The sequence below is a fragment of the Cupriavidus basilensis OR16 genome, from assembly GCF_000243095.1.
GTDB lineage: Bacteria > Pseudomonadota > Gammaproteobacteria > Burkholderiales > Burkholderiaceae > Cupriavidus > Cupriavidus basilensis_D.
Genome location: NZ_AHJE01000099.1, coordinates 56,959 through 107,294, shown reverse-complemented (window position 1 = coordinate 107,294; position 50,336 = coordinate 56,959). Strand labels below are relative to the sequence as shown.

The following is a 50,336-nucleotide window of genomic DNA, read 5'->3' as shown; positions in this document are numbered from 1 at the left end:
ATCACCGGCACCAATGGCCAAGACGTCGTGCTGCCAGTGGCTGGCGCGCGTGCTGCAGGCCGCGGGCAAGCGCTGCGCCACCATCGGCACGCTTGGCACCGGCTTTCCCGATGCACTCACGGCGACCGGCTTCACCACGCCCGACGCCGTCCAGTTGCAGGACGGCCTGGCCGCGCTGCATGGCGCCGGCGCGCGCGCGGTGGCGATGGAAGTGTCCTCGCACGGCCTGGAGCAAGGCCGCGTGGCCGGCACGCACTTCGCGGTGGCGGTGCTGACCAACCTGACCCAGGACCATCTCGACTATCACGGCACCATGGCCGAGTACGAGGCGGCCAAGGCCCTGCTGTTCCAGTGGCCCGGCCTGCGCACCGCCGTGATCAACCGCGACGATGCCATGGGTGGCCGCCTGCTGGCCAACCCCGCGCTCGCCTCGCAGGTGACCGAGTACGGCACCGACCGCAAGGGGGGCAGTGGCTGCGCGCGACCAACGTGCGCGCCACCGCCGCCGGCACGGCCTTCCATCTGGATGGCAGCTTCGGCAGCGCCGATGTCAGCACGCCGATGATCGGCGCGTTCAATGTCAGCAACCTGCTTGCCGTGCTGGGCGCCACGCTGGCCAACGGCATTGCCTGGAACGTCGCGCTCGACGCGCTGCGCTCGCTCAAGCCGGTGGATGGCCGCATGGAGTTGTTCGGCGGCAGCCATGGCGGCCAGGACGGGCCGCTGGCGGTGGTCGATTACGCCCACACCCCGGACGCGCTGGAAAAGACGCTGGAGGCGCTGCGCCCCGTGGCCCAGGCCCGCAAGGGCCGGCTGTGGTGCGTGTTCGGCTGCGGCGGCGATCGCGACCCGATCAAGCGCCCGCTGATGGGCGAGGTGGCCGAGCGGCTTGCCGACGAGGTGGTGCTGACCAGCGACAACCCGCGCAGCGAAGACCCGCAAGACATCCTGAACGCCATTGCCGACGGCATGGCCGACCGTAGCCGCGCGCAGCTGATCGAGGACCGCGCTGCCGCCATCCTGTATGCCATCAAGCACGCCACTGTAGCCGATGTAGTGCTGGTGGCCGGCAAGGGGCACGAAGCCACCCAGGAGGTGCAGGGCCGCAAGCGGCCCTTCTCCGACCGCGAACACGTCCGGCTGACGCTCGGCACGCGCGGGGTGTCAGCATGACGCAAACCACCATGACCGATTTGCAGCAAGCCGCCGGCTGGATCGCCGGCGGGCGTATTTCCGGGCCCGATGGCACAGCCAGCCGGGCGTTCGCACGCGTGCTGACTGACAGCCGCTCGGTCGGGCCGGGCGATCTCTTCGTCGCGCTCAAGGGCGAGCGCTTCGACGCGCACGATTTCCTGGCCGACGTGGCAGCGCGTGGCGCAGCCGCGGTGCTGGTGGAGCGCGAGCCTGATGCCGCGCTTGGCATGCCCGCCATCGTGGTGCCGGACACCCGCCTGGCACTGGGTCAGCTGGCCGCCGGCTGGCGCCGCCGTTTCAGCCTGCCCGCGGTTGCGGTGACGGGCAGCAACGGCAAGACCACTGTCAAGGAAATGATCGCTGCGATCTTCGCGGCGGCGGTAGGGGAGGGCGCCCGCCTGGCAACGGGCGGCAACCTGAACAACGATATCGGCCTGCCGCTGACCGTGCTGCGGCTGTCCGCCGTGCACCGGCTCGCCGTGCTCGAGCTCGGCATGAACCACCCGGGCGAGACCGTCTACCTGGCCGGCATCGCCCAGCCCACCGTGGCGGTGGTGACCAACGCGCAGCGCGAGCACCAGGAGTTCATGGTGAACGTCGAGGCCGTGGCGCATGAACACGCGGCGGCGATCGCGGCATTGCCCGCCGACGGCGTGGCGGTGTTCCCGCTCGACGCCGAAGGCGGCGGCGCGCATGCCGGCATCTGGCGCCGGGCAGCCGGTGCGCGCCGCGTGCTGTCGTTCGGCCTGGACGCCAGTGCCGATGTCCGCGCCGATGTGGCCCTGGACGACGGCGTGCAAGTGATGCGGGTTAGCGCGCCTGGCGCCGCGTTCGTGGTCCGGCTGTCGGTGCTCGGCACCCACAACGTGCGCAACGCGCTGGCGGCCATTGCCTGCGCGCTGGGCGCTGGCGTTGGCATTGAGGCGATCCAGGCAGGGCTGGCCGGGTTTGCCGCGGTCAAGGGCCGGCTGCAGGTCAAGCATGCCGCCGGCGGCACGCTGGTGATCGACGACAGCTACAACGCTAATCCCGATTCGGTGCGCGCGGCCATCGACGTGCTGGCAGGCTTCGCCGCCCCGCGCTTGCTGGTGCTGGGCGACATGGGGGAAGTGGGCAACCAGGGGCCGGCCTTCCATACGGAGATCGGCGCCTACGCGAACGCGCGCGGCATCGATGCGCTGTGGGCAACCGGCGAGGCCATGGTGCACGCAGTACAGGCATTCGGCGCCACCGCCCGGTATTTCGAGCGGGCCGAAGACCTCGCGCAGGCGTTGGCACAAGACAAGGACGGCACCGTGGCGGCAGCAAGCGCGGTGCTGGTGAAGGGATCGCGGTTCATGCGGATGGAACGGATGGTCGATGCGCTGGTCGCAGACACTCCGACGCATTAATCGTCATCAATAGCAATTAACGAATCAATCAGATGCCCGGCCCGACTGGGCGGTTGTCGAAAGGAATACGGAAACACGATGTTATTGGCTCTGGCCCAGTGGCTGCAAAACGACTACAGCTTCCTGCGGGTCTTCAACTACCTGACCTTCCGCGCGGTGATGGCCAACCTCACCGCGCTTTTGATCGGGCTCGGCCTTGGGCCGTGGGTGATCCGCAAGCTCACCGAACTCAAGATCGGCCAGGCCGTGCGCACCATCGGCCCGCAGTCGCATCTGGTCAAGGCCGGCACGCCCACCATGGGCGGCGTGCTGGTGCTGGTGTCGATCGCCATCTCCACGTTGCTGTGGTGCGACTGGGGCAACCGCTTTATCTGGGTCGTGATGCTGGTGACCTTGGGCTACGGTGCGATCGGCTGGGTGGACGACTATCGCAAGGTGGTCTATCGCGATCCGCGCGGCATGTCGAGCCGCGAAAAGTTCTTCTGGCAGACCCTGATCGGCCTGGTGGCCGCGGTCTACCTGGCGTTCTCGGTATCGGAAAGCAGCAATGTGCGGGTGTGGGACCTGTTCCTGGGCTGGGTCGAAGGCGGCTTGTCGCTCGACATGCCTTACAAGTCCAACCTGATCGTGCCGTTTTTCAAGGAAGTGAGCTATCCGCTAGGCGTGGCCGGTTTCATCGTGCTGACCTACCTGGTGATTGTGGGCTCGAGCAACGCGGTGAACCTGACCGATGGCCTGGACGGCCTGGTGATCATGCCGGTGGTGCTGGTCGGCAGCGGGCTGGGCGTGTTTGCCTACGTGATGGGCAGTTCGGTCTACAGCAAGTACCTGCTGTTCCCGCATATTCCCGGGGCCGGCGAGTTGTTGATCTTCTGCTCGGCGCTGGCGGGGGCGGGCCTGGCCTTCCTCTGGTTCAACGCCCACCCGGCCCAGGTCTTCATGGGCGACGTCGGCGCGCTGGCGCTGGGCGGCGCGCTGGGCACCGCAAACGCTGTCCGTGATGCTGCAGGTGGGCTGGTTCAAGATCACCAAGCGGCGCTACGGCGAGGGCAGGCGGTTGTTCAAGATGGCGCCGCTGCACCACCACTTTGAATTGTCGGGCTGGAAGGAAACGCAGGTGACGGTGCGCTTCTGGATCATCACCATGCTGTTGGTGCTGATCGGGCTGTCGTCGCTCAAGCTGCGCTGAAGCCAGCGCGCATCTATTAACGCAGGAACGAAAAAAGGGCGGGAATCGAAGTGTTTGGCGAGTTGCAAAAACCTCATGTGCTGGTGCTGGGCCTCGGCGAATCGGGGCTGGCGATGGCGCGCTGGTGCGGCCTGTACGGCGCTCCCGTGCGCGCTGCCGACACGCGCGAGGCCCCTGCCAACCTGGTCTTCCTGCAGGCCGAGCTGCCCTCGGCCGAGTTTCATGGCGGCGTGCTTACTGAAGCGCTGCTGGACGGCATCGAGCTGGTGACGATCAGCCCCGGGCTGTCGCCGCTGGAAAGCGATACCGCCGCGCTGCTGGCCCTGGCAGGCGAGCGCGGGATCCCGGTCTGGGGTGAGATCGAGCTGTTCGCGCGCGCGCTGGCGCATCTGCAGGCCGAGTCGGGCTACGCGCCGAAGCTGCTGGCCATCACCGGCACCAACGGCAAGACCACGACCACCGCGCTGACCGGCCGCCTGGTGGAGCGCGCTGGCAAGAGTGTGGCGGTGGCGGGCAATATCAGCCCGTCGGCGCTGGACAAGCTGGCCGCCTGCATCGCCTCGGCCACGCTGCCCGAGGTCTGGGTGCTGGAGCTGTCGAGCTTCCAGCTGGAGACCACGCACACGCTGGCGCCGCACGCGGCCACGGTGCTCAACATCACCCAGGATCATCTGGACTGGCACGGCAGCATGGAAGCGTATGCCGCCGCCAAGGCCCGGATCTTCGGCCCGGCGCCAGCGCCCGGCGAAGCCGGCTGCCTGCAGATCCTGAACCGCAATGACCGTCTCAGTCTTGACATGGCGCGCCCGGCCAGCGCACCGGTGACTTTCGGCACGGATCTGCCCGAGGTCCCCGGCAGCTTTGGCATCCTGCGCGAGGGCGGCATGCCCTGGCTGGTACTGGCCGAGCCCGATAGCGAAGCCGAAGGCGAGCACAAGCCGCGCCGCCGCAAGGCCGCGGCCGCCGAGAGTGAGCAAGCCGTGCCGGTACGCCACAAGCGCCTGATGCCGGCGGACGCGCTGCATATCCGCGGCATGCACAACGCCACCAACGCCATGGCCGCGCTGGCGCTGTGCCGTGCCATCGACCTGCCGCTCAACGCGTTGCTGCACGGCCTGCGCGAGTACCGCGGCGAGCCGCACCGGGTGGAGTGGGTCGCCACGGTCGACGAGGTCGAGTTCTTCGATGACAGCAAGGGCACCAACGTAGGCGCCACCGTAGCCGCACTGTCCGGCCTGGACAAGCGTGTGGTGCTGATCGCCGGTGGCGAAGGCAAGGGCCAGGATTTCTCGCCGCTGGCCGCGCCGGTTGCGCAGTACGCACGCGCCGTGGTGCTGATCGGCAAGGACGCCGGCGAGCTGCGCCGCGCGCTGCAGGACACCGGCGTCATGCTGGCCGACGCCACCACGCTGGAGCAGGCCGTGACGCTCGCCGCCAGCGCGGCGCAGGGCGGCGATGCCGTACTGCTGTCGCCGGCGTGCGCCAGCCTCGACATGTTCCGTAACTATGTGCACCGCGCTGAAGTCTTTCGCGCCGCGGTGGAAGAACTGGCGATGTCCAGGGGGATCGTGCCATGAGCGACGCACAGGTCAAGCGCAGCGGCTTTATCGGGGCCACCATCGGCAACGCCTGGGGCGGCTTGCGCGATGCCGTGTCCGGCGTCAAGCCTACGCGCTCGCGCATGATGGAGTACGACCAGCCGCTGTTGTGGGTGGCGATCGTGCTGCTCGCGCTTGGCCTGGTGATGGTCTACTCGGCATCGATCGCGCTGCCCGACTCGCCGCGCTATGCCAATTACCGCGAGAGTCACTTCCTCGCGCGGCACGCGTTCGCGCTGTTCATCGGCCTGTCGATGGGGCTGCTGGCCTTCCAGATCCCGGTCAAGTTCTGGGATAAGTACGCGCCCAAGCTGTTCGTGATCGCGCTGGTGATGCTGATCGTCGTGCTGGTGCCGTTCGTGGGCAAGGGCGTGAATGGCGCGCGGCGCTGGATTCCGCTTGGCATCATGAACTTCCAGCCGTCCGAGTTCATGAAGCTGGCGGTGGTGCTTTACACCGCCAACTACACCGTGCGCAAGCAGGAGTGGATGCAGAACGTGGGCAAGGGTTTCCTGCCGATGGGCGTGGCCGTGGTGGTGGTGGGCATGCTGCTGCTGCTGGAGCCCGACATGGGCGCCTTCCTGGTGGTGGCGACCGTCGCCATGGGCATTCTTTTCCTCGGTGGCATCAACGGCAAGCTGTTCGCCGGGCTGGTCGGCGTGGCGGTGGGCGCCTTCGCGCTGCTGATCACGGCGTCGCCATGGCGGCGCGAGCGGATCTTCGCGTATCTCAACCCGTGGGAAGAGGCCAACGCGCTCGGCAAGGCCTACCAGCTCACCCATTCGCTGATCGCCTTCGGCCGTGGCGAGTGGACCGGGGTGGGGCTGGGCGGCAGCATCGAGAAACTGCACTACCTGCCCGAGGCGCATACCGACTTCATCCTCGCCGTGATTGGCGAGGAATTCGGCTTTGTGGGTGTGCTGGTGGTGATCGTGCTGTTCTACTGGATGGTGCGCCGCGCCTTCGAGATCGGCCGCACCGCCCTGCAGCTCGACCGCACCTTTGCCGGCCTGGTGGCCAAGGGCATCGGTATCTGGGTTGGCTGGCAGACCTTTATCAATATGGGCGTGAACCTGGGCCTGCTGCCTACCAAGGGGCTGACCTTGCCGCTGGTGAGCTACGGTGGCTCGGGCATTCTGATGAATTGCGTGGCGCTGGCGATCCTGCTGCGTATCGACTATGAGAATCGGGTGATGATGCGCGGAGGGAAGGTATGACCGTAGCGCAGCATCATTTGGTTCCGGCGGAGGCTAACTTCCTGCGTAAGCAGGAAGTTAAGCGCGGCGGCCGTAGCCAGAACCATTCAATGATGCGCGGAGGGAAGGTATGACGGCACCGCGCACCTTGCTCGTGATGGCTGGCGGCACCGGGGGCCATGTCTTCCCCGGGCTGGCGGTCGCGCGTGCGCTGCGTGAGCAGGGCTGGCGGGTGGTATGGCTGGGCAACCGCACTGGCATGGAAGCCACGCTGGTGCCCAAGTACGACATCCCGATGGAGTTCATCCAGTTTGGCGGCCTGCGCGGCAAGGGCCCGCTGACCAAGCTGATGCTGCCGCTGAACCTGTTGCGCGCCTTCTGGCAGAGCCTGCAGGCGCTGCGCCGGGTGCGGCCCAACGTGGTGCTGGGCATGGGCGGCTATATCACGTTCCCCGCCGGCATGATGGCCTCGCTGCTGGGCCGCCCGCTGGTGTTGCACGAGCAGAATTCGATCGCCGGGTTGGCCAACAAGGTGCTGGCCAAGGTGGCGGACCGGGTGCTGTGCGCCTTCCCCAATGCCCTGCCGGACAGCGAGTGGACCGGCAACCCGGTGCGAGACGAAGTGGCGCACATGGCGGCGCCCGAGGCACGCTACGACAGCCGCACCGGCCCGTTGCGGCTGCTGGTGGTGGGCGGCAGCCTGGGCGCGGCCGCGCTCAACGAGGTCGTGCCCAAGGCGCTGGCGCTGTTGCCGCAGGCAGAGCGCCCGCAGGTCAAGCACCAGGCCGGCGCCAAGCAGATCGATACGCTGCGCGCCAACTACCAGGCCGCCGGTGTGGCGGCGGAAGCTTTGCCCTTTATCGACGACATGGCGGCGGCATACGCAGAGGCGGATCTGGTGATCTGCCGCGCGGGCGCAATGACCGTGTCGGAGGTGGCGGCGGCAGGCGTGGCGGCACTGTTCGTGCCGTTCCCGCATGCGGTCGATGACCACCAGACCACCAATGCGGAATTCCTCTCGACCCAGGATGCCGCCTTGCTGGTCCAACAGAACGAACTGACCGCGAGCGGGCTGGCGCAGACGCTGGCTTCGCTGTCGCGGCCCCGACTCAGAGAGATGGCGCATCAGGCGCGCGGTCTTGCCAAGCCGGAAGCGACCCGGCGCGTGGCGGAGATCTGCAGCCAGATGGCCAGGGATTGAACCAACGGATTCATGAAGCACATCGTCAAGAACATTCATTTCGTAGGCATCGGCGGCGCCGGCATGAGCGGCATCGCGGAGGTCCTATTGAACCTGGGCTACAAGGTCTCCGGGTCCGACGTGGGCAGCAATGCCGCCACGCGGCGCCTCGCGTCGCTCGGCGCGACCGTGATGCACGGGCATGACGCCGCCAATGTCAACGGCGCCAACGCCGTGGTGGTGTCCACCGCAGTGACCAACGATAATCCCGAGGTGCTGGCCGCGCGCGCCAAGCGCATCCCGGTGGTGCCGCGCGCGGTGATGCTGGCCGAACTGATGCGCCTGAAGCAGGGCGTGGCCATCGCCGGCACCCATGGCAAGACCACCACTACCAGCCTGGTTGCCTCGGTGCTGGCCGAAGGCGGCCACCTTCGTGATCGGCGGGCGGCTGAACTCGGCAGGCGCCAACGCGCGCCTGGGCACGGGCGACTTCATCGTGGCCGAGGCTGACGAATCGGATGCCTCGTTCCTGAACCTGTTCCCGGTGATCGAGGTCATTACCAACATCGATGCCGACCACATGGACACCTACGGGCACGACTTCGCCCGGCTCAAGCAGGCGTTCGTCGAGTTCACCCAGCGCCTGCCGTTCTACGGCATCGCGGTGCTGTGCGTGGACGATCCCAATGTGCGCGAGATCATGCCGTTCGTGTCCAAGCCGATCGTGCGCTACGGCTTTGCCGAGGATGCGCAGGTGCGCGCGGTCAATGCGCGTGCCGTGGACGGCCAGATGCATTTCACCGTGCTGCGCCAGTTGAACGGACACGCCGAGGCGCCGCTGGACGTGGTGCTGAACCTGCCCGGCATGCACAACATCCAGAACGCGCTGGCGGCCATCGCCATCGCGACCGAGCTGGAGGTGCCGGACGCCGCCATCGTCAAGGCGCTGCGCGAGTTCCACGGGGTGGGACGCCGCTTCCAGCGCTATGGTGAAGTGGCTTGCGTCGGCAATAACGAGCAAGGCGAGGCCAAGAGCGAAGGCACCTTCACGCTGGTCGACGACTATGGCCACCATCCGGTCGAGATGGCCGCGACGCTGGCCGCCGCGCGCGGTGCGTTCCCGGGGCGCCGGCTGGTGCTGGCATTCCAGCCGCACCGCTATACCCGCACGCGCGACTGCTTCGAGGACTTCGTCAAGGTGCTGGGCACCGTGGATGCGCTGCTGCTGGCCGAGGTCTACGCCGCCGGCGAGGCCCCGATTGTGGCCGCCGACGGCCGCGCGCTGACCCGTGCGCTGCGCGTGGCGGGCAAGGTTGAACCCGTTTTTGTGGAGCTGATCGACGAAATGCCGCAGGCTATCCTGAACGCCGTGCGTCCCGGCGATGTGGTGGTGACGATGGGCGCGGGCACGATCGGTACCGTGCCCGGACAACTTGTTTCGCAACAGGCTGGGGGGCAGGCATGAGCTTCGTCGCCCATCCCAATATCGATCCCAAGTCGCTGGGCAAGGTTGGCGTGCTGCTTGGCGGCCGCTCGGCCGAGCGCGAGATCTCGCTGCTCTCGGGCAATGGCGTGCTGGCCGCACTGCGCTCGCGCGGCGTCGATGCCCACGCCTTCGATCCCGGCCTGCAGTCGGTGGCCGAGCTGGCCACGGCCGGCTTCGATCGCGTCTTCATTGCGCTGCATGGGCGCTACGGCGAGGACGGCACCATCCAGGGCCTGCTCGAGCAACTCGGCGTGCCCTATACCGGCAGCGGTGTGCTGGCCTCGGCGCTGGCCATGGACAAGCAGGCCACCAAGCGCCTGTGGACCACGCACGGCCTGCCCACGCCGCGCTTCGCCATGCTGCGCGACGATACGGATTTCGACGCCGTGGTGGCCGGCCTGGGCCTGCCGCTGATCGTCAAGCCGGCGCGCGAGGGCTCGTCCATCGGCCTGACCAAGGTGACAGAGGCCGGCCAGATGCGCGCCGCTTTCGACAAGGCCGCGGCGCTGGACAACGACGTGATCGCCGAAACCTTCATCGATGGCGCGGAGTTGACCTGCCCGATAGTCGGGGAGGGTGCCAGCGCCGAAGCGCTGCCGGTGATCCGCATCGTCGCGCCCGGCGCGAACTACGACTATCAAAATAAGTACTTTACTGACGATACCCAATATCTGTGCCCGTCGGGCCTGCCGGACGACGTCGAAGCCGAAGTCCGGCGCCTGGCGGTGCAGTCCTTCCGCGTGCTGGGTTGCCGCGGCTGGGCGCGCGCCGATGTGATGCTCAGCGCCGACGGCAAGCCTTTCCTGCTCGAGATGAATACCTCGCCCGGCATGACCGGCCACTCGCTGGTGCCGATGGCGGCGCGCGCGGTGGGCATCAGCTACGAGGACTTCGTCATGCAGGTGACTGCCGCGGCCACGCTGGACCTGCACCCCAGCGCGGCATGGAAACCCGATTGAGCCTAGATAGCGCAAGCACTGAACCCAGACTGACCGGAACCGGAACTATCCAAAGCCATGTGGCACAACACTCGCCTGCTTAACCTGATCGCCTCCACGCTCTATGCGGTGGTGGCGGTGATGGCGTTCGCGGCCGGCCTGCTGTGGCTGGCGCAGCGGCCGGTGTTTGCCATCACCCACGTCGAGCTGTCGTCGATGGAAAGCGGCTCCCTGCGCCATGTCAATGCGCCGAGCGTGCGTGCCAACGCGCTGGGCAAGCTCTCGGGCAGCTTCTTCACGCTCGACCTTAACGAGGCGCGCCAGATCTTCGAGTCGGTGCCCTGGGTGCGTCGCGCCAGCGTGCGGCGCGAATGGCCCAACGGGCTGGCGGTCGAGGTCGAGGAGCACGAAGCCCTCGGTACGTGGGGCAATGCCGACAGTGGGCGCCTGATCAACACTTATGGCGAAGTTTTCGTCGCCAATCCGGCCGAAGCCGAGGAAGATGCCCAGTTGCTCGCGCTCGATGGCCCGCCGGACAGCGAGAGCGATGTGGTGGACAAGCTCGAAGTCATGCGCGAGTGGTTCAAGCCGCTGAAGGTGGAGCCGCTGGCGGTCACGCTGTCGTCCCGCTATGCCTGGCGCGCGAAGCTCTCCAACGGCATGGTGGTGGAGCTTGGCCGTGAACAGAACGAAGAGGAGCGCGATGCCATGGGCCAGCGCGTCAAGCGCTTCGTGGTGGCCTGGCCCCAGGTCACGGAGCAGTGGGGCAAGCAGATCGAGTATGCGGACCTGCGCTACCCGAACGGGTTCGCGATTCGTGCGGCTAACGTGCGCTTCCTGACCGACGCGCAGGCAGCGGCGGCGGCCAAGGCGAAGGCCGCCGGCACGGGCAGCAGCAGCGCGAATACGAACGCCAGCACCAATCCGAACAACAATCCGACGCGACTCAAGAGCAAGAACGCGGAGAAAAACCGATGAGCAAGGAATACAAGGACCTACTGGTCGGTCTCGATATCGGCACTTCCAAAGTGGCCGCGGTAGTGGCGGAGTTGCGCCCCGACGGCAGCTACGAAGTGATCGGGATGGGCCAGTCAGAGTCCAAGGGTCTGAAGAAGGGGGTCGTGGTCAATATCGAGGCCACCGTGCAGTCCATCCAGCGGGCGCTGGAGGAGGCTGAGCTGATGGCCGACTGCAAGATCTCCGAAGTGTTCACCGGCATTGCCGGCAGCCATATCCGCAGCTTCAACTCCAGCGGCATGGTGGCGATCAAGGACAAGGAGGTCACCCAGACCGACGTGGCTCGGGTGATCGAGACCGCCAAGGCGGTCAATATCCCGACCGACCAGCAGATCCTGCACATCCTCACGCAGGAATTCATCATCGACGGCCAGGAGGACGTGCGCGAGCCGATCGGCATGAGCGGCATCCGCCTGGAAGTGAAGGTGCATATCGTCACCGGCGCGGTCAGCGCGGCGCAGAACATCGTCAAGTGCGTGCGCCGCTGCGGCCTGGAAGTGCACGACCTGATCCTGCAGCCGCTGGCCTCCAGCCTGGCGGTGTCCATCTTCAGCGAAGGTGCGATCCGGCATACGGCCGTGATTCCCATCGCCGGCGACCAGATCACCAACGATATCGCCATGGCGCTGCGCACGCCCACGCCCGATGCCGAGGACGTCAAGATCCAGTACGGCATCGCCAAGCAGGCCATCGCCGATCCGGAAGACATGATCGAGGTGCCCGGCGTGGGCGACCGCGGCACGCGCTCGCTGTCGCGCCAGGCGCTGGCGGCGGTGATCGAGCCGCGTATCGAGGAACTGTACTCGCTGGTGCACCAGGTGGTGCGCGAGTCGGGCTACGAAGAACTGCTGTCGTCGGGGGTGGTGATCACCGGCGGCACGGCGATGATGCCAGGCATGGTGGAACTGGGCGAGGACATCTTCCTCAAACCGGTTCGGGTCGGCGTGCCGGAATATCGCGGAAATTTGCACGAAGTAGTAAAGAGTCCGCGCTATTCGACCGTAATGGGACTACTGCTTGAAGGCCGCGTGCAGCGCATGCGCGGCCGCAAGGTGGCGGTGCAGAGCGGTTCCGTCAAGCAGGTGTGGACTCGCATGAAGGAATGGTTCGTCGGCAATTTCTGAATGTTGCCGGCGCTTGGATTGCGCGTGAGTGAATAGCGGGCCTGCCCCCCCGAAATCGCGGGCAGGCCGTTGAACAGGCAGTTTTCTTTTGATGGTTTCTTGTTGTTCAGTCACCAAGGGTTGCGGCGGGGAGGCCGCAGCGTTTGGCGGCTGATTATTCTTGGAGGCAGTGATGGACTTTGACATGATCGAAACGGAATTGCAGGACGGCACCATCATCAAGGTGATCGGCGTGGGCGGCGCGGGCGGTAACGCTGTGCAGCACATGATCAGCCGTGGCGTGCAAGGCGTCGAATTTATCTGCATGAACACCGATGCGCAGGCGCTCAAGCGCTCCAGCGCTTCGCGCGTGCTGCAGCTCGGCAACACCGGCCTTGGGGCCGGCGCCAAGCCGGAGGTCGGCCGCAACTGCGCAGATCAGGCGCGCGAGCAGATCGCCGACTCGCTGCGTGGTGCGCACATGGTCTTCATCACTGCCGGCATGGGCGGCGGCACCGGTACCGGCGCTGCCCCGGTCGTGGCCCAGGTTGCCAAGGAAATGGGCATCCTGACCGTGGGCGTGGTCAGCAAGCCCTTCGAGTTCGAAGGCGCGCGCCGTGCCAAGGTGGCGGAAGCCGGTTCCGGCGAGCTGGAGTCCTGCGTCGATTCGCTGATCGTTGTGCTCAACGAAAAGCTGTTTGAAGTGATGGGCGACGACGCCGAGATGGACAAGTGCTTCCAGTGCGCCGACGACGTGCTGCATAACGCGGTTGCCGGCATTGCCGAGATCATCAATGTGGATGGCCTGGTGAACGTCGACTTCGAAGACGTGAAGACGGTCATGGGCGAGCAGGGCAAGGCCATGATGGGCACGGCCACCGTGTCGGGCGTGGACCGCGCCCGTCTGGCTGCCGAGCAGGCTGTCGCCAGCCCGCTGCTGGAAGGCGTGGACCTGTCCGGCGCACGCGGCGTGCTGGTCAACATCACGGCCAGCCGCTCGCTCAAGCTGTCGGAAACCAAGGAAGTCATGAACACCATCCGCAGCTACGCCGCGGAAGATGCCACCGTGATCTTCGGTACGGTGTACGACGATGCCATGGGCGACGCGCTGCGCGTGACGGTGGTGGCAACGGGCCTGGGCCGTTCGGCCAAGAAGCAACAGCCGATGACCCTGCTCAAGACCGGTACCGACAACATGCCGGTGCAGATGATGGGCAACATGACCAGCAACGTGGGTGTCAGCCACAGCAGCGCGCCGGACTACAGCAACCTGGACACGCCGGCGGTATGGCGCAGCTCGCGCGAGTCTGCATCCGCCCACGTGGCTGCGCTGCAGGAAAAGGGTGTGGATACGTACGACATCCCGGCCTTCCTGCGCAAGCAGGCGGACTGAGTTGGCTCGGCAAGGTGCCGGCAAGGCCGGTTGCCATCAGCCCGCGACCCCGGACCAGCGAAACACGCAAGCGCTCCCTACGCTCGTGTTACGCCCGGTGGTGTTGGACTGAACGGCAGCCAGCCCGGCCGCACTTTCGCTGACGCTCAGGCTGCATCCCGTCGCCGGGACAGGCGTGCCTCCGGCCGCCTCCCCGGACTGGTCTCCCGCCCCTCCCGGCCGGGATGTGCCGTCGTCCGCGCGTCGATCGCAAGATCGGACGCGCGGATTTATTTCAGGAACAGTGCGGCCCGCAGCATGAATGGCCGCCCGGAAGAGATGCAAGCGCCTGGCTGCCGCCTTGTCGGACGATGCCGGCGACGTTTTCGGGTGGTGAACCGCTTGGGCACCTGCAGCGGGCGCACTATGATGCTAAACAGGGTTTTTACCGAGACAGGAAGACACAGCATGATCGCTATTGGAGCGCGTGTGCCGGACGCCACGCTGAACGAGTTCTTTGAAGTCGAAACCGGCGGCTGCGCCCTCGGGCCCAATTCCTTCTCGGCGGCGGAGCTCGCGCGTGGCCGCAAGATCGTGGTGTTCGGCCTGCCCGGCGCCTTCACGCCGACCTGCTCGGCCAAACATGTGCCGGGCTTTGTCGCACAGGCGGACGCGCTGCGCGCGGCTGGTGTGGACGAAATCTGGTGCGTATCGGTCAACGACGCCTTTGTCATGGGCGCCTGGGGCCGCGAGCAGAATACCGGCGGCCGTGTGCGCATGATGGCCGACGGCAGCGCCGAATGGACCCGCCGGCTGGGCCTGGAGCAAGACCTGACCGCTCGCGGCATGGGCGTGCGTTCGAAGCGCTATGCCATGGTGCTCGACGATGGCGTGGTGTCTCACCTGTGGCTTGAAGCGCCCGGCGAGTTCAAGGTCAGTAGCGCCGAGGCCGTGCTGGCCGCGTTGCGCGCGTAATACGGGATTATGTCAGCACGTGGCACATAAGTGACGTATAGTGCGTTTATCGTGGTTTATTTCCTCTGTGCTAACACACCGAAACAAAGTGACGCAGCGCAGCAAACGAAGCAATGGTAAAATCGCTATATTAGAAAGTGTAATTGATAGATTTTAATAATAGCTGAGAACGTCATGCTCAAACAGCGCACCATCAAATCCCTGGTCAAGACCGTTGGCATTGGTTTGCACTCGGGCCGTAAAGTGACGCTGACGCTGCGCCCGGCCCCGGTGGATACCGGCATCGTATTCACCCGCGTCGACCTGCCTGAAGCGGTCGAGATCCCCGCGAGCGCGTCAGCCATTGGCGACACGCGTCTGGCGTCGGTCCTGCAGAAGGATGGCGCACGCGTGTCGACCGTGGAGCATTTGATGTCCGCCTGCGCGGGCCTTGGCATCGACAACCTGTATGTGGATGTCGACGCCGAAGAGATCCCCATCATGGATGGCAGCGCCGCGTCCTTTGTCTTCCTGCTGCAGTCGGCCGAGATCGAGCAGCAATCGGCGCCCAAGCGTTTCATCCGCGTGAAGAAAGCCGTGGAAGTGCGCGAAGGCGACAAGCTGGCGCGCCTGGAGCCCTTCTTTGGCTTCAAGCTGGCTTTCACCATCGATTTCCGGCATCCCGCGGTCGACAAGACCGGCCAGACCTTCGCCATCGACTTCGCCGACACCAGCTATGTGCGCGAAATTGCTCGCGCCCGCACCTTCGGCTTTGCCCATGAAGTGGAAGCGTTGCGCGAGATGGGCCTGGCGCGCGGCGGCAGCCTGGACAACGCGATCGTGCTCGATGAGCACCGCATGCTGAACAACGAAGAACTGCGCTACGGCGACGAGTTCGTGCGTCACAAGATCCTGGATGCAATCGGCGACCTGTACGTGGTCGGACATCCGCTGATCGGCGCGTATATCGCCAACAAGTCCGGGCACGGGCTCAACAACCAGCTGTTGCGGGCGTTGCTGGCCGATCAGGAAGCCTACGAGATGGTGACGTTCGACCGCGTCGAGGATGCGCCGCCGGCGTTCCTGCCGCAGTTGCAGCCGGCGTTCGCGTAACGCCTGGCAGGCGTCGGGGCCAGTCTTCCGGCCTTGCATGAAGAGCCGGCCCCGGGGCCGGCTTTTTTACGTCCGGGCGCTGCCGGCCGCCCTACCGATGGTGCGACAGCAGCGTATTCAACGCATCGCGCAGCGGCGAATCCGGCAAGTCCTTCGCCAGCGCATCCAGGCTGGACAACCCCGTGGCCGACATCCGCGCCGCCTTGGGCTTTACCACCGGCCCGGTGTCCCAATCGCTCTGCCGCCCGACCTCCGGTTGTACCCTCACCCGGATTGCGGTAATCTGCGATCCCCGCTGTTGCAGGCGCGAAAGTAGCGTAGGAACCACCTGCCGAACGCGTGCCGCTGCGGCCCCGTGGGCTGCAAGCAACAGTAAAGTTCGCTCCGACTGGCCTTGCCCGATGCCGCGGGCGTCCTGCTTGACGCCGGCCACAGCGATGCCATCCTGCAGCCCGCGTGGCAGGAGCGACAGCACTTCAGCCTCCAGTACCGCCAGTTCCCGTGCCGTCTGCATCAGGGCCGAGACCGGGCCGGCCTTGTCCAGCCAGTCGTTAAGCGGCTTGGCGGCGGGCGTCTGGAGGGCGTAATGGGTAAACATGCGCATGCGCGCATTCTAGCGTGCCGTTCGCGTCAGCGCGGCGGCTTATGCGCCGTGGCGCTTGGCCCGCGCCGGCCTTGCGTGAGAAGGAGTTGCGCCATGCAGATCATCGTGCTTCACCCACGCTTACCGTGTGTACGCCATTTCACCCTGGGCGCCGCACTCCACATGATGGTGTGGATTTTTCGGCGCCCACGTGTACCCCGATCGTCATCGATCACGGCAACGGCCTCATGACCCGCTATGCGCACGCCTCCAAGCTGCAGGTGAAGCCAGGCGACCTCGTCAAGCCAGGCCAGCAAATCGCCCTGGTAGGCTCCACCGGCGCGCACCTGCATTTCGAGGTGCATGTGGGCGGTGTGCCGCAAAACCCGGATCGATTCCTGGCCATGGCCAAGCCGGCACCGTCCCAGGTTGCCCAGGCGCCGGTACCCACCGATCGCAATCTCATCCGTTGAAGAACCGGGGCGTCGCCCCGATGTCGGAAGGATTGGATGCGCGGGTTGTGTCCGGGCCGTCAAGCGGTGGAGGACGCGCTGTGGTTTGCGCAGCGTTTCGCCTGCCGCTTGGTTCCAGTCGTGACCCGCGCGCGTGATAAACTCGGCGTTTTGCGCCAATCTTCCTATTTCCTCGCGCGGTCCGCCCTGGGCAGCCGGCCAAGCCGGCGGCTAGGCCGCCCTAGTGCGTACCACGGCGGCGTACCACTCGCGTAGGTGAAAGCAATCGATGATCACGGGCCTTCTCAAGAAAGTCTTCGGCAGCCGTAATGAACGGCTGATCAAACAATATGGCAGGACCGTCGCGCAGATCAATGCGCTGGAACCGAAGTTCGAGGCACTTTCGGATGACGACCTGCGCGGCATGACCGAGATTTTCCGGCAGCGCCACGCCGCCGGGGAGTCGCTCGAGGCGTTGCTGCCCGAGGCCTTCGCGGTGTGCCGCGAGGCCAGCAAGCGAATCATGAAGATGCGCCACTTCGACGTCCAGCTGATCGGCGGCATGGTGCTCAACGACAACAAGATCGCTGAAATGCGCACCGGCGAGGGCAAGACCCTCACCGCGACGCTGCCGGTGTATCTCAATGCCATCACCGGCCGCGGCGTGCACGTCGTCACGGTCAACGACTACCTGGCCCAGCGTGACGCCGAGTGGATGGGGCGCCTGTACAACTACCTCGGCCTGTCGGTCGGCGTGAACCTGTCGCAGATGCCGCACGACCAGAAGGCGGCGGCTTATGCGTCCGACATCACGTACGGCACCAACAACGAGTTCGGCTTCGACTACTTGCGCGACAACATGGTCTACGACCCTGGCCAGCGCGTGCAACGTCCGCTGAACTACGCCATCGTCGACGAGGTGGACTCGATCCTGATCGACGAAGCGCGCACCCCGCTGATCATCTCGGGCCAGGCGGAGAACCAGACCGACCTGTACCAGCGCATGAACGGCGTGCCCAAGCTGCTGGTGCGCCAGATCGGCGAGGAAAAATCCGACGGCACCGGCGTCGAGAAGCCGGGCGACTACTTCGTCGACGAAAAGGGCCACCAGGTCTACCTGACCGAGGCTGGTCACGAGAAGGCCGAAGAGATCCTGATGCAGCAAGGCCTGATCGGCGAGGGCGAATCGCTCTACGCGCCGCAGAACATCACGCTGATGCATCACCTCTACGCCGCCCTGCGCGCGCAGAGCCTGTTCCATCGCGATCAGCACTATGTGGTGCAGAACGATGAAGTCGTGATCGTCGACGAGTTCACCGGCCGCCTGATGACCGGACGGCGCTGGTCCGATGGCCTGCACCAGGCCGTGGAAGCCAAGGAAGGCGTGACGATCCAGCAGGAAAACCAGACGCTGGCGACGATCACCTTCCAGAACTACTTCCGCATGTACGAGAAGCTGTCCGGCATGACCGGCACGGCCGATACGGAAGCCTACGAATTCCAGGAAATCTACGGCCTGGAAGTGGTGGTCATCCCCACCAACCGTGGCGCCCAGCGCAAGGACTTCCAGGACCAGATCTACAAGACCTCGAACGAGCGCTACGACGCCGTGGTGCGCGATATCCGCGACTGCTACGAGCGCGGCCAGCCCGTGCTGGTGGGCACCACCTCGATCGAGACCTCGGAATACCTGTCCGGCCTGCTCGACAAGGCCAAGCTGCCGCACCAGGTGCTCAACGCCAAGCAGCACGAGCGCGAAGCCGAGATCGTGGCGCAGGCGGGCCGCCCCAAGATGATCACCATCGCCACCAACATGGCGGGCCGCGGCACCGACATCGTGCTGGGCGGCAACGTGGAGAAGCAGGCTGGCTTCATCGAAGCCGACGAAAGCCTCGCCGACGCCGACAAGGCCGCGCGCATTGCCCATCTGGAAGGCGAGTGGCAGTCGCTGCACGAGCAGGTCAAGGCCGCTGGCGGCCTGCATATCGTCGGCACCGAGCGCCATGAGTCGCGCCGCATCGACAACCAGCTGCGCGGGCGTGCCGGCCGCCAGGGCGATCCGGGCTCCTCGCGCTTCTATCTGTCGCTGGACGACCAGTTGCTGCGCATTTTCGCCGGCGACCGCGTGCGCGCCATCATGGAACGCCTGAAGATGCCGGAAGGCGAGCCGATCGAAGCGGGCATCGTCACGCGTTCGATCGAATCCGCCCAGCGCAAGGTGGAAGGCCGCAACTTCGACATCCGCAAGCAGCTGCTGCAGTACGACGACGTGGCCAACGACCAGCGCAAGGAAATCTACAAGCTGCGCAACGAAGTGCTCGAGTCGCAAGACGTTGGCGAGATGGTGAAGAACCTGCGCCAGAGCGTGTTGGTGGAGATGTTCCGCGATCACGTGCCGGCCGACACCATGGAAGAGCAGTGGGACATCAAGGGCCTGGAGACCAAGCTGCGCGAGGAATGGTCGCTGGACGTGCCGCTGGCCGCGACCATCGAGGCTGCCCAGAGCATCGAGGACGAAGTGCTGCTGGACAAGATCATGCATGCGGCCGACGAGCGCTACGACGCCAAGGTCAACCAGGTCGGGCGCGAGTCCTTCGCCGGCTTCGAGCGCTCGGTGATGCTGCAAAGCATCGACACGCACTGGCGTGAGCACCTGGCAGCGCTGGATCACCTGCGCCAGGGCATCCACCTGCGCGGCTATGCGCAGAAGGATCCCAAGCAGGAGTACAAGCGCGAGTCGTTCGAGTTGTTCGCCCGCCTGCTGGACGTGATCAAGATGGAAGTCACGCGCGTGATCTTCAACGTGCAGATCCAGTCGCCGGAAGAACTCGAGCAAGCCTCGGAGCAGATCGAAGAGGGCCTGTCGCACCTGGCCAACGTGCAGTACAAGCACGAGGACTTCGACGAGGCCAGCCAGCCTACCGACGTGGGCAGCAGCGCGCCGGAGCGGGCAGGGATTGCCTACGCCGCCGCGGCGGAAGCGGCGGGCATGGCCAAGGTGGGGCGCAACGATCCGTGCCCGTGCGGCTCCGGCAAGAAGTTCAAGCAGTGCCACGGCAAGCTCAGCTAAGCCGCGCACCGTGAAGTCAGCAAACATGCCCGCGCAAGCGGGCATGTTCGTCAGGGGCGGGGCATTCAGTAGAATGCCCCGCCGTCTGGCAGCAGTAGAAACAGCAAAACCAGCAAAACCAGCAAAACCAGCAACGTCGAACGCACAGAGGAACGCACATGGCCGTCAACCTGCCCCTGCCGCTGGCAGAAAACCTGAAACCTGTCGCCGGCGTCGAGCTCGGCTGGGCCGAAGCGGGTGTCCGCAAGGCCAACCGCAAGGACGTGCTGGTGGTGCGCGTTGCCCAAGGCAGTACCGTGGCGGGCGTGTTCACCCGCAACCGCTTCTGCGCCGCGCCGGTGCAGGTCTGCCGCGAGCACCTCGCCGCCGGCAAGGGCATCCGCGCGATCGTGGTGAACACCGGCAACGCCAATGCCGGCACCGGCGAGCCGGGCCTGGCCAATGCACGCGCCACCTGCGACGCGCTGGCCGCGCAGCTGGGCATTGCCGCCGAGCAGGTGCTGCCGTTCTCGACCGGCGTGATCCTCGAGCCGCTGCCGGTGGACCGCATCACCGCCGCGCTGCCCGCCGCCATTGCCAATGCCAAGGCCGACAACTGGCTGGCCGCGGCGGAGTCGATCATGACCACCGACACGCAGCCCAAGGCCGCCTCGCGTACCGTGCAGATCGGCGGCACGACCGTGACGCTGTCCGGCATCAGCAAGGGCGCAGGCATGATCCGCCCCAATATGGCCACCATGCTGGGCTTTGTCGCCACCGATGCCACCGTGTCGCAGGATGTGCTGCAGGCACTGGTCTCGTACGCGGCGGACCAGTCCTTCAACAGCATTACCATCGACGGCGACACCTCGACCAACGACTCCTTTGTGCTGATCGCCAGCGGCCAGGCCGGCGCGCCGGCCATCGCGCGCGCCGAGGGTGCGGATTTCGAGGCGCTGCGCGCCGCGCTGACCGACCTGTCGCAGGAACTGGCGCAGATGATCGTGCGCGATGGCGAGGGCGCCACCAAGCTGATGACCATCCGGGTCGAGGGCGGCAAGGACGTGGCGGAATGCCGCCTGATCGCCTATGCGGTGGCGCATTCGCCGCTGGTCAAGACCGCCTTCTATGCCTCGGACCCCAACCTGGGCCGCATCCTGGCCGCGGTCGGCTATGCCGGCGTCGACGATCTTGAAGTGGAGCGTGTCAACTTGTGGCTGGACGACGTCCTGGTCGCACGCGACGGCGGCCGCAACCCCGAGTACCGTGAGGAAGACGGCCAGCGCGTGATGAAGCAGGCCGAGATCACCGTGCGCATCGCGCTTGGCCGTGGCGACGCCACCGCCACGGTCTGGACCTGCGACCTGTCGCACGACTACGTTTCGATCAACGCGGACTATCGTTCGTAAGCACGCATCGCCTGCGTGCCGCTCCCGCCAGCGCGGGCACGGCACGCCAGCCGCTCGCCTCCTGCCAACGATCCGCTTCTCCCCCAAAGCCGCCATGTCAGACCTTGCTGCCCGTCTCGATCATTTCCTCGCCCGCCTTGAACAATGGCTGCCACCCCAGCTGACCGACGCTGACTGGGAGCAGGCCGTCGCTTTCCGCTGGCGCAAGCGGCAGAGCCTGTTCGGCAACATCGGCTACCTGCAGGCGATCCGCCAGCTGCCGCCGATCCATCTCGACGACCTGAAGAACATCGAGCGGCAGAAGGATGCCATCGTCGCCAATACGCGCCAGTTCGTTGCGCACCTGCCGGCCAACAACGTGTTGCTGACAGGCGCGCGCGGCACCGGCAAGTCCTCGCTGATCAAGGCCTGCCTCAATGCCTTCGTCAAGGATGGCCTGCGCCTGGTGGAAGTGGACAAGGATGACCTGGGCGACCTCGGCGATATCGTCGAGCAGCTGTCGGGGCGTCCCGAGCGTTTCGCCATCTTTTGCGACGACCTGTCGTTCGAAGAGGGCGAATCGGGCTACAAGTCGCTGAAGTCGGCGCTGGACGGCTCGGTCGCCGCGCAGTCGGACAATGTGCTGATCTACGCCACCTCCAACCGCCGCCATCTGCTGCCCGAGTACATGAAGGACAACGAGACCTACCGGCACACCGACGATGGCGAGATCCATCCCGGCGAAGTGGTGGAGGAAAAAATCTCGCTGTCCGAGCGCTTCGGGCTGTGGCTGTCGTTCTACCCGCCCAAGCAGGACGAGTACCTGGCCATCGTCGGCCACTGGCTCGGGCACTTTGGCTGCAGCGCCGAAGACGTCGCCGCCGCACGCGGCGACGCGCTGGTGTGGGCGCTGGAGCGCGGCTCGCGCTCGGGCCGGGTGGCCTGGCAATTCGCCCGCGACTGGGGCGGCAAGCACGGCAAGCCGTTCGTGGCCTCGGCGCAGGACGGCCAGGCATGAGCGAGGCATCGCAAGTGAGCAACGCGGCGGCAGCGCCGCCGGCGCGCAAGGTGACCGAGGTTGCCGTGGGCGTGCTGGTGCAGACCGACGGGCGCTTCCTGCTGGCCCAGCGGCCGGCGGGCAAGCCCTACGAAGGCTACTGGGAATTCCCGGGGGGCAAGCTGGAGCCGGGTGAATCGGTGGAAGAAGCGCTGTCGCGCGAGCTACATGAGGAGCTCGGCATCGTGGTGGGCGCCAGCGTGCGCTGGCACGTGCTGGAGCACGATTACCCGCATGCCTACGTACGCCTGCATTTCTGCAAGGTCACGGCATGGACGGGCGAGCTGGTCGGCCGCGAGGGACAGGCGTTCTCGTGGCAGTCCGCACCCGTGGAGGTGGGCCCCTTGCTGCCCGCTACCATTCCCGTGGTCGACTGGCTGGCAGCCGAGCGCAGCGCTTAGCGGCGCACGCCTGGCCAGGGCCGCTTTGCTTTATCTCGCGGCAGCCCCTTAGTCCTCGTCTTCGTCGTCCGGCGAGGGATTCTCGCCGGGTTTGCCACCGATCACATATTTTTCGGACGCCCACGCGCCCAGGTCGATCTGCTTGCAGCGATTCGAGCAGAAGGGACGGAATTTATTCTCGGGTACCCAGGCCACGTCCGTGCCGCAGGTGGGGCATTTGACTACGGTTGTCATTGCTTCAGAAATTGCAGAGCTTGAGCAGGAAGGGGATGTCGGCGTCGACCGAACGGGGACGCAAGTCACCATCCTGCTGCGTGAAACGGACCCACAGCATGTACTTGTTGGCGCTCATCTCGGGGATGAAGGCCAGCAGCGATTCATCCAGCAGCACCTGCATCAGCTGGTAGCTGCGCCCGGATAGCATCTGCTGGTAGCTGCCGCCGGTGGCGATGACCTTGCCGCTCTGGCCGGATTCTCGCAGCAGGCGCAATACGGTGTTGGTGCCTAAGCGCAGCGCCACCAGCGGGCGCGCCCACTTGAGGATGTCCGAACGGCGGTCTTCGGCAGGACGGTGCTGCCAGGCGTAATACGCCGGCAGGTCGAACTCGCAGGTGCCGCCCGGGATGATGGCGCGGCTGCGGATACTGGTGAGCCACTCGTTGTCGGTCAGCAACTGACCGGCCTTGCCAACCGTCTGGTTGAGCTGGGTCATCGCCTGCTCGATCTCGCCGATGACGCCATCCAGCGCGCCCTGGTCGATCCGCGGGTTGGCGCGCAGCGCGGCAAGCGCCTGGCGCTGGCGTTCCAATTCCTTGAGCAGGTCGGTCTTCAGGTCGGCGCGGCCGGCAACGTCGATGATCTCGAACAGCGTCGTCAACGCCACGTGATGCTGGAGGGCGTGATCCTGGCCGAGAAAATAATCCAGCCGATCGAACAGGTCTTCCAGGCGCAGGAGAGTCCTGATGCGTTCGTTAAAAGGATATTCGTACAGAATCAATGGGTGTATCCGTGCAACAGGGCGGGTTGGCGGGCGGGCAATCTGACCCGGGTGGCAGTTCGGAACGGCGCTGCTTCCGGTGCAGGTGAATCGGCCTGCGCCCTCGATATCGGCAGTATGCGGCCATTTCCCGCGTGATTCCAGCGCATTCTATGCGAGAGCGCCAATCAGGACAATGAGACAGCCGACTTGGGGTGTCGCATGCAGCACCGCACAAAGCTGGTGCCTAGTCGGCAGCCAGGCTGCGGTAGAGCTGGTCCAGTCGATCCACTTGCGCGGGCAGCGCCTGCGGCGGGCCTTCGTTGTCGACCACGTCGTCGGCGGCGGCCAGGCGCTCGCTGCGCTTGGCCTGCCTGGCCATGATGGCCTCGACCTGGCCCCGGGAAAAGCCGTTGCGCGCCATGACCCGCTCGACCTGCGTGGCCTCGCTGCAATCCACCACCAGCACCCGGTCCACCCGCGCGCGCCATGAGCCCGATTCGACCAGCAGCGGCACCACGTAGATCAGGTAAGGGTGCAGCGCCGACGCGCGGACGGCCGCGGCGCGCGCTTCGGTCAGCTGGCGGATCAGGGGATGGGTGATGCCTTCCAGGCGGGCCTTGGCAGCGGGGTCGGAGAATACCAGCTCGCGCATGGCGTCGCGATCCATGGCGCCGTCGGCGCGCAGGCAGGCGGGGCCAAAGGCTTCCAGCAGGGCGGGGATGGCCAGGCCGCCCGGCGCGGTGATCTCGTGCGCGAGCAGGTCCGTGTCGATCAGGGCGGCGCCGCGCGCTGCGAACAGGTCCGCCACGCGGGTCTTGCCGGAGCCGATGCCTCCGGTTAGTCCGATTTGCAGCATGTTGGTCTCGAAGGCTTGCAGTGGGTGTTGCCGGCTTGCGCCGACGCGCGCCGCGCCGGCCCGTCAGCCAGCAAGGATGCCCAGCGGCAGCACATTGGGCCCAAAGAACAGCACAAGCAGCCCGGCTCCGGCGATATAAGGGCCGAAGGCGAAGTGCGTATCGCGATCCTGACGGCGCAGCGCGATATTGGCAAGCGCGAATACCAGGCCCACCACGGAGGAGAGCAGTACCAGTGCCGGCAGTGCCTGCCAGCCGAACCAGGCGCCCAGCGCGCCCATCAGCTTGAAGTCGCCGTAGCCCATGCCTTCCTTGCCGCGCACCAGCTTGAAGATCCAGTACACCGTCCACAGCAACAGGTAGCCGGCGGCCGCGCCGATCACGGCATCGGCCAGCGTGGCGAACAGTCCGCCAAGATTGAGCAGCAGGCCCAGCCACACCAGCGGCAGCGTGATCTGGTCGGGTAGCAGCTGCGTGTCGGCGTCGATCAGGGTGAGGGCGATCAGGGCCCAGATCAGGGCGATGGCCGCCAGCGCCTGCCAGGTCGGGCCGAAGTGCGCCGCGGCCAGCGCGGTGAGCAGCGCGGTGCCGGCTTCCACCAGCGGATAGCGCGCGCCGATGGGCGCGGCGCACGACGAGCAGCGCCCGCGCAGGAACAGGTAGCTCAGTACCGGGATGTTCTCCAGCGCGCCGATGGCGTGTCCGCAGTGCGGGCAGGCCGAGCGCGGCACCATCAGGTTGTAGGGCTCGGGGTGGGGGAGGGGGTCGTCGCGCAGCGAGGCGATGTAGTTGGCTTCGTCATGCTCCATCATGCGGGGCAGGCGGTGCACCACCACGTTGAGGAAGCTGCCGACCAGCAAGCCGATCAGCGCGGCGGCGCCGACCAGAAACCAGGGCGGTAGCGCCGCTAGCTGGGCAATGGCCTGCGCGGGGGCAGCCAGTGAGGATATCGCGCCACTGGCGCCGTCCGCGGAAAACAGCCACATGCCTTACACCACCTGTCCCAGTTTGAAGATCGGAAGATACATCGCCACCACCATGCCGCCAATCAGCACGCCCAGCACCACGATGATCAGCGGCTCGATCAGGCTGGAGATGGCGGCGACGGCGTGGCGGCGACGGCGTCATCGACCTCGCGCTCGTAGAACTCCGCCACCTTCAGCAGCATATTGTCCAGCGCGCCGGATTCCTCGCCGATCTGCGTCATCTGCAGCACCATGCTGTCGAACACATGGGTGGCCTGCATGGCGTTGGTCAGGCTGGTACCGATGCGCACCGATTGCTCGATCTCCTTGGTGGCGTCGTAGTAGACCCAGTTGCCGGCGGCGCCCGCAACCGAATCCATCGACTCCACCAGCGGCGTGCCGGCGGCGAACATGGTGGCCAGCGTGCGGGTCCAGCGGGCGATCACCGCCTTGCGGAACAGCGAGCCGAAGATCGGCAGCCTGAGCAGCAGGCGGTCGCTGGCACGCTGTACTTTCTCCGAGCGTTTTAGCCCGCGTATATACATCGTGATGGCGATGATCGGCGCGCCGATGATCAGGTACCAGTGGTCGACGAAGAAGTCCGACATGGCGATCACGACCAGGGTCGGCGCCGGCAGGTTGGCGCCAAAGCTCGAGAACACGCCCTTGAAGGCCGGGATCACGAAGATCATCAGGATCACCGTCACGGCAAAGGCCACCGTCAGCACGGCGATCGGGTAGATCATGGCCGACTTGATCTGGCTCTTCAGCGCGATGGTCTTTTCCATGTAGAGCGACAAGCGCTCCAGCAGGGCGTCCAGGATACCGCCCTGTTCGCCGGCGTCGATCAGGTTGCAGTAGAGCGTGTCGAAGTAGCGCGGATGGCGGCGGAAGGCCTGCGCCATGCTGCTGCCGGATTCGATGTCGAAGCGGATCTCGGACAGCAGCTGGGTGAAATTGGGATTGGCGTGCCCGCGCGCGATGATGTCGATCGATTGCAGCAGCGGAATGCCTGCCTTGAGCATGGTCGAGAGCTGGCGCGTGAAGTACGCAATGTCCTTCTGGGTGATCTTTTTCCCGCGCGCCCCCCGCCGCTTCTTCAGCTTGACGACTGTCAGCCCCTGCTTTCGCAGCGTGGCATTGACCTCGGCCTGGCTCTCGGCGCGCAGCTCGCCCGAGAACATCTTGCCCTTGCGGTCCTTGCCTTCCCACTCGAAGAGGAACTGCGTGGGCGCTTTACGCCCTGGCTTCCCCTTGGGCGCGGCCGCCTTGCGAGCGGCGGCGGCTGGTGCGCGTGTCGCCATGATTGACCCCCAATGACATCTTTTGTTGTTTTACATATTCGTTGTGGCCAGCACTTCTTCGAGCGAGGTGAGACCCTGCTTCACCTTGGCCAGGCCAGCTTCGCGCAACGATAGCACGCCATCTTTACGCGCCTGTTCGGCGATTTCCAGCGCCGTGCCATGCGCGAGGATGATCTGTTGCATCGGCTCGGTGATCGGCATCACCTGGTAGATGCCGCAGCGGCCCTTGTAGCCGCTGCCGTTGCAGCGCTCGCACCCGACCGGGTGGTAAGGCTGCCAACTGCCGTCCAGATCCTCGTCCTGGAAGCCGGCGTCTGCCAGTACCTCGCGCGCCAGCTCGCCGGGGCGCTTGCAGGTGCATAGCCGCCGCGCGAGACGCTGCGCGGTGATCATCAGCACGCTGGAAGCGATATTGAAGGGCGCGACGCCCATGTTCATCAGCCGCGTGAGCGTGGTCGGCGCATCGTTGGTATGCAGCGTCGAGAACACCAGGTGGCCTGTCTGGGCCGCCTTGATCGAGATATCGGCGGTCTCCAGGTCGCGGATTTCGCCCACCATGATGATGTCGGGATCCTGGCGCAGGAAGGAGCGCAGCGCGGCGGAGAAAGTCAGCCCGGCTTTTTCGTTGACGTTGACCTGGTTGATGCCGGGCAACTGGATTTCCGCCGGATCCTCGGCGGTGGAGATATTGATGTCGCCCTGGTTCAGCCGGTTCAGGAAGGTGTAGAGCGACACCGTCTTGCCGCTGCCGGTCGGGCCGGTCACCAGCACCATGCCGTAGGGGCGCTTGATCACGTCCAACAGCAGCGCCTTTTGCGCGGGCTCGTAACCGAGCTGGTCGATGTCGAGCTTGTCGGACGACGACTCCAGGATCCGGATGACGATCTTTTCGCCGAACAGCGTCGGCAGCGTGGAGACGCGGAAGTCGATCGCCTTCTCGACGGTTTCCTTGGGCTCCTTGCTGTCCTTGCCATCCTTGTCGGCGCCCTTTTCCTTGGGCAGCGCGATCAGCAGCTTCATGCGGCCGTCTTGCGGCACCCGCTTTTCCGAGATGTCCAGGCGCGACAGCACCTTGATCCGGGTGGAGATCTTGTCGCGGATGTCCACGGGCGGGCGTGCGACTTCCTGCAGCACGCCGTCAACGCGGAAGCGGATGCGGTAGAAGGTCTCGAAGGGCTCGAAGTGCAGGTCGGAGGCGCCGCGATGGAAGGCTTCGGTCAGCAGCTTGTGCAGGAAGCGAACCACCGGCGCGTCGTCGATGTCGGCCGCGGTCTTGTTGCGCAGTGCTCCGGCTGACGCCACCGGGTCGTAGTCGATCATCTTGCGCTCGACCTGGCCCGGGCCGATCGACTTGATCGTTGCGCCGCTGTCGTCGGACGCCGAGCGCACATATTGCATGAGCTTGTCATGCTCGACCACGACGGGCTCAACCGGCAGGTTGTATTTCTGCTTGATGGCGTCGAGCCCGGCCTGGTTGCCCGGGTCGGACAACGCCAGCACCAGCCGGTTCTCGCGCCGGCCCAGCGGCAGCAGGCGGTGCGCGTGGAACTCGCGATTGCCCGCCAGCGCCGGTGGCACCTTGTTGAGGTTGTACTGATTCAGATCGATCAGCGGCAACTGATATTTATCAGCTGCGAAGATCGCCACATCATGTGCAGTCATGGTGCCGCTGGCGATGATCTCGTCGATCAGCTGCGACTTTTTTTCTCGTGCCGACTGTTCAAGCTGGGCGAGCAGGGCCGGCGCGATACGCCGGCTCTGTGCAAGAGCTAGACCAAGTGTCATGGCAAAAAACGATTGGCCGCAAGCGGCCGAGGACCCCGAATCGGGGCAGTTTGCCGCCGGGGTCACTTTTTGTAAAGGCGCGCCGGAAAGCGTGTTGGCGTTTGTGCGACACGGGCGCAACCCTACTTGCGCGGGGGGACGGGGAGGGGGTGGAAATCAGGCGTGGCGAACGGCGATTGCCAATGCGCATGGCGCGAAAAGGCACCAATGAAAAAAGGCCGCACATTGCTGTGCGGCCTTTCTTGTACGGTCTCGGGGACCGTGAAACTGGTCGGGGTGAGAGGATTCGAACCTCCGGCCTCTACGTCCCGAACGTAGCGCTCTACCAGGCTAAGCTACACCCCGTTTATTTTTCTTCGCTTTGCTTTATTTCTGCTGCAGCGCGAAAGCACACAAGTGTAGCAGCCTTTTTTCCGGAATGGAAGAGGGTGCCCGCGCGGGGCGCTTTCGCTTCAGGACTGCCGTTGCAGTGAAAACGCGCAGAGGTCGATCAGCGTCTGTTTCAGGGGGGAATCGGGGAACCGCTGGGCCGCTTGCTCGGCGGCTTCGGCTTCGCGCTGTGCCGCCTGGAAGGTGACCTCGAGCGCGCCGCAGGCGTGGATCGCCGTGAAGACCGCATCGAAATGCTCGGTGCCGCCTTGCACGATGGCTTCGCGGGCCAGCGTGCGCTGTTCCACGCTGCCGTGCTCAAGCAGGTGCAGCAGTGGCAGGGTGGGCTTGCCTTCGCGCAGGTCGTCGCCGGCGTTCTTGCCCATCTGCTCGGCGCTGGCGGTGTAATCCAGCATGTCGTCGATCAGCTGGAACGCGGTGCCGATGCGCCGTCCGTATTCCGCGGCGGCTTCTTCAGTGGCCGCGTCAGCGCCGGCCAGCACGGCGCCGAGCTGGGCCGAGGCTTCGAACAGCTTGGCGGTCTTGTAGCGGATCACCTGCAGATAGCGCTCCACCGTGACGTCGGGGTCGTGCATGTTCAGCAGCTGCAGCACTTCGCCTTCGGCGATCACATTGGTGGCGTTGGAGAGGATCTCCATGATGCGCATGCTGCCGCGTCCACCATCATCTGGAAGCGCGGAATAGAGGAAGTCGCCTACCAGCACGCTGGCGGCGTTGCCGAAGACTGCGTTGGCAGTCTGGCGGCCGCGGCGCAGCTCCGACTCGTCGACGACGTCATCGTGCAGCAGCGTGGCGGTGTGGATGAACTCGACCACCGCGGCCAGTTCGTGGTGCCGGTTGCCGTCGTAACCGAAGGCCCGCGCGGACAACAGCAGGATCACCGGGCGCAGGCGCTTGCCGCCCGCGCTGATGATGTACTCGCCGATCTGCTCGATCAGGGGCACCTCCGAGGCGAGGCGCTGGCGGATAACCGAATCGACGGCGCGCATGTCGGCAGCGACCGGGGCAAGCAAGGCAGTGGCGGAAGACTGGGACAAGATGTTCACCGTTACGCAAAACCTGTCGATTATAAGCCATGCAGGTCTATGTATGTCCCCTGAACGGGGGGTGCGGCAAGGCGTGCATGCGCTGCGTGCGCAATGCGGGCATGGTGGTCCGGCGACTTATAATGCCGCCATGACCCGGCCACATTCCTCCTCGCGCCGCCAGCGCCGGCGCACCGCCTTGTGGGCAGCTTTCGCCGCCCTGGCGGGTTTCCTGCTAGCGGACCTGATCTGACCCGGACGGGCGGAGAAGTGCTTCTGGCGGCGCCGCGCGGCGCCAGGCAAGCTATGTGTCTGTTTTCTTTGTACTTTTCCCTGCTTTGGTATAGAATCGTGGGTTTCCTCCGGCCGCTTTGTGTTGTCTGCAGATGCGCTGGTGGGAGATAACCGGGCCAATTGGGCCGTCCGGCTTGTCTGTTTTCCCTGTCCTGGTAGTTGCTTGAAAGTTGCTTGGGCCGGGATGAAACGGACGCAAGGGCGCGCCGGCGTTGGCTTTCGGCGTTTTATTTCACATCGAGAGGTTCGACAATGTACGCGGTCGTAAAAACCGGCGGCAAGCAATATAAGGTTGCTGCTGGCGAAAAACTTAAAGTAGAACAGATACCGGCAGACATTGGCGCAGAAATCACGCTCGACCAGGTGCTCGCAGTGGGCGCAGGCGACCAACTCAAGTTTGGTACGCCGCTGGTTAGCGGGGCTTCCGTCAAGGCTACCGTTATCTCCCAAGGTCGTCACGATAAGGTGAAGATCTTCAAGATGCGCCGTCGCAAGCACTATCAAAAGCGTCAAGGCCATCGTCAAAATTACACCGAGCTGCGCATCGAAGAGATCATTGGCTGAGCCCGCGCTCAGTCATCGTCGACATCGAATTCAAGCGTAACTAGGTAAAGTAAAGCGACAGGAGTTAGTCATGGCACAGAAAAAGGGCGGCGGTTCCACACGGAACGGCCGCGATTCCGAATCGAAGCGTCTGGGCGTCAAGGTGTTTGGTGGTCAAGCCATCAACGCCGGCAGCATCATCGTGCGTCAGCGCGGTACCCGCGTGCACCCGGGCGATAACGTTGGCATTGGCAAGGATCACACCCTCTTTGCTCTCGTCGACGGCCACGTGCAGTTCGCCGTCAAGGGCGCTGCCAAGAAGCAGCAGGTCAGCGTCGTTCCGGCAGTCTGATCACAGCCTTTGCAGCATGAAGGCCCCGCGCCGCGCCCGCGGCCCTGCCATCCCGGCCGGGTGCGCGCTTTGCGGCCGCTCCACCACGGAAGGTCATCATGAAGTTCATCGACGAAGCCAGAATTGAAGTCATCGCCGGCAACGGCGGCAATGGCAGCGCATCGATGCGGCGCGAGAAATTTGTGCCCTTCGGTGGCCCCGACGGTGGCGACGGCGGCAGCGGCGGCAGTGTCTACGCGGTGGCCGACCGCAACATCAACACGCTTATCGATTTCCGCTACGCCAAGAAGCACGTGGCGCGCAACGAGGTGGCCGATTACCCGTTCACCACGCTGCACCCGAACCTGGGCGTGGTGCGGGTGGATCACGAGCAGTCGTTCGTGGTGGCTGACATCCCCGGCCTGATCGAAGGCGCGGCGGAAGGTGCCGGGCTGGGGCACCAGTTCCTGCGCCACTTGCAGCGCACGGGCCTGCTGCTGCATATCGTCGACCTGGCGCCGTTCGATGAAGCCGTGGACCCGGTGGCCGAAGCCCGCGCCATCGTCAACGAGCTCAAGAAGTACGACGAAAGCCTGTACGAAAAGCCGCGCTGGCTGGTGCTCAACAAGCTGGACGTGGTGCCCGAGGAAGAGCGCGACGCGCGCGTCAAGGACTTCGTCAAGCGCTACAAGTGGAAGGGCCCGGTGTTCCGCATCTCCGCCCTGACCGGCGAAGGCTGCCGCGAACTGATCTATGCGATCAAGGATCACCTGGCCGCGATCAAGGCCGAGGAAGTCGCCGCGCTGCAGGAACCGGACATCCGCCTGGATGACCGCCTGCACAACGTCGACCAGTCCGGCGGCGAGCAAGGCTGAGCCCGGCAGCAGGGCGAGACATCGCGGCTCGCCCGCTATAAAAACAGCAGTACCCAGCAGACAGGATTCCCGCCATGCAATCGGTCATCGCCCAGGCAAAACGTATCGTCGTGAAGGTCGGGTCCAGCCTGGTGACCAACGACGGCAAGGGTCTCGATCATGAGGCCATCGCCCGTTGGGCGGCACAGATCGCCAAGCTGCGCATGGCTGGCAAGGAAGTCGTGCTGGTCAGCTCCGGCGCCATCGCCGAGGGCATGCAGCGGCTGGGCTGGGTGCGCCGCCCCAAGGAAATCCACGAACTGCAGGCCGCCGCGGCAGTGGGCCAGATGGGCCTCGCCCAGGTCTACGAGAGCCAGTTCGGCCGCTATGGCATCCGCACCGCCCAGGTGCTGCTGACCCATGCCGATCTGGCCGATCGCGAGCGCTACCTCAACGCGCGCTCGACCCTGCTGACGCTGCTGTCGCTGGGTGTCGTGCCAATCATCAACGAGAACGACACCGTGGTCACCGACGAAATCAAGTTCGGCGACAACGACACGCTGGGCGCGCTGGTCACCAACCTGATCGAAGGCGATGCGCTGGTGATCCTGACCGACCAGCGCGGCCTCTATACTGCCGACCCGCGCAGCAACCCGCAGGCTGAGTTTGTCGATGAGGCACTGGCTGGCGCGGTCGAGCTCGAGGCCATGGCTGGCGGCGCCGGCACGTCGATTGGCCGCGGCGGCATGCTGACCAAGATCCTGGCCGCCAAGCGCGCCGCCAAGTCGGGCGCGCACACCGTGATCGCATCCGGGCGCGAGGCCAATGTGCTGGAGCGCCTGGCCGGCGGCGAAGGCATCGGCACGCAACTGCTGGCCCCCACGGGCCGCCTGACCGCGCGCAAGCAATGGATGGCCGACCACCTGCAGTTGCGCGGGCGGGTGGTGATCGACGCCGGCGCGGCGGACAAACTCACCAGCGGCGGCAAGTCGCTGCTGCCGATCGGCGTGGTGGAAGTGCAGGGCGAGTTCGCGCGCGGCGAGGTCATTGCCTGCGTCGACGCGGCGGGCCACGAGGTGGCGCGCGGCATCACCAACTACGCCAGTTCGGAAGCCAGGCTGATCGCGCGCAAGCCTTCGTCCGAGATCGAGCGGGTGCTTGGCCACCAGAATGAGCACGAGCTGATCCACCGGGACAACCTGGTGCTGGTCTGAACGGACGGATTGTTCCCAGGCACCGGCAAACAAAAAGGGCTGCATGCGCAGCCCTTTTTGCATGGTATGGCGCCGTGCTACCGCGCCGTTGCCGCCATCAACGCGTGATCGCGCTCTTGCGCGGCGCTTCGCCACGCAAGTCCTTGACGATGTCCTGCGCCTTGCCGGCTGCCGAGCGGCCCTCGCACAGGAAATCCTTCGCCAGCGCCGCGCCATAGTTATTGCGCGCGATGCCCGCCAACTGGACCCAGCCATCGCGGTCATCGGTCCGGTTGCGTACCCACTCGGTCGCGCCCCTGGGCAAGGTAGCGTACATCTTGCGCTCGAAGGTGTCGCAGCGTACAGCCTCAAAGCTCACATTGCGCATGCCGCCGGCGCCGGTGATGACCACCGTATAGCGCACCGCGCCGTCCGCGCCCACGGCCACCGACTTGGCGTCGACGGAGAAGGTGAAGTTGCCGGCGGGGCTGACTTCGAACGGGATCAGGTCCGCGTCCCGGGGCGGAGCCGGCAGCGCCGTCTCGACTTCCCTGAATTCCTTGGCGGCGAAGGGGTCGAGGATGCTGAATTCCTTCTTCGGCGTGTAATCCTCGGACTCGTCCGGCATGGGGACGCGTTGCTGCTGTGACGTGCTGCCGCAGCCGGCCAGGCCGACGCAAAGGGTTACCGCCAGCAAGCAGGCGGCGGGCAGGCTCGGGCGCAAGCCGCGGCCGGCGAAATCAATCATCGGTACTCCGTTCTGTGGACGCCGGCTGGGCCGGCGAAATTGGGCCCGGTTCGTGGGCCAGGTCCTGGTGCACCAGGTCCGGAACGCTGTCGGGATGCTCGTCCAGCCCCACGCGAGCATAACCCGCGCGCACCGAGCCATGCCGGCCATGCATGCCGTAAGGGCTCAGCGGCGCGCGGGTATTGCGCTGCAGGAAGCGGGACAGCTCGGTCAGCGCGAGTTGATAGACATCGCGCTTGAACTCGATGACAGCGTCCAGCGGGACCCAGTACTGGCTCCAGCGCCAGGCATCGAACTCCGGGTGGTCGGTGGCGCGCAGGCGGATGTCGCAATCGCGGCCCGCCATGCGCAACAGGAACCAAATCTGCTTCTGTCCCCTGTAATGGCCGCGGATTTCGCGGCGGATGAACTTGTCCGGCACCTCATAACGCAGCCAGTCGCGTGTGCGACCGACAATCCTGACATGCTCGGGCAGCAGACCGACTTCTTCATGTAGCTCGCGGTACATCGCCTGCTCCGGCGTTTCGCCGTATTTGATGCCGCCTTGCGGAAACTGCCACGAATGTTCGCCGATACGCTTGCCCCAGAACACCTCGTTCCGTGCGTTGATGAGGATGATGCCGACGTTCGGCGAAAGCCTTCACGATCGAGCATGACTGCACCTCGAATCCTTTAGAATTAGGTTGATTATAAAGGAAGCGCGTAATGGGGCTTTGTGCAACGGGGTGCTGGTTTTCCCCGAGCAGAAAGCGCCGCATAATGCACGCGTGCGCCACGGATTCGCGCCATGCCGCCCACGGAACCTGCCAGGGCGGCATGGCCTCACGAGAAAGCAACGGATGAAAGCCTCGCAATTCTTCATTTCCACCCAAAAGGAAGCCCCTTCCGACGCGGAAATCGTGTCGCACAAGCTGATGATGCGAGCCGGCATGATCAAGAAGCTCGGCGCCGGCATCTATAACTACATGCCGGTCGGCCTGCGGGTGATCCGCAAGGTGGAAACCATCGTGCGCGAGGAAATGAACCGCGCCGGCGCGGTCGAGCTGTCGATGCCGGTGATCCAGCCTGCCGAGCTGTGGCAGGAAACCGGCCGCTGGGACAAGATGGGCCCCGAGCTGCTGCGCCTGAAGGACCGCCATGAGCGCGATTTCGCCGTGCAGCCCACCTCCGAAGAGGTGGTGACGGACATCGCCCGCAGCGAAATCCGCAGCTACAAGCAGCTGCCGATCAATTTCTACCAGATCCAGACCAAGTTCCGCGACGAGCGCCGGCCGCGCTTCGGCATCATGCGCGGGCGCGAGTTCACCATGAAGGATGCCTACTCCTTTGACCGTGACACCGCCGGCCTGAAGGTGTCCTACGACAAGATGTTCGACGCCTACGTGCGCATCTTCCAGCGCTTCGCATCTTCCAGCGCTTCGGCCTGGAATTCCGTGCCGTGGCGGCCGACAACGGCGCCATCGGCGGCTCGGGATCGCACGAGTTCCACGTGATCGCCGACACTGGCGAGGACGCCATCGTCTACTGCCCGGACTCGGACTACGCCGCCAACATGGAAGCGGCCGAGGCCCTGCCGCTGCTGGCCCAGCGCGCCGCGCCGGCCGAAGCCATGGTGAACACGCCCACGCCGGGCAAGGCCAAGTGCGAGCACGTGGCCGAGTTGCTTGGCATCCCGCTGGCGCGCACGGTCAAGTCGATCGTGCTGGCCACCGAGGGCGAGGCCGGCGTGCAGATCTGGCTGCTGCTGCTGCGCGGCGACCATGAGCTCAACGAGGTCAAGGCGAGCAAGGTGGCCGGCCTGGCCGAGTTCCGCTTCGCGACCGAGTCCGAGATCGTCGACACCTTCGGCACGCCCCCGGGCTACCTGGGCCCCATCGGCGCCAAGAAGCCTGTCAACGTGGTGGCGGACCGCACGGTCGCCAACATGAGCGACTTCGTCTGTGGCGCCAACGAACGCGACTACCACCTGACCGGCGTGAACTGGGGCCGCGATCTGCCCGAGCCTGTGGTAGCCGACCTGCGCAACGTGGTGGCAGGCGATGTTTCGCCGGACGGCAAGGGCACGCTCGCCATTTGCCGCGGCATCGAAGTCGGCCATGTGTTCATGCTCGGCACGCGCTATTCCGAAGCGATGGGCGCCACCTTCCTGGATGAGAACGGCAAGACCCAGCCTATGCAGATGGGCTGCTACGGCATTGGCGTGACGCGTATCCTGGGGGCCGCCATCGAGCAGAACTTCGACGAGCGCGGCATCATCTGGCCCGCATCGATCGCCCCGTTCGCGGTGGTGGTCTGCCCGGTTGGATACGATCGCTCCGAGGCCGTCAAGGCCGAGGCCGACCGCATCCATGCCGAGCTGCTGGCGGCCGGCGTCGACGTGATCCTGGACAACCGCGGCGAGCGTCCCGGCGCCATGTTTGCCGACTGGGAACTGATCGGCGTGCCGCACCGTGTGGTGGTGGGCGACCGTGGCCTGAAGGAAGGGCGGGTCGAGTACCAGGGACGGCGCGACGCCGAAGCCACCCAGTTGCCGGTCGCGGACGTGGTCGCCCACGTGCGCGGGCTGCTGTCGGCCTGAGCGCCATGCGCTTCCCGCACCCGCTGCGCTTGCCCGACCCGAGCCTGGGCCGCCTGCGAGTGGCGCGGGCGGCGCGGGCCTGTGCCGGCATGCTGCTGGTGCTGAGCGCCGCCGCCCACGCCGGGGCCCAGAAGGAAGAGGACCTGGCCGACTCGGTGCGCGGCGCGCTGGCCGCGGCAATTGCCGACAGCCGCCCGCTGCGCCCGGCCTTTGCCACCGGCGGCGAGCAACTGGCCTACCTCAAGTGGCTGGAAGAGATGTCGCACCGGCTCGCGGGGCGCATCCCCGAGCCGCAGGTGCGCATCGAACTGATCGAGACCGCCTACTACGAAGCCAAGCGCGCCGGGCTGGAACCGGCGCTGGTGCTGGGGCTGGTGCAGGTCGAGAGTAATTTCCGCAAGTACGCCATCAGCTCGGCCGGCGCCCGCGGGCTGATGCAGGTGATGCCCTTCTGGGTGCGCAGCATCGGCGACAGCGACAGCCGCAAGCTGTTCCACCTGCAGAGCAACCTGCGCTACGGCTGCACCATCCTGCGCTACTACCTGGACCGCGAGCAGGGCGACCTGTTCCTGGCGCTGGGCCGGTACAACGGCAGCCGCGGCCGCCCCGACTATCCCAACGCGGTGCTGGCAGCCTGGAAGCGCTGGCAGTTTTCCGCAGCCACGGTTACCGTCGCCGGCGACCCCGAAACCGGCGTGGGCACCCGCAGCCGCCCGGTGCCGCCCGAGGCGCCGGCGCGCAACCCGTTCTCGCCGCAGCGGCTGGCCAATCCCTCATGAGCAACACCCGCGCCACCAGCGACGCTAGCGGCACCGCCGGCAAGGCCGGCTACACCAGTTCTTCGGCGGACCTGGAACGCTGGCTGCGGCGCCATATCGGGCAAGGCTTTGGCGCCGAGGCGCTGGTGCAGTCGATGTGCCAGTCCGGCTACGACCAGGTCTTCGCGCAAGCCACGGTGGCCGCGGCGCTGTCCGCCGCGCCGCGGGTGCAGGCGCGAGGGACAGTGCCGGACAACGGCGCGGAGATGGCTGCGGAGCAGGGCACCGGCAAGCCAGGCGAGCGCGCAGGGGAACACGCCAGCGGCCTGGGCCATGCCGGCGCGCAAGCCGGCCGCAACGCGGCGCATTTCGCCGGCCGCGAGATTCCCATCCTGTTCACGCTCGCGGCGCCGCGTGTGACGCTGTTCCAGCAACTGCTGACCGATGCCGAGTGCGACGCCCTGGTGGCGCTGGCGCGCGGCCGCCTGGCGCGCTCGCCCGTGATCAACCCCGATACCGGCGACGAGAACCTGATCGAGGCGCGCACCAGCCTGGGCGCGATGTTCCAGGTCGGCGAGCATCCGCTGATCGAGCGCATCGAGGACTGCATCGCCGCCGTGACGGGCATTGCCGCCGAGCGCGGCGAAGGCTTGCAGATCCTCAACTACAAGCCCGGCGGCGAGTATCAACCGCATTACGACTTCTTCAACCCGCAGCGCCCTGGCGAGGCGCGCCAGCTCAAGGTGGGCGGGCAACGCGTGGGCACCCTGGTGATCTACCTGAACAGCCCGCTGGCGGGCGGCGCAACCGCCTTCCCCAAGCTTGGCCTGGAGGTGGCGCCGGTCAAGGGCAACGCCGTCTATTTCAGCTATCGCAAGTCCGACGGCGCGCTGGACGAGCGCACCCTGCACGCCGGCCTGCCCGTCGAAGCGGGCGAGAAGTGGATCGCCACCAAGTGGCTGAACGCCCGTACCGGACCGATTGATGCGCGCCGGCAACACCGCGGCGCAGGCACGCTACTGGTTCGATCCCGCCATGCCGTACGTCGAGAGCCGTTGCGCCAGCGACAGCGGCGCGGCCTACCTGCCGCATACCCATCCCACCTTGTCGATTGGCGCCGTCGACGGCGGCCACAGCCTGTTTGGCACCGCGACCGAGTCGGTAAGGCTGGCGCCCGGCGACGTGGTCGTGATCCCGGCCGGGCAGGTGCATGCCTGCAATCCGGAGCCCGACGCGCGTTGGAGCTACCAGATGCTGCACCTGGACCCGGCATGGGTGGGCGCGATGCTGGCGCTGCGTGGCGTGGCGATGTTGCCCGCGGCGCTGGCGCGGGTGCGCGTCACCAGCGCGCCAGACACCTATGCCGGCCTGTGCCGCCTTAACGACGTGCTGTTTTCCTCAGCCCCGCAGGCCACCAAGGAGGCGGCGCGGGCGGCTTCGTGGCCGCGCTGCTCGGCGGTGCGACCAGCGCCAGGCGGTGCGCGCGCCGCGCCAGCCGGTCACGCCGGAGGCCCGGCTGGCCGGCCTGGTAGCGCACCTGCATGCGCATCACGCGGAGCCGCTGCCGCTGGCGGAGCTAGCGCGCGGCGCCGGCATGAGCCGCTTCCAGTTGATCCGCGCCTTCCGGGCCGACCTCGGCATGACCCCGCATGCCTACCAGCTGGACCTGCGCATCAACCACGCACGCCAGCTGCTGCGCGCGGGCGGGGCGCCGGCGGAGATCGCCCAGGTGCTGGGCTTTTCCGACCAGAGCCACTTCCAGCGCGCCTTCAAGCAGCGCGTGGCGCTGACGCCGCGCAGCTATCAGCGCCGCAGCGGCTGAGCCCCCGCGCGCAATTTTCTCCAATACTCGCCGCCCCCGCACGGCCCAGACTTCGTGCTCATCCGCAGACACGAAAGGACTGGCGTGGATTTCCCTGTTGATTCCGGCCTCGGCCAATTTGCCATGGTGGCGGGCGCGCATTTTCTTGCACTGCTCAGCCCGGGCCCCGACTTTTTCCTGGTAGTGCGCAGCGCCCTGGTGCATGGCGTGGGCCGCGCCAGCGCCGTCTGCCTGGGCATCGCGCTTGGCAACGGCGTGTTCATCGGCCTGGCCATCGCCGGCCTGGCCGCTACTCGCGCCAGCCATGGCGTTTTCTTGCTGTTGCAGTGGGCCGGCTGCGCGTATCTGGCCTGGCTTGGCTGGCGGCTGTTGCGCGCAAGCGGTGAAACCACGCTGCCGGGCGCGGACGGCCAGCAGGTGCTGCCGGGCGCGGGGCACCGCGAGTACGCAGCGCAGCTGTTGTCGGGCTTCCTGTCCGCCGTGCTCAACCCCAAGAATGCACTGTTCTACGCCAGCCTGTTCGCCGTGCTGGCTGGCAGCCGCACGCCGCTGGCAGTACAGCTGGGCTACGGCACCTGGATGTTCGCCATGGTCTTCGGCTGGGACATGCTGGTGGCCTGGGGGGTGCGGCACCCGCTGGTGCGCACGCGCTTTGCCCGCTCGGTCCGCGCCGTGGAGCGGGCTACCGGCGTGGTGCTGTGGGGGATCGCGCTGGTGGTGGCGGCGAACGCGCTCAACGCGACTTGATGCGCCCGCTGCTCGCCAAGGCGTATTGTCAGTTTTCTGGTCAACTGTACCGGTACTGTACCGTTTTGCGTGGCTAGACTAGCTCCATTCCCTTTCGCATTCGATGGAGCCAGTCATGGCAGTGCCCCAGCTTGTTGCCGGATCCGGCGTGTTCGCCGCATTCTGCGCGTTCGCCCTTGTGTCCTCGATCACCCCGGGGCCGAACAACACCATGGTGCTGGCGTCGGGGGTGAATTTCGGCTTTGCCCGCACGGTGCCCCATGTGCTGGGCATCAGTATCGGCTTCGGCCTGATGGTGGCGGTGGTGGGCCTCGGCCTGGGATCGCTGTTTGCCGCGTTGCCGTGGACCTGGCAGGTGCTGCGCGTGGTGGCGGTGGTCTATCTCACCTGGCTGGCGTGGAAGCTGGCAAGCGCGGGCGGCATCCAGGACCAGCAAGTGGGCAAGCCCATGGGCTTCCTGGCGGCGGCCGCGTTCCAGTGGGTCAACCCGAAGGCGTGGGTGATGGCGGTGGGCGCGTGCAGCACCTATGTGCTGCACGGCAATGTCTGGCTCAATGTGTTGCTGCTGTCCGGCCTGTTCGCCGTGATCAACCTGCCCAGCGTGGCGATGTGGGCGGTGTTCGGCTCGGCCATGCGGCGCTGGCTGGCGCAGCCGCGGGTGCTGCGCCTGTTCAACGTGGGGATGGCGCTGTTGCTGCTGGCCTCGCTGTGGCCGATCGTCAGCGCCAGGCCTTGACGCAAGCCCTGCGGCGAGGCCTCGGCGCAAGTTAGAGAAAGTTAGCGCAAGGCCCGGATGGCGGGCAGGTTGCGCCAGTAGCCGTGGGCATCCATGCCGCAGCCGAAGACATAGCGCTCGGGCACGGTGAAGCCGCAGAAATCCGGGTGCATGGGCTTGGGCTTTTGCAGCACCTTCTCGCACAGCACGGCCGCATAGACCGCGGTGGCGCCCATGTCCATGATGCGCTGGCGGATCGCGGCCATGGTCTCGCCTTCGTCAAGGATGTCGTCCAGCACCAGCACAACGCGGTCCTTGACCGACTCGCGCGGCGCCACGCGCCACTGCATCTCGCCGCCAACGGTCTTGTTGTTGTAGCGCGAGAGGTGGATGTAGTCGAACTCCAGCGGGAACGCCAGCTTGGGCAGCAGCATGCCGGTGAAGACGACTGCGCCGCCCATCACCGACAGCACCAGCGGGAAGGTGTCGCCCATCTTTTCCGTGATCTCGCTCGCCATGCGGTCCAGCGATGCCTGGACGGCCCCGGCGCTGACGATTTCCTCGGAGTTGGCCCACAGTTCGCGGGCCTGTTCGGCGGTCATCATGATGTGGATCCTGTCTCAGTCTTTGTCTTTTGCGGGTGGCGCGGCGCCCGGGGAGTGGGCACCGCCTTGCCGGATGGCTTAGCGGTTGAAGAGTCCCTTCATGCCGCCCTTCATCGCGCCCATCGAGCGCATCATCTTCATCATGCCGCCGCCCTTGAGCTTTTTCATCATGCTCTGCATCTGGTCGAACTGGTTGAGCAGGCGGTTGACTTCCTGCACCGGCACGCCGGCGCCGGTGGCGATGCGGCGCTTGCGGCTGGCCTTGATCAGGTCGGGCTTGGCGCGCTCGGCGGCGGTCATGCTGTTGATGATGCCTTCCATGCGGCGCACCTGCTTCTCGGCCACGTCCATATTGGCGCCCTGCGCTTGCTGGGCGAACTGCGCCGGCAGCTTGTCGACCAGGCTGCCCAGGCCACCCATCTTCTTCATCTGGCCGATCTGCGCCTTGAAGTCCTCAAGGTCGAAGTCGCCGGTTTTCTTGATCTTCTTGGCCAGCTTCTCGGCGGCTTCCATGTCCACGCCGCGCTGGGCTTCCTCGACCAGCGCGAGGATGTCGCCCATGCCCAGGATGCGCTGGGCCATGCGGTCGGGGTAGAAGGGCTCGAGGCCGTCCAGCTTTTCGCCGACGCCGACGAACTTGATCGGGCGGCCGGTGATGTGGCGCACCGACAGCGCGGCACCGCCGCGCGCATCGCCGTCCAGCTTGGTCAGCACCACGCCGGTCAGGGGCAGGGCGTCATTGAAGGCGCGCGCGGTGTTGACCGCGTCCTGGCCCAGCATGGCGTCGACCACGAACAGGGTTTCGACCGGCTTGATCTCGGCGTGCAGCGCGGCGATCTCCTGCATCATGGCTTCGTCGATACCCAGGCGGCCCGCCGTATCGACGATCAGCACGTCGTGATAGTGCTTGCGGGCCCAGTCCACCGCCGCGCGCGCGATATCCACCGGCTTCTGGTCGGGCTCGGAGGGGAAGAAATCGGCGCCGACCTGCTCGGAGACGGTCTTGAGCTGGGCGATAGCGGCGGGACGGTAGACGTCGCACGATACCGTCAGCACCTTCTTCTTCTTGTTTTCTTTCAGCCACTTGGCCAGCTTGCCGACGGTGGTGGTCTTGCCGGCGCCCTGCAGGCCGGCCATCAGGATGATCGCGGGTGGCTGCACCGCCAGGTTCAGCTCGCCGCTCTTGTTGTCGGCGGACAGGCTTTCCTCGCCGCCGATGACGGCGGTCAGCTCGCGCTGCACCACGCCCACCAGCGCCTGGCCCGGCGTCAGGCTGGACACCACGTCCTCGCCCAGTGCCTTTTCCTTCACGCGGGCGATGAATTCCCGCACCACGGGCAAGGCGACGTCGGCCTCCAGCATGGCCAGGCGCACTTCGCGCAGCATTTCGGCGGTATTGGCTTCGGTCAGGCGAGCCTCGCCGCGCATGGTCTTGACGACCCGCGCCAGGCGTTGAGTGAGATTGTCCAGCATGGCAGAAGTCCGGGGGATAGAGCTTGATCGAGGCTTGAGGCTGGCCCTTGGCCCGGCTCAAGCGGGGCGCCACCGGGACGGGGCGCTAAGGTAAACTGTGCAAATGGCCATTGTACTGTATGCCTTGACGGCACTTCTCTATTGCGGCCTGGCCTATCACGGCTGGGCGACGCGCAACCCGCAGCTATCGGCTGCCGGCACCGGCGGTGCCATTGGGGGCGCGGCGACCACCGCGCTGCTGCACGGCGGCGGGGGGGCTGGCGGGCGCGGCGAGGGCCGCCCGGCGTGGTGGCACGCGCTGATGCTGGCCGCCGTGGCCAGCCACGGCCTGCTGCTGCACGAGACCATCTTCCCGGCCGACCGCATGGTGTTCGGCTTTGCCTTTGCCCTGTCGGCCATGCTTTGGCTGGGCGTGGGCATCTACTGGATCGAGAGCTTCTTCTTCTCGCTGGCCGGCCTCGGGCTGATCGTGGTTCCGGTGGCGATGCTCGCGAGCCTGATGCCGCTGGCGTTTCCGGGGGCGCAGATCCTGGGCTACGCGGCACGGCCGCTGTTCAAGCTGCACTTCATCATTGCCAACGTGGCCTATGGCCTGTTCACGCTGGCCGCCTTCCATGCCTTCCTGATGCTGCTGGCCGAGCGCCGCCTGCACGGCTTCAATCGTTCGCCCCAGGCGGGCACGGCCAGCGAGCCAGCCCAGTGGGTGGGCCGCTGGCTCGACCTGCTGCCGCCGCTGCTGACGCTGGAGAAACTGCTGTTCCGCCTGATCGGCGCTGGCTTTGTGTTGCTGACGCTGACGATCCTGTCGGGCCTGCTGTTCTCCGAGCAACTGTTCGGCCGGGCCTTCCGGCTGGACCACAAGACCGTGTTCGCGCTGCTGTCATGGGCGATGTTCGCGGGCATCCTGGCCGGGCGCACCTTCTACGGCTGGCGCGGGCGCACCGCGCTGCGCTGGGTGATTGCGTCTTTCGGCATCCTGCTGCTGGCCTATGTCGGCAGCCGCTTTGTCATCGAAGTCATACTGCACCGAATCTGAGACCGGCATGGCACGCATCTTCCTGGTCCTGGCGGTAGTGCTGGGCTGTTTCTGGTGGCTTCGCCAGCGCGCCCAGGCGCGCTTTCGGGAGGACCGCGCCGCCCGGCACGGTCCCGCGCAAGGCTCGACAGTCCGCAACCAGCCCGCCCCCCCGCAGGAACCCATGGTGCAATGCGCGCGCTGCGCCGTGCACCTGCCGCAGGGCGAAGCCATCGCCTACCGCGGCCTCTACTACTGCCGGCGCGCCCACCTGCCGGCCGATAGCGATCCGGACAGCCCTGCCGCATGAACGGGCCCGCCTCGTTCTGGTCCCGCCTGAATGCCTGGCGCGCCCTCGCGGCGATGTGGCGCCAGCCCGAGCCGCCCGAATTCCACTGGCGCTTGCTGCGCTATTTTTGCGGAACCCGGGTGGCGGTGGCCGTGTTGCTGCTGGGCTACGCCTGGCTGCCCGCCCAGCGCGCCGAGGCCGAGCGGGCCGGGCAGGTACTGAGCAGCGGGCTGGGCGCGTTGCCGCTAGCCGTGCCCTATGCCGTGGTGGCGCTGGCGATGGTGGCCGCGACACTCTGGTGGCGCCGCGGCTTTCACCTGCGGGTGCGCTTCCAGGTGCTGGCCGACCTGGTCTTGCTGGGCCTGATCTTTCACGCCCAGGGCCATCGCGGCGAGGGGCTCGCCATGATCTTCCTGCTGCCCGCGCTGCAGGCCGGCGCGCTTACCAGCCTGCTGTTCGCGCTGTTCGCGGCGGCAGCCTCGGCGCTGGTGGTGATGAGCGGCCCCTTCGCGCAAACCTTGCTGTTGCGCCAGGCCGACGCGGGTTTGCTGGGCTCGGGGCTGTACGGGCTGGTCTTCATGATCGCGGCCTCGCTGATGTACCTGCTGGCCAACCGTCAGCTTGCGCAGGAGCGGCTCGCGCTGGCGCGCGAGCAGGAATTGCGCCTGCAGCAGCTGGTCAACCGCCTGATGGTCAACGACATGCAGGACGGCGTGATGCTGCTGCGTGCCAACGGCGCGGTGGTGGCGGCCAACCCGGCCGCGGTGGTGCTGCTCGGCGTGCAGCCCGCCGAACGGGGCAAGCATGCGGACTCGCCCGCCTTTGGGCGCGATGCGCTGTTCGACCTGCGCCAGATCCCCCGCCTGCAGCCGCTGATGGAGATGCTGCGCGACTGGGTGCGCAGCAAGGACGATGCGCCGCGCATCCTGCAATTGCTGCCACTGCCGTCGCGGCCATCCCAGAACGCCATGAACACCGGCACCTGGAATGAGCTGTCACCCGAGGCGGCGGCCCGGCTGCGCCTGGCCATCGCCCAGAGCGAGGCCATGGCGTGGCGCCCGGAGGACGAGGCCCTGCTGCGCAGCGAGATGCGCGACACCGTGCTAATCCATATCGAAAGCTGGGAGCGTATCGCCGAGCAGGTGCAACAGGAGAAGCTGGCCGCCATGGGCCGCCTGGTGGCCAGCGTGGCGCACCAGATCCGCAATCCGCTGGCGGCCATCAGCCAGGCCAGCGAGCTGCTGGCCGAGACCAGCCGCCGGGCCGCGCGCCCGGGCGAGGCGGGGCGCGCGGAGGGCGATGTGGACGCGCGGCTGCTGCGCATCATCCACGACAATGTGCGCCGGCTCGACCAGGTGGTGTCGGACGTGCTGCAGATGTCGCGCCGCCCGCGCACCGAGCGCACAACGGTGGACCTGAACCAGGCGCTGCCGGAGATCGTAGGCCGCTGGCGGCTGGAGATGCGCGCCCGCTCCGCCAGCCATGACCCGGTCGGCGCGCGGCGCGTGCCGCGTCCGGCCGAGATCAACGCCAATGCCGTCCGGCTCACGGTGGACGTGGCGCGCCCGGTCATCTTCGATGCCTCGCAACTGCAGCAGGTGCTTGGCAACCTGCTCGACAACGCCTGGCGCTATTGCAGCCGCCTGCCCGGGGCGATCCGCCTGCTCGCCCATGCGCTGGACCAGCACCATGCCGAGCTGATTGTCTGGAACGATGGCGTCGAGGTGTCGCGCGAGCACCAGCGCACCTTGTTCGAACCCTTCTTTACCAGCAACGCCCAGGGCACGGGCCTCGGGCTGTTCATGGCGCGCGAGCTTTGCGGCGCCAACGACGCCCAGGTGCGCTACGGCACGATTTCGATCGACGCGCTGCTGGCGCAGACCGGCATGCTGGCGCCCGCCGCACGCGATACACTGCCGGCCAAGGCTTTTGTCCTGACCTTGCGCATCGAAGCGCCGGACAGCACGGGTGGCTGAGCCGCGCTGGTTTGACCGGCCACCCGGTCAGTCTCTCGTTTAGCCGCCCCGATTTCACTTCGCCAGATCGCCAGACGCAGACCCATGCCAATCAAGACGCCAGGCCCCGACCCGATTCTCGTCATCGACGACGAGGCCGACCTGCGAGAACTGCTCGATATCTCGATCCGCCGCATGGGCCATGACGTCGTGCTGGCCGGCTCGCTGGCCGAGGCGCGCCAGCAGCTCGCCGCGCGCCGCTATAGCCTGGTGCTGACCGACATGCGGCTGGGCGACGGGCTGGGCATCGATATCGTGCGCCAGCTCTCGAGCGCGCCGGAGCGGGTCCCGGTGGCCGTGATCACCGCCTACGGCAGCGCGGACAACGCCGTGGAGGCGCTCAAGGCGGGCGCCTTCGACTACATTGCCAAGCCGGTCTCGCTGGACCAGCTGCGCAGCCTGATCCTGAATGCGCTGGGGCGCCAGCAGCGTGATGGCGCCGAGAGCGGCGAGGGCGGGGACGGCGGCAGCGGGGCGCAGGAAACCGTGGACCGCGCCGTCAACCTGCTCCCCGGCCATTCACCGGCCATGCACGAGGTGCGCCGCTCGCTCTCGCGGCTGGCGCGCAGCATGGCGCCGATCGTCATCAGCGGCGAGTCCGGCAGCGGCAAGGAGCGCGCGGCGCGCGCCATCCACGCGGTCAGCGCGCGCGCCGCGCATCCCTTTATCGCGGTCAATTGCGGCGCCATCCCGGAGACCCTGATGGAGTCGGAGTTTTTCGGCCACGTGAAGGGCGCCTTCACCGGCGCCGACGCCGAGCGCGGCGGCTTCTTCCAGGCCGCCAACGGCGGTACGCTGCTGCTCGACGAGGTGGCTGACCTGCCGCTGGCGATGCAGGTCAAGTTGCTGCGCGTGCTGCAGGAGCGGCGCGTGCGCAAGATCGGCGCGAGCCGCGAGGAGAGCGTGGACGTGCGGGTGCTGTGCGCCAGCCACAAGGATCTCTCCGCAATCGGCCAGTTCCGCCAGGACTTGTTCTACCGGCTCAACGTGCTGGCGCTGCGCATGCCGACGCTGCGCGAGCGGCGCGAGGATATCCCGGTGCTGGCCGGCGCCATCCTGGAACACCTGGCGGTGCGCTATGGCGATCCCCGTCCCAAGCGGCTGGCGACGGCCGCGCTGCAGCGGCTGTCTGACTATTCGTTCCCGGGCAACGTCCGTGAGCTGGAGAACCTGCTCGAGCGCGCCTACGCCTTTGCCGAGGGCGACACCATCGAGGTGGACGACCTCGGTCAGACGGATTCGGGCATGGGCTATTCGGCCATGCCGCGCCCGCCCGCGCCGCAGGCCTACCCCGGGTCGACGGCACCGCTGGCCGCCGCGCCGGCATCGTCCGGCTTGCGGGCAGAGTTTCAACAGGATCGTCAGCAGGATGTTTCCTATGACGCGCGGGCCGAATCCCGGGGTGGCGTGCAGCCGGATCCGTTTGCGGCGCCCCTGGCGCCACGTTTCGCGGAGGCGGGCGGAGACGCCGGCCGCGCGACATTCCCGATCGACCTGCCCGGCCGGCTCGAAGCGCTCGAGCGCGACCTGATCCTGCAGGCGCTGCAGCAGACCGGCTTCAACCGTACCGCAGCCGCGCCGCTGTTGGGCCTGAGTTTTCGCCAACTGCGCTACCGCATCCAGCAGCTTGGCATCCGCGAGGGCCGCGACGACCCGGCCGACGGCGCAGCCGAAGCCGGCGAAGCGCTGCGCGACGGGCTGCTGGCAGCGGACGGAGAACGCGATGCCTGACCGCGACCACGGCAAACTCGCGCCGATCCCGGCCTTCACCCCCGATCAGGCCGGCTGGGTGCCCGCGGCGCGGCACGTGCCGTCGCCCAATTTCGACGCCAGGCCCGATCACATGCCGGTGGACCTGGTGGTGATCCACAACATCAGCCTGCCGCCCGGCCAGTTCGGCAGCGGCGATATCGAAGCCTTCTTCCTGAACCGCCTTGACCCGTCTCGCCATCCGTTTTTCAAGACGATCTATTTAGTGCAGGTGTCGGCGCATTTCCTGGTGACGAGAGAGGGTGAACTGGTCCAGTTCGTGTCCTGCCTGGACCGCGCCTGGCACGCGGGACAGTCCGAGTTCTTCGGCCGGCCCCGCTGCAACGATTTTTCCATCGGCATCGAGGTCGAAGGCAGCGACGACCAGCCGTTCACGTTGGCCCAATACCACACCACCGCTGCGCTGGTGCGTGCCCTGCTAGGCACCTATCCGGTGCGGGCCGTGGCGGGGCATAGCGATATCGCGCCCGGGCGCAAGACCGATCCGGGGCCATATTTCGACTGGCCGGCCTTCGCCGCCGCCGCTGGCGTGGCTCCCGCGCAGTTGCCTTACCGCAAAGACCAGCCCTGAGGCAAGGGCCAAGCGCGGGATCTAGGGGATAGCCGGGATTTGGGGAAAACCCTGATAAAGTCCGCGCCTATCGAAGAGGCCAGGTCAATCAAAAAAATTTCGCGTCATGGTGCGGTAACGAACCGTCGGGCGGATTCCCTTGCGTCTCTTGGGCTGGCGGGTATGGCGCAGCGCCGCATGCCGCGCCAGCACTGGAATTCGCGCCAAAAAAGCGCTTGTCAAGACTGGTGAATCCGCCTCGTTTCACTATACTTAGTCCAGTTTTTCGCATCAGCCACTAGATCTAGTGGTGCTTTCGGGGAGCCGGCCTAGGTGTGCAGTTACCGCCGCAGCAATGGCTGCGGTCCGCCGAAGGGCCGGCGCATCACAAGAGTCCCAGCAGAATCCAGCAATAGCAGCGCGCCCTCCCGGGTAAGACCGGCCGGCGTGTCAGAGCCTTTTTGCTAAAACACGGGTCAGAACAGGAGTTCCTCATGCAGACAGCCCAGAACGAACTTTCCACCGGCGCAACCGCCGCCGGTGCAGCAGCGAACGCGCAGTCGAGCCCCGCTACTGCCGCCGCTGGCAGCTACCAGGACTACAAGATCATCCGCCGTAACGGCGCCGTTGTGGCGTTCGAGCCGAGCAAGATCTCGGTAGCGGTGACCAAGGCCTTCCTCGCCGTCAACGGCGGGCAGGGCGCCGCTTCGGCGCGTGTGCGCGAAGTGGTCGAGCAAGTGACCCAGAACGTGGTCCGCGCGCTGCTGCGCAGCCGCCCCAACGGCGGCACCTTCCATATCGAAGACGTGCAGGATCATGTCGAACTGGCGCTGATGCGCTCGGGCGAGCATGAAGTGGCCCGCTCTTATGTGCTGTACCGCGAGAAGCGCACCCAGGAACGCGCCCAGGCCAATGCCCAGGCGGTGGCCCGCGTGCAGGAAGGCGGCGCCACGTTCAACGTGACCGATGCGGGCGAGGCCCGCGTGCTGGACCTGGGCGCGCTGCATGGCCTGATCGACAACGCCTGCTCGGGCCTTGGCGACGCGGTCAGCGCCGAACCGATCCTCAAGGAAACGCTGAAGAACCTGTACGACGGCGTGCCGATGACCCAGGTCTACGACTCCGCCATCCTGGCCGCGCGTACCCTGATCGAGAAGGACCCGGCCTACAGCCAGGTCACCGCGCGTATCCTGCTGCACACCATCCGCAAGGAAATCCTGGGTGCCGAAGTGACCCAGACCGAGATGGTGTCGCGCTACGCCGACTACTTCCCCAAGTTCATCGCGCGCGGCATCGAAGCCGAGCTGCTGGACGAAAAGCTGGCCACCTATGACCTGGCCCGCCTCGGCGCGGCACTGGACGCCCAGCGCGACTTCCAGTTCAACTACCTGGGCCTGCAGACCCTGTACGACCGCTACTTCCTGCACATCGACGAAGTCCGCATCGAAATGCCGCAGGCCTTCTTCATGCGCGTGGCCATGGGCCTGGCGCTGGGCGAGAAGGATCGCGAAGCCCGTGCCATCGAGTTCTACCAGTTGCTGTCGTCGTTCGACTTCATGTCGTCCACGCCGACCCTGTTCAACTCGGGCACCCGCCGCTCGCAGCTGTCGTCGTGCTACCTGACCACCGTGTCGGACGACCTGGAAGGCATCTACGAAGCGCTGAAGGAAAACGCGCTGCTGTCGAAGTTCGCAGGCGGTCTCGGCAACGACTGGACCAATGTGCGCGCCCTCGGCTCGCACATCAAGGGCACCAACGGCAAGTCGCAAGGCGTGGTGCCGTTCCTGAAGGTGGTGAACGACACCGCCGTGGCGGTCAACCAGGGCGGCAAGCGCAAGGGCGCGGTCTGCGCCTACCTGGAAACCTGGCACCTGGACATCGAGGAATTTCTCGAGCTGCGCAAGAACACCGGCGACGACCGCCGCCGCACCCACGACATGAACACGGCGAACTGGATTCCCGACCTGTTCATGAAGCGCGTGATGGAAGCCGGCGAGTGGACCCTGTTCTCGCCCGCCACCTGCCCGGACCTGCACGACCTGGTCGGCAAGGCATTCGAACAAGCCTACCTGG

38 protein-coding genes, 1 tRNA gene and 9 pseudogenes (1 of these 48 running past the window's edge) are annotated in these 50,336 nt (G+C 66.3%); 35 read left to right on the top strand and 13 right to left on the bottom strand.

Features of this window, described 5'->3' with window-relative positions:
- From OR16_RS30585 to lpxC, 13 genes and pseudogenes are all read left to right on the top strand, one after another.
- Positions 1–1,173: pseudogene (locus tag OR16_RS30585) on the top strand (UDP-N-acetylmuramoyl-L-alanyl-D-glutamate--2,6-diaminopimelate ligase); the annotation flags it as partial.
- Entirely contained in the window at positions 1,170–2,585 is a 1,416-nt protein-coding gene (locus OR16_RS30580) for a UDP-N-acetylmuramoyl-tripeptide--D-alanyl-D-alanine ligase (protein ID WP_043421763.1), read from the top strand. The pseudogene OR16_RS30585 and the gene OR16_RS30580, both read left to right, overlap by 4 nt.
- A 78-nt stretch (positions 2,586–2,663) precedes the next feature.
- Positions 2,664–3,774: pseudogene (gene mraY, locus OR16_RS30575) on the top strand (phospho-N-acetylmuramoyl-pentapeptide-transferase).
- A gap of 50 nt (positions 3,775–3,824) precedes the next feature.
- Positions 3,825–5,351 carry a UDP-N-acetylmuramoyl-L-alanine--D-glutamate ligase gene (gene murD / locus OR16_RS30570; RefSeq protein WP_006162533.1) on the top strand — a complete coding sequence of 509 codons (1,527 nt, stop codon included), beginning with the start codon at positions 3,825–3,827 and terminating at the stop codon, positions 5,349–5,351.
- A complete protein-coding gene (ftsW, locus tag OR16_RS30565; RefSeq protein WP_006162532.1) occupies positions 5,348–6,589 on the top strand; it encodes a putative lipid II flippase FtsW in 1,242 nt (413 codons plus the stop codon). Before murD ends, ftsW begins: the two co-directional genes overlap by 4 nt.
- A 109-nt stretch (positions 6,590–6,698) precedes the next feature.
- Positions 6,699–7,769 (top strand): undecaprenyldiphospho-muramoylpentapeptide beta-N-acetylglucosaminyltransferase, encoded by a 1,071-nt coding sequence (murG, locus tag OR16_RS30560; RefSeq protein ID WP_006162531.1) that lies wholly within the window; start codon positions 6,699–6,701, stop codon positions 7,767–7,769.
- A 12-nt stretch (positions 7,770–7,781) separates the two neighbouring features.
- Positions 7,782–9,213 (top strand): annotated as a pseudogene (gene murC / locus OR16_RS30555) (UDP-N-acetylmuramate--L-alanine ligase).
- Entirely contained in the window at positions 9,210–10,193 is a 984-nt protein-coding gene (locus OR16_RS30550; RefSeq protein WP_006162530.1) for a D-alanine--D-alanine ligase, read from the top strand. The pseudogene murC and the gene OR16_RS30550 overlap by 4 nt, the downstream one beginning before the upstream one ends.
- A gap of 57 nt (positions 10,194–10,250) precedes the next feature.
- Positions 10,251–11,150, top strand: a complete 900-nt coding sequence (locus OR16_RS30545) for a cell division protein FtsQ/DivIB (protein ID WP_006162529.1) — start codon at positions 10,251–10,253, stop codon at positions 11,148–11,150.
- Positions 11,147–12,313, top strand: coding sequence for a cell division protein FtsA (gene ftsA / locus OR16_RS30540; protein WP_006162528.1), 1,167 nt, complete (start codon positions 11,147–11,149; stop codon positions 12,311–12,313). The genes OR16_RS30545 and ftsA overlap by 4 nt, the downstream gene beginning before the upstream one ends.
- Positions 12,314–12,485: 172 nt before the next feature.
- Positions 12,486–13,685, top strand: a complete 1,200-nt coding sequence (gene ftsZ, locus OR16_RS30535) for a cell division protein FtsZ (RefSeq protein WP_006162527.1) — start codon at positions 12,486–12,488, stop codon at positions 13,683–13,685.
- Between the two features lie 447 nt (positions 13,686–14,132).
- The gene (locus tag OR16_RS30530; protein ID WP_006162526.1) at positions 14,133–14,639 is read left to right on the top strand and encodes a peroxiredoxin; all 507 of its coding nucleotides are present in this window, start codon (positions 14,133–14,135) and stop codon (positions 14,637–14,639) included.
- A gap of 174 nt (positions 14,640–14,813) precedes the next feature.
- Complete coding sequence (lpxC, locus tag OR16_RS30525; RefSeq protein ID WP_006162525.1) at positions 14,814–15,731, top strand: UDP-3-O-acyl-N-acetylglucosamine deacetylase; 918 nt, start codon at positions 14,814–14,816, stop codon at positions 15,729–15,731.
- A gap of 91 nt (positions 15,732–15,822) precedes the next feature.
- On the opposite strand, the gene OR16_RS30520 is transcribed toward lpxC, so the two are convergent.
- The gene (locus tag OR16_RS30520) at positions 15,823–16,335 is read right to left on the bottom strand and encodes a DciA family protein (protein ID WP_006162524.1); all 513 of its coding nucleotides are present in this window, start codon (positions 16,333–16,335) and stop codon (positions 15,823–15,825) included.
- Positions 16,336–16,481: 146 nt separating this feature from the next.
- Here OR16_RS30520 and OR16_RS30515 point away from each other — a divergent pair.
- From OR16_RS30515 to OR16_RS30495, 5 genes and pseudogenes are all read left to right on the top strand, one after another.
- Positions 16,482–16,787, top strand: a pseudogene (locus OR16_RS30515) (M23 family metallopeptidase); the annotation flags it as partial.
- A gap of 268 nt (positions 16,788–17,055) precedes the next feature.
- Complete coding sequence (gene secA / locus OR16_RS30510; protein WP_006162522.1) at positions 17,056–19,836, top strand: preprotein translocase subunit SecA; 2,781 nt, start codon at positions 17,056–17,058, stop codon at positions 19,834–19,836.
- 158 nt (positions 19,837–19,994) lie between these two features.
- Complete coding sequence (argJ, locus tag OR16_RS30505; protein WP_006162521.1) at positions 19,995–21,224, top strand: bifunctional glutamate N-acetyltransferase/amino-acid acetyltransferase ArgJ; 1,230 nt, start codon at positions 19,995–19,997, stop codon at positions 21,222–21,224.
- Positions 21,225–21,318: 94 nt separating this feature from the next.
- On the top strand, positions 21,319–22,221 hold the full coding sequence (locus OR16_RS30500) for an ATP-binding protein (protein WP_006162520.1): 903 nt from the start codon (positions 21,319–21,321) through the stop codon (positions 22,219–22,221).
- The gene (locus OR16_RS30495; RefSeq protein WP_006162519.1) at positions 22,218–22,661 is read left to right on the top strand and encodes an NUDIX domain-containing protein; all 444 of its coding nucleotides are present in this window, start codon (positions 22,218–22,220) and stop codon (positions 22,659–22,661) included. The genes OR16_RS30500 and OR16_RS30495 overlap by 4 nt, the downstream gene beginning before the upstream one ends.
- 48 nt (positions 22,662–22,709) lie before the next feature.
- Here OR16_RS30495 and OR16_RS30490 read toward each other — a convergent pair whose 3' ends face one another.
- The 8 genes and pseudogenes from OR16_RS30490 to OR16_RS30455 all read right to left on the bottom strand — a co-directional run bounded on the left by OR16_RS30490 (position 22,710) and on the right by OR16_RS30455 (position 29,984).
- The gene (locus OR16_RS30490; protein WP_006162518.1) at positions 22,710–22,895 is read right to left on the bottom strand and encodes a DNA gyrase inhibitor YacG; all 186 of its coding nucleotides are present in this window, start codon (positions 22,893–22,895) and stop codon (positions 22,710–22,712) included.
- A gap of 4 nt (positions 22,896–22,899) precedes the next feature.
- Positions 22,900–23,658, bottom strand: a complete 759-nt coding sequence (zapD, locus tag OR16_RS30485) for a cell division protein ZapD (RefSeq protein ID WP_006162517.1) — start codon at positions 23,656–23,658, stop codon at positions 22,900–22,902.
- A 226-nt stretch (positions 23,659–23,884) separates the two neighbouring features.
- On the bottom strand, positions 23,885–24,496 hold the full coding sequence (gene coaE / locus OR16_RS30480; protein WP_006162516.1) for a dephospho-CoA kinase: 612 nt from the start codon (positions 24,494–24,496) through the stop codon (positions 23,885–23,887).
- Between the two features lie 63 nt (positions 24,497–24,559).
- Positions 24,560–25,480, bottom strand: coding sequence for a prepilin peptidase (locus OR16_RS30475; RefSeq protein WP_006162515.1), 921 nt, complete (start codon positions 25,478–25,480; stop codon positions 24,560–24,562).
- 3 nt (positions 25,481–25,483) lie between these two features.
- A pseudogene (locus OR16_RS30470) lies at positions 25,484–26,763 on the bottom strand (type II secretion system F family protein).
- Positions 26,764–26,793: 30 nt separating this feature from the next.
- Positions 26,794–28,548 carry a type IV-A pilus assembly ATPase PilB gene (gene pilB, locus OR16_RS30465; RefSeq protein ID WP_006162512.1) on the bottom strand — a complete coding sequence of 585 codons (1,755 nt, stop codon included), beginning with the start codon at positions 28,546–28,548 and terminating at the stop codon, positions 26,794–26,796.
- Positions 28,549–28,816: 268 nt separating this feature from the next.
- Positions 28,817–28,893 (bottom strand) — tRNA-Pro (locus OR16_RS30460).
- Between the two features lie 107 nt (positions 28,894–29,000).
- Positions 29,001–29,984, bottom strand: a complete 984-nt coding sequence (locus OR16_RS30455) for a polyprenyl synthetase family protein (RefSeq protein WP_423739697.1) — start codon at positions 29,982–29,984, stop codon at positions 29,001–29,003.
- Positions 29,985–30,509: 525 nt separating this feature from the next.
- On the opposite strand from OR16_RS30455, the gene rplU reads away from it, so the two are divergent.
- The 4 genes from rplU (at position 30,510) to proB (ending at position 33,199) form a co-directional block, all read left to right on the top strand.
- Complete coding sequence (rplU, locus tag OR16_RS30450; protein ID WP_006162510.1) at positions 30,510–30,821, top strand: 50S ribosomal protein L21; 312 nt, start codon at positions 30,510–30,512, stop codon at positions 30,819–30,821.
- A 70-nt stretch (positions 30,822–30,891) separates the two neighbouring features.
- On the top strand, positions 30,892–31,152 hold the full coding sequence (gene rpmA, locus OR16_RS30445) for a 50S ribosomal protein L27 (protein ID WP_006162509.1): 261 nt from the start codon (positions 30,892–30,894) through the stop codon (positions 31,150–31,152).
- Between the two features lie 98 nt (positions 31,153–31,250).
- Positions 31,251–32,006 (top strand): Obg family GTPase, encoded by a 756-nt coding sequence (locus OR16_RS30440; RefSeq protein WP_006162508.1) that lies wholly within the window; start codon positions 31,251–31,253, stop codon positions 32,004–32,006.
- Between the two features lie 74 nt (positions 32,007–32,080).
- Positions 32,081–33,199: a glutamate 5-kinase gene (proB, locus tag OR16_RS30435; protein WP_006162507.1), complete on the top strand. Its 1,119-nt coding sequence runs from the start codon at positions 32,081–32,083 to the stop codon at positions 33,197–33,199.
- Positions 33,200–33,296: 97 nt separating this feature from the next.
- Here proB and OR16_RS30430 read toward each other — a convergent pair whose 3' ends face one another.
- Both OR16_RS30430 and OR16_RS30425 read right to left on the bottom strand, forming a co-directional pair.
- Positions 33,297–33,926, bottom strand: a complete 630-nt coding sequence (locus OR16_RS30430; protein WP_006162506.1) for a CNP1-like family protein — start codon at positions 33,924–33,926, stop codon at positions 33,297–33,299.
- Positions 33,919–34,580, bottom strand: a pseudogene (locus OR16_RS30425) (RNA pyrophosphohydrolase). The gene OR16_RS30430 and the pseudogene OR16_RS30425 overlap by 8 nt, the downstream one beginning before the upstream one ends.
- Before the next feature lie 185 nt (positions 34,581–34,765).
- On the opposite strand from OR16_RS30425, the pseudogene OR16_RS30420 reads away from it, so the two are divergent.
- The 7 genes and pseudogenes from OR16_RS30420 (at position 34,766) to OR16_RS30395 (ending at position 40,567) form a co-directional block, all read left to right on the top strand.
- Positions 34,766–36,504 (top strand): annotated as a pseudogene (locus OR16_RS30420) (proline--tRNA ligase).
- Positions 36,505–36,593: 89 nt separating this feature from the next.
- Positions 36,594–37,283, top strand: coding sequence for a lytic transglycosylase domain-containing protein (locus OR16_RS30415; RefSeq protein ID WP_050983157.1), 690 nt, complete (start codon positions 36,594–36,596; stop codon positions 37,281–37,283).
- Positions 37,280–38,233 (top strand): annotated as a pseudogene (locus OR16_RS30410) (2OG-Fe(II) oxygenase); the annotation flags it as partial. The gene OR16_RS30415 and the pseudogene OR16_RS30410, both read left to right, overlap by 4 nt.
- 13 nt (positions 38,234–38,246) lie before the next feature.
- Positions 38,247–38,498 (top strand): annotated as a pseudogene (locus tag OR16_RS47880) (cupin domain-containing protein); the annotation flags it as partial.
- Positions 38,499–38,739: 241 nt separating this feature from the next.
- Positions 38,740–39,084 carry a helix-turn-helix domain-containing protein gene (locus OR16_RS47875; protein WP_050983154.1) on the top strand — a complete coding sequence of 115 codons (345 nt, stop codon included), beginning with the start codon at positions 38,740–38,742 and terminating at the stop codon, positions 39,082–39,084.
- An 84-nt stretch (positions 39,085–39,168) separates the two neighbouring features.
- Entirely contained in the window at positions 39,169–39,831 is a 663-nt protein-coding gene (locus OR16_RS30400) for a LysE family translocator (protein ID WP_006162501.1), read from the top strand.
- A gap of 115 nt (positions 39,832–39,946) precedes the next feature.
- Positions 39,947–40,567 (top strand): LysE family translocator, encoded by a 621-nt coding sequence (locus OR16_RS30395; protein ID WP_006162500.1) that lies wholly within the window; start codon positions 39,947–39,949, stop codon positions 40,565–40,567.
- A gap of 41 nt (positions 40,568–40,608) precedes the next feature.
- Here OR16_RS30395 and OR16_RS30390 read toward each other — a convergent pair whose 3' ends face one another.
- Both OR16_RS30390 and ffh read right to left on the bottom strand, forming a co-directional pair.
- Positions 40,609–41,151, bottom strand: a complete 543-nt coding sequence (locus OR16_RS30390; protein ID WP_043421760.1) for a hypoxanthine-guanine phosphoribosyltransferase — start codon at positions 41,149–41,151, stop codon at positions 40,609–40,611.
- 78 nt (positions 41,152–41,229) lie between these two features.
- Positions 41,230–42,624: a signal recognition particle protein gene (gene ffh, locus OR16_RS30385; protein ID WP_006162498.1), complete on the bottom strand. Its 1,395-nt coding sequence runs from the start codon at positions 42,622–42,624 to the stop codon at positions 41,230–41,232.
- A 103-nt stretch (positions 42,625–42,727) separates the two neighbouring features.
- On the opposite strand from ffh, the gene OR16_RS30380 reads away from it, so the two are divergent.
- The 6 genes from OR16_RS30380 to OR16_RS30355 form a co-directional block, all read left to right on the top strand.
- On the top strand, positions 42,728–43,660 hold the full coding sequence (locus OR16_RS30380) for a cytochrome C assembly family protein (protein ID WP_006162497.1): 933 nt from the start codon (positions 42,728–42,730) through the stop codon (positions 43,658–43,660).
- Between the two features lie 7 nt (positions 43,661–43,667).
- Positions 43,668–43,949 (top strand): PP0621 family protein, encoded by a 282-nt coding sequence (locus OR16_RS30375; RefSeq protein ID WP_006162496.1) that lies wholly within the window; start codon positions 43,668–43,670, stop codon positions 43,947–43,949.
- Positions 43,946–45,904, top strand: coding sequence for a sensor histidine kinase (locus tag OR16_RS30370; RefSeq protein ID WP_006162495.1), 1,959 nt, complete (start codon positions 43,946–43,948; stop codon positions 45,902–45,904). Before OR16_RS30375 ends, OR16_RS30370 begins: the two co-directional genes overlap by 4 nt.
- Positions 45,905–45,988: 84 nt before the next feature.
- Complete coding sequence (locus OR16_RS30365) at positions 45,989–47,674, top strand: sigma-54-dependent transcriptional regulator (protein WP_006162494.1); 1,686 nt, start codon at positions 45,989–45,991, stop codon at positions 47,672–47,674.
- Entirely contained in the window at positions 47,667–48,284 is a 618-nt protein-coding gene (gene ampD, locus OR16_RS30360) for a 1,6-anhydro-N-acetylmuramyl-L-alanine amidase AmpD (protein WP_006162493.1), read from the top strand. Before OR16_RS30365 ends, ampD begins: the two co-directional genes overlap by 8 nt.
- Before the next feature lie 473 nt (positions 48,285–48,757).
- On the top strand, positions 48,758–50,336 hold the 5' portion of the coding sequence (locus tag OR16_RS30355) for a ribonucleoside-diphosphate reductase subunit alpha (RefSeq protein WP_006162492.1). Its footprint extends 1,364 nt past the window's final position; the window shows 1,579 of its 2,943 coding nt (coding positions 1–1,579); the start codon lies at positions 48,758–48,760; its stop codon lies off the right edge, out of view.

Excerpts from the sequence above, each read along its gene's own strand:
- murG (WP_006162531.1), top strand. The coding sequence starts at position 6,699 with ATGACGGCACCGCGCACCTTGCTCGTGATGGCTGGCGGCACCGGGGGC.
- pilB (WP_006162512.1), bottom strand. The coding sequence starts at position 28,548 with ATGACACTTGGTCTAGCTCTTGCACAGAGCCGGCGTATCGCGCCGGCC.
- proB (WP_006162507.1), top strand. The coding sequence starts at position 32,081 with ATGCAATCGGTCATCGCCCAGGCAAAACGTATCGTCGTGAAGGTCGGG.
- argJ (WP_006162521.1), top strand. The coding sequence starts at position 19,995 with ATGGCCGTCAACCTGCCCCTGCCGCTGGCAGAAAACCTGAAACCTGTC.
- ffh (WP_006162498.1), bottom strand. The coding sequence starts at position 42,624 with ATGCTGGACAATCTCACTCAACGCCTGGCGCGGGTCGTCAAGACCATG.
- OR16_RS30430 (WP_006162506.1), bottom strand. The coding sequence starts at position 33,926 with ATGATTGATTTCGCCGGCCGCGGCTTGCGCCCGAGCCTGCCCGCCGCC.
- ftsZ (WP_006162527.1), top strand. The coding sequence starts at position 12,486 with ATGGACTTTGACATGATCGAAACGGAATTGCAGGACGGCACCATCATC.
- rplU (WP_006162510.1), top strand. The coding sequence starts at position 30,510 with ATGTACGCGGTCGTAAAAACCGGCGGCAAGCAATATAAGGTTGCTGCT.
- coaE (WP_006162516.1), bottom strand. The coding sequence starts at position 24,496 with ATGCTGCAAATCGGACTAACCGGAGGCATCGGCTCCGGCAAGACCCGC.
- ftsW (WP_006162532.1), top strand. The coding sequence starts at position 5,348 with ATGAGCGACGCACAGGTCAAGCGCAGCGGCTTTATCGGGGCCACCATC.
- OR16_RS30495 (WP_006162519.1), top strand. The coding sequence starts at position 22,218 with ATGAGCGAGGCATCGCAAGTGAGCAACGCGGCGGCAGCGCCGCCGGCG.
- rpmA (WP_006162509.1), top strand. The coding sequence starts at position 30,892 with ATGGCACAGAAAAAGGGCGGCGGTTCCACACGGAACGGCCGCGATTCC.
- OR16_RS30380 (WP_006162497.1), top strand. The coding sequence starts at position 42,728 with ATGGCCATTGTACTGTATGCCTTGACGGCACTTCTCTATTGCGGCCTG.
- OR16_RS30375 (WP_006162496.1), top strand. The coding sequence starts at position 43,668 with ATGGCACGCATCTTCCTGGTCCTGGCGGTAGTGCTGGGCTGTTTCTGG.
- OR16_RS30530 (WP_006162526.1), top strand. The coding sequence starts at position 14,133 with ATGATCGCTATTGGAGCGCGTGTGCCGGACGCCACGCTGAACGAGTTC.
- OR16_RS30415 (WP_050983157.1), top strand. The coding sequence starts at position 36,594 with ATGCTGCTGGTGCTGAGCGCCGCCGCCCACGCCGGGGCCCAGAAGGAA.
- OR16_RS30365 (WP_006162494.1), top strand. The coding sequence starts at position 45,989 with ATGCCAATCAAGACGCCAGGCCCCGACCCGATTCTCGTCATCGACGAC.
- OR16_RS30580 (WP_043421763.1), top strand. The coding sequence starts at position 1,170 with ATGACGCAAACCACCATGACCGATTTGCAGCAAGCCGCCGGCTGGATC.
- OR16_RS30490 (WP_006162518.1), bottom strand. The coding sequence starts at position 22,895 with ATGACAACCGTAGTCAAATGCCCCACCTGCGGCACGGACGTGGCCTGG.
- ampD (WP_006162493.1), top strand. The coding sequence starts at position 47,667 with ATGCCTGACCGCGACCACGGCAAACTCGCGCCGATCCCGGCCTTCACC.
- OR16_RS30440 (WP_006162508.1), top strand. The coding sequence starts at position 31,251 with ATGAAGTTCATCGACGAAGCCAGAATTGAAGTCATCGCCGGCAACGGC.
- OR16_RS30475 (WP_006162515.1), bottom strand. The coding sequence starts at position 25,480 with ATGTGGCTGTTTTCCGCGGACGGCGCCAGTGGCGCGATATCCTCACTG.
- OR16_RS30545 (WP_006162529.1), top strand. The coding sequence starts at position 10,251 with ATGTGGCACAACACTCGCCTGCTTAACCTGATCGCCTCCACGCTCTAT.
- OR16_RS30370 (WP_006162495.1), top strand. The coding sequence starts at position 43,946 with ATGAACGGGCCCGCCTCGTTCTGGTCCCGCCTGAATGCCTGGCGCGCC.
- OR16_RS30550 (WP_006162530.1), top strand. The coding sequence starts at position 9,210 with ATGAGCTTCGTCGCCCATCCCAATATCGATCCCAAGTCGCTGGGCAAG.
- OR16_RS30395 (WP_006162500.1), top strand. The coding sequence starts at position 39,947 with ATGGCAGTGCCCCAGCTTGTTGCCGGATCCGGCGTGTTCGCCGCATTC.
- secA (WP_006162522.1), top strand. The coding sequence starts at position 17,056 with ATGATCACGGGCCTTCTCAAGAAAGTCTTCGGCAGCCGTAATGAACGG.
- OR16_RS30500 (WP_006162520.1), top strand. The coding sequence starts at position 21,319 with ATGTCAGACCTTGCTGCCCGTCTCGATCATTTCCTCGCCCGCCTTGAA.
- lpxC (WP_006162525.1), top strand. The coding sequence starts at position 14,814 with ATGCTCAAACAGCGCACCATCAAATCCCTGGTCAAGACCGTTGGCATT.
- ftsA (WP_006162528.1), top strand. The coding sequence starts at position 11,147 with ATGAGCAAGGAATACAAGGACCTACTGGTCGGTCTCGATATCGGCACT.
- OR16_RS30390 (WP_043421760.1), bottom strand. The coding sequence starts at position 41,151 with ATGATGACCGCCGAACAGGCCCGCGAACTGTGGGCCAACTCCGAGGAA.
- OR16_RS30520 (WP_006162524.1), bottom strand. The coding sequence starts at position 16,335 with ATGCGCATGTTTACCCATTACGCCCTCCAGACGCCCGCCGCCAAGCCG.